At 67.0% G+C, this 43,309-nt stretch carries 35 protein-coding genes and 8 pseudogenes; 23 read left to right on the top strand and 20 right to left on the bottom strand.

The features are described 5' to 3' along the window. Nucleotides 1-488: LysR family transcriptional regulator (locus BAY1663_RS11760; protein ID WP_037040939.1), on the bottom strand; the 488-nt coding region annotated here is incomplete at its 3' end. Nucleotides 489-667: 179 nt separating this feature from the next. Here BAY1663_RS11760 and trpB point away from each other — a divergent pair. The 3 genes from trpB (at nt 668) to yghU (ending at nt 3,783) form a co-directional block, all read left to right on the top strand. Further along, nucleotides 668-1,879, top strand: a complete 1,212-nt coding sequence (trpB, locus tag BAY1663_RS11755) for a tryptophan synthase subunit beta (protein WP_037040937.1) — start codon at nt 668-670, stop codon at nt 1,877-1,879. Next, entirely contained in the window at nt 1,876-2,685 is an 810-nt protein-coding gene (gene trpA / locus BAY1663_RS11750; RefSeq protein ID WP_037040934.1) for a tryptophan synthase subunit alpha, read from the top strand. The genes trpB and trpA overlap by 4 nt, the downstream gene beginning before the upstream one ends. Nucleotides 2,686-2,940: 255 nt before the next feature. Next, entirely contained in the window at nt 2,941-3,783 is an 843-nt protein-coding gene (yghU, locus tag BAY1663_RS11745) for a glutathione-dependent disulfide-bond oxidoreductase (protein ID WP_037040931.1), read from the top strand. 193 nt (nt 3,784-3,976) lie between these two features. Here the strand turns inward: yghU and dkgB are convergent. The 5 genes and pseudogenes from dkgB to BAY1663_RS23780 all read right to left on the bottom strand — a co-directional run bounded on the left by dkgB (nt 3,977) and on the right by BAY1663_RS23780 (nt 9,744). Further along, a pseudogene (gene dkgB, locus BAY1663_RS11740) lies at nt 3,977-4,779 on the bottom strand (2,5-didehydrogluconate reductase DkgB). A gap of 21 nt (nt 4,780-4,800) precedes the next feature. Continuing rightward, on the bottom strand, nt 4,801-6,003 hold the full coding sequence (locus tag BAY1663_RS11735; RefSeq protein ID WP_037040918.1) for an MFS transporter: 1,203 nt from the start codon (nt 6,001-6,003) through the stop codon (nt 4,801-4,803). 163 nt (nt 6,004-6,166) lie between these two features. Then, complete coding sequence (locus tag BAY1663_RS11730) at nt 6,167-8,002, bottom strand: ABC transporter ATP-binding protein (protein ID WP_037040915.1); 1,836 nt, start codon at nt 8,000-8,002, stop codon at nt 6,167-6,169. A gap of 238 nt (nt 8,003-8,240) precedes the next feature. Then, nucleotides 8,241-8,807 carry a DUF1993 family protein gene (locus tag BAY1663_RS11725; protein ID WP_128576257.1) on the bottom strand — a complete coding sequence of 189 codons (567 nt, stop codon included), beginning with the start codon at nt 8,805-8,807 and terminating at the stop codon, nt 8,241-8,243. A gap of 643 nt (nt 8,808-9,450) precedes the next feature. After that, nucleotides 9,451-9,744: a zinc ribbon domain-containing protein gene (locus BAY1663_RS23780; RefSeq protein ID WP_128576255.1), complete on the bottom strand. Its 294-nt coding sequence runs from the start codon at nt 9,742-9,744 to the stop codon at nt 9,451-9,453. A 487-nt stretch (nt 9,745-10,231) separates the two neighbouring features. Between BAY1663_RS23780 and BAY1663_RS11720 the strand changes: the two genes are divergently transcribed. After that, on the top strand, nt 10,232-11,131 hold the full coding sequence (locus tag BAY1663_RS11720) for a LysR substrate-binding domain-containing protein (RefSeq protein ID WP_037040909.1): 900 nt from the start codon (nt 10,232-10,234) through the stop codon (nt 11,129-11,131). 9 nt (nt 11,132-11,140) lie between these two features. Here BAY1663_RS11720 and BAY1663_RS11715 read toward each other — a convergent pair whose 3' ends face one another. Then, nucleotides 11,141-11,356, bottom strand: coding sequence for a DUF2934 domain-containing protein (locus BAY1663_RS11715; RefSeq protein ID WP_037040906.1), 216 nt, complete (start codon nt 11,354-11,356; stop codon nt 11,141-11,143). Between the two features lie 234 nt (nt 11,357-11,590). Between BAY1663_RS11715 and pgm the strand changes: the two are divergent. After that, nucleotides 11,591-13,254, top strand: a pseudogene (pgm, locus tag BAY1663_RS11710) (phosphoglucomutase (alpha-D-glucose-1,6-bisphosphate-dependent)). A gap of 72 nt (nt 13,255-13,326) precedes the next feature. Here pgm and BAY1663_RS11705 read toward each other — a convergent pair. The 4 genes from BAY1663_RS11705 to pbpG all read right to left on the bottom strand — a co-directional run bounded on the left by BAY1663_RS11705 (nt 13,327) and on the right by pbpG (nt 18,483). Beyond that, complete coding sequence (locus BAY1663_RS11705; RefSeq protein ID WP_037040904.1) at nt 13,327-14,826, bottom strand: sodium:proline symporter; 1,500 nt, start codon at nt 14,824-14,826, stop codon at nt 13,327-13,329. Nucleotides 14,827-14,830: 4 nt separating this feature from the next. After that, nucleotides 14,831-16,876, bottom strand: a complete 2,046-nt coding sequence (locus tag BAY1663_RS11700) for a TonB-dependent receptor (protein WP_037040902.1) — start codon at nt 16,874-16,876, stop codon at nt 14,831-14,833. A 124-nt stretch (nt 16,877-17,000) separates the two neighbouring features. Further along, a complete protein-coding gene (locus BAY1663_RS11695; RefSeq protein WP_037040900.1) occupies nt 17,001-17,393 on the bottom strand; it encodes a DUF2946 domain-containing protein in 393 nt (130 codons plus the stop codon). 148 nt (nt 17,394-17,541) lie between these two features. After that, a complete protein-coding gene (gene pbpG / locus BAY1663_RS11690) occupies nt 17,542-18,483 on the bottom strand; it encodes a D-alanyl-D-alanine endopeptidase (protein WP_037040898.1) in 942 nt (313 codons plus the stop codon). A gap of 269 nt (nt 18,484-18,752) precedes the next feature. On the opposite strand from pbpG, the gene BAY1663_RS11685 reads away from it, so the two are divergent. The 3 genes from BAY1663_RS11685 (at nt 18,753) to BAY1663_RS11675 (ending at nt 20,251) form a co-directional block, all read left to right on the top strand. Further along, nucleotides 18,753-19,232 carry an anti-virulence regulator CigR family protein gene (locus tag BAY1663_RS11685; protein WP_037040888.1) on the top strand — a complete coding sequence of 160 codons (480 nt, stop codon included), beginning with the start codon at nt 18,753-18,755 and terminating at the stop codon, nt 19,230-19,232. Nucleotides 19,233-19,313: 81 nt separating this feature from the next. Beyond that, nucleotides 19,314-19,625: a YqjD family protein gene (locus tag BAY1663_RS11680; RefSeq protein ID WP_037040880.1), complete on the top strand. Its 312-nt coding sequence runs from the start codon at nt 19,314-19,316 to the stop codon at nt 19,623-19,625. A gap of 14 nt (nt 19,626-19,639) precedes the next feature. Then, a complete protein-coding gene (locus BAY1663_RS11675; protein WP_037040876.1) occupies nt 19,640-20,251 on the top strand; it encodes an NAD(P)-dependent oxidoreductase in 612 nt (203 codons plus the stop codon). A 7-nt stretch (nt 20,252-20,258) separates the two neighbouring features. Here the strand turns inward: BAY1663_RS11675 and aroE are convergent, their stop codons facing one another. Both aroE and hemF read right to left on the bottom strand, forming a co-directional pair. After that, complete coding sequence (aroE, locus tag BAY1663_RS11670) at nt 20,259-21,077, bottom strand: shikimate dehydrogenase (RefSeq protein ID WP_037040873.1); 819 nt, start codon at nt 21,075-21,077, stop codon at nt 20,259-20,261. 63 nt (nt 21,078-21,140) lie between these two features. After that, complete coding sequence (gene hemF / locus BAY1663_RS11665) at nt 21,141-22,064, bottom strand: oxygen-dependent coproporphyrinogen oxidase (protein WP_037040870.1); 924 nt, start codon at nt 22,062-22,064, stop codon at nt 21,141-21,143. A 168-nt stretch (nt 22,065-22,232) separates the two neighbouring features. Between hemF and BAY1663_RS11660 the strand changes: the two genes are divergently transcribed. Beyond that, complete coding sequence (locus tag BAY1663_RS11660) at nt 22,233-23,210, top strand: quinone oxidoreductase (RefSeq protein ID WP_037040860.1); 978 nt, start codon at nt 22,233-22,235, stop codon at nt 23,208-23,210. 227 nt (nt 23,211-23,437) lie between these two features. On the opposite strand, the gene BAY1663_RS11655 is transcribed toward BAY1663_RS11660, so the two are convergent. The 3 genes and pseudogenes from BAY1663_RS11655 to BAY1663_RS11645 form a co-directional block, all read right to left on the bottom strand. Then, complete coding sequence (locus tag BAY1663_RS11655) at nt 23,438-23,995, bottom strand: L-threonylcarbamoyladenylate synthase (RefSeq protein ID WP_037040859.1); 558 nt, start codon at nt 23,993-23,995, stop codon at nt 23,438-23,440. Between the two features lie 165 nt (nt 23,996-24,160). Next, a pseudogene (dprA, locus tag BAY1663_RS11650) lies at nt 24,161-25,256 on the bottom strand (DNA-processing protein DprA). Nucleotides 25,257-25,347: 91 nt separating this feature from the next. After that, nucleotides 25,348-26,371, bottom strand: a pseudogene (locus tag BAY1663_RS11645) (LysM peptidoglycan-binding domain-containing protein). Nucleotides 26,372-26,519: 148 nt separating this feature from the next. On the opposite strand from BAY1663_RS11645, the pseudogene def reads away from it, so the two are divergent. The 9 genes and pseudogenes from def (at nt 26,520) to BAY1663_RS11600 (ending at nt 34,711) form a co-directional block, all read left to right on the top strand. Then, nucleotides 26,520-27,025, top strand: a pseudogene (gene def / locus BAY1663_RS11640) (peptide deformylase). Between the two features lie 58 nt (nt 27,026-27,083). Next, nucleotides 27,084-28,016 carry a methionyl-tRNA formyltransferase gene (fmt, locus tag BAY1663_RS11635; protein ID WP_037040857.1) on the top strand — a complete coding sequence of 311 codons (933 nt, stop codon included), beginning with the start codon at nt 27,084-27,086 and terminating at the stop codon, nt 28,014-28,016. Next, complete coding sequence (rsmB, locus tag BAY1663_RS11630) at nt 28,013-29,335, top strand: 16S rRNA (cytosine(967)-C(5))-methyltransferase RsmB (RefSeq protein WP_037040855.1); 1,323 nt, start codon at nt 28,013-28,015, stop codon at nt 29,333-29,335. The genes fmt and rsmB overlap by 4 nt, the downstream gene beginning before the upstream one ends. Nucleotides 29,336-29,409: 74 nt before the next feature. Then, nucleotides 29,410-30,782: pseudogene (trkA, locus tag BAY1663_RS11625) on the top strand (Trk system potassium transporter TrkA). Between the two features lie 374 nt (nt 30,783-31,156). After that, nucleotides 31,157-32,014, top strand: a complete 858-nt coding sequence (gene ehuB, locus BAY1663_RS11620; protein WP_037040853.1) for an ectoine/hydroxyectoine ABC transporter substrate-binding protein EhuB — start codon at nt 31,157-31,159, stop codon at nt 32,012-32,014. A 119-nt stretch (nt 32,015-32,133) separates the two neighbouring features. Next, nucleotides 32,134-32,793 (top strand): ectoine/hydroxyectoine ABC transporter permease subunit EhuC, encoded by a 660-nt coding sequence (ehuC, locus tag BAY1663_RS11615; protein WP_037040851.1) that lies wholly within the window; start codon nt 32,134-32,136, stop codon nt 32,791-32,793. Continuing rightward, nucleotides 32,790-33,449, top strand: coding sequence for an ectoine/hydroxyectoine ABC transporter permease subunit EhuD (gene ehuD / locus BAY1663_RS11610; RefSeq protein WP_037040848.1), 660 nt, complete (start codon nt 32,790-32,792; stop codon nt 33,447-33,449). Before ehuC ends, ehuD begins: the two co-directional genes overlap by 4 nt. Beyond that, on the top strand, nt 33,446-34,282 hold the full coding sequence (gene ehuA / locus BAY1663_RS11605; RefSeq protein WP_037040846.1) for an ectoine/hydroxyectoine ABC transporter ATP-binding protein EhuA: 837 nt from the start codon (nt 33,446-33,448) through the stop codon (nt 34,280-34,282). The genes ehuD and ehuA overlap by 4 nt, the downstream gene beginning before the upstream one ends. A gap of 111 nt (nt 34,283-34,393) precedes the next feature. Next, nucleotides 34,394-34,711, top strand: a complete 318-nt coding sequence (locus BAY1663_RS11600) for a tetratricopeptide repeat protein (protein ID WP_037040843.1) — start codon at nt 34,394-34,396, stop codon at nt 34,709-34,711. An 18-nt stretch (nt 34,712-34,729) separates the two neighbouring features. Here BAY1663_RS11600 and BAY1663_RS11595 read toward each other — a convergent pair whose 3' ends face one another. The 3 genes from BAY1663_RS11595 to BAY1663_RS11585 form a co-directional block, all read right to left on the bottom strand. Continuing rightward, nucleotides 34,730-34,996 (bottom strand): PilZ domain-containing protein, encoded by a 267-nt coding sequence (locus tag BAY1663_RS11595; protein ID WP_037040941.1) that lies wholly within the window; start codon nt 34,994-34,996, stop codon nt 34,730-34,732. 95 nt (nt 34,997-35,091) lie between these two features. Further along, nucleotides 35,092-35,979 (bottom strand): lysophospholipid acyltransferase, encoded by an 888-nt coding sequence (locus BAY1663_RS11590; RefSeq protein ID WP_037040840.1) that lies wholly within the window; start codon nt 35,977-35,979, stop codon nt 35,092-35,094. A gap of 173 nt (nt 35,980-36,152) precedes the next feature. Next, entirely contained in the window at nt 36,153-36,707 is a 555-nt protein-coding gene (locus tag BAY1663_RS11585; RefSeq protein WP_037040837.1) for a DNA-3-methyladenine glycosylase I, read from the bottom strand. Between the two features lie 107 nt (nt 36,708-36,814). Between BAY1663_RS11585 and glyQ the strand changes: the two genes are divergently transcribed. From glyQ to BAY1663_RS11560, 5 genes and pseudogenes are all read left to right on the top strand, one after another. Next, nucleotides 36,815-37,762, top strand: coding sequence for a glycine--tRNA ligase subunit alpha (gene glyQ / locus BAY1663_RS11580; RefSeq protein WP_003284253.1), 948 nt, complete (start codon nt 36,815-36,817; stop codon nt 37,760-37,762). Beyond that, nucleotides 37,759-39,813, top strand: coding sequence for a glycine--tRNA ligase subunit beta (glyS, locus tag BAY1663_RS11575; RefSeq protein WP_037040835.1), 2,055 nt, complete (start codon nt 37,759-37,761; stop codon nt 39,811-39,813). Before glyQ ends, glyS begins: the two co-directional genes overlap by 4 nt. Nucleotides 39,814-39,817: 4 nt before the next feature. Continuing rightward, nucleotides 39,818-40,359, top strand: a pseudogene (gmhB, locus tag BAY1663_RS11570) (D-glycero-beta-D-manno-heptose 1,7-bisphosphate 7-phosphatase). Then, nucleotides 40,356-41,101: pseudogene (locus BAY1663_RS11565) on the top strand (lysophospholipid acyltransferase family protein). The pseudogenes gmhB and BAY1663_RS11565 overlap by 4 nt, the downstream one beginning before the upstream one ends. A gap of 50 nt (nt 41,102-41,151) precedes the next feature. After that, nucleotides 41,152-42,528 (top strand): GGDEF domain-containing protein, encoded by a 1,377-nt coding sequence (locus BAY1663_RS11560; protein WP_037040832.1) that lies wholly within the window; start codon nt 41,152-41,154, stop codon nt 42,526-42,528. Nucleotides 42,529-42,936: 408 nt separating this feature from the next. Here BAY1663_RS11560 and BAY1663_RS11555 read toward each other — a convergent pair. Next, nucleotides 42,937-43,309 (bottom strand): FAD-dependent oxidoreductase (locus tag BAY1663_RS11555; RefSeq protein WP_037040830.1); only part of this gene is annotated, 373 nt, incomplete at its 5' end.

The following is a 43,309-nucleotide window of genomic DNA, read 5'->3' as shown; positions in this document are numbered from 1 at the left end:
CGGCCAGGCTCGAACACCCGCATGTCCGCCGGCCAGGGCGGCTCGGCGTACCACAGCGTGGCGTCCAGCCCGGGCCGGCGCGGGTCCAGCTCGCCCTCGCTGGCCGACAGCTGCAGGCGCAGCTCCGGCAGCTCGCGGTTGAGCCGGTCCAGCCGCGGGATGAACCAGCGCGCCAGCAGGCTGCCGGGACAGCCGAGCACGAACGGCGCCTCGGCGGTCTGCCGCTGCAGCTCGGCGCAGGTGCTGCGCAGGCGCTCGAAGGCATCGCTGGCGGCATCGCGCAGGCGCAGGCCGGCATCGGTGAGTTTTACGCCGCGTCCTTCCTTGGCCAGCAGGGCCAGGCCAAGCTGCTCTTCCAGTTGTCGAACCTGTCGACTGATGGCGCCGTGGGTGACGTGCAGCTCGCTGGCCGCCTGCTTCAGGCTGCCGAGCCGGGCCACGGCCTCGAAGGCGCGCAAGGCGTTGAGTGGCGGGAGGCTGGCTTGCATAGTTGAGTTTTCCTGACGAGTTGCAGCGATCTTATCGCTTTTTTTCCCCGCCGCATCCGGTTAGGGTGCATGCAATCGCGTAGGAGCGGGCCATGCCCGCGAACCGGTAGCCCGGTCATTGGCGTGGTTTCATTCGCGGCCAAGGGCCGCTCCTACAAAAGAACTCCAGGAGATCGCTCATGACTTCATACCGCAACGGCCCCGACGCCCGCGGCCTGTTCGGCTCGTTCGGCGGCCAGTACGTCGCCGAAACCCTGATGCCGCTGATCCACGAGCTGGCCGCCGAATACGAGAAGGCCAAGCAGGACCCCGAGTTCGCCAAGGAACTCGCCTACTTCCAGCGCGACTACGTCGGCCGCCCCTCGCCGCTGTACTTCGCCGAACGCCTGACCGAGTTCTGCGGCGGCGCGAAGATCTACCTCAAGCGCGAGGAGCTGAACCACACCGGCGCGCACAAGATCAACAACTGCATCGGCCAGATCCTCCTGGCCCGGCGCATGGGCAAGCAGCGTATCATCGCCGAGACCGGCGCCGGCATGCACGGCGTGGCCACCGCCACCGTGGCCGCGCGCTTCGGCATGCAATGCGTGATCTACATGGGCACCACCGACATCGACCGCCAGCAGGCCAACGTCTTCCGCATGAAGCTGCTCGGCGCCGAGGTGATCCCGGTCACCGCCGGCACCGGCACCCTCAAGGACGCCATGAACGAGGCGCTGCGCGACTGGGTGACCAACGTCGACAGTACCTTCTACCTGATCGGCACCGTCGCCGGCCCGCACCCCTACCCGGCCATGGTCCGCGACTTCCAGGCGGTGATCGGCAAGGAGACCCGCGACCAGCTGCAGGCCCAGGAAGGCCGCCTGCCCGACTCGCTGGTGGCCTGCATCGGCGGCGGCTCCAACGCCATGGGCCTGTTCCACCCGTTCCTCGACGACGCCAGCGTGAAGATCGTCGGCGTCGAGGCCGCCGGCTACGGCATCGAGACCGGCAAGCACGCCGCCAGCCTCAACGGCGGCGAACCCGGCGTGCTGCATGGCAACCGCACCTTCCTGCTGCAGGACGACGACGGCCAGATCATCGACGCCCACTCCATTTCCGCCGGCCTGGATTACCCCGGCATCGGCCCCGAGCATGCCTGGCTGCACGACATCGGCCGCGTCGAGTACACCTCGATCACCGACCAGGAGGCGCTCGACGCCTTCCACCAGTGCTGCCGCCTGGAAGGCATCATCCCGGCTCTGGAGTCGTCCCACGCGCTGGCCGAAGTGTTCAAGCGCGCGCCGAAGCTGCCGAAGGACCATCTGATGGTGGTCAACCTGTCCGGGCGCGGCGACAAGGACATGCAGACCGTCATGCACCACTTTGCCGAACAGGAGGAGCGCATATGAGCCGCCTCGAGACCCGCTTCGCCGAACTCAAGCAGCAGGGCCGTGCCGCCCTGGTCACCTTCGTCACCGCCGGCGACCCGGACTACGCCACCTCCCTGGCCATCCTCAAGGGCCTGCCGGCCGCCGGTGCCGACGTGATCGAGCTGGGCATGCCGTTCACCGACCCGATGGCCGACGGCCCGGCGATCCAGCTGGCCAACCTGCGCGCCCTGGCCGGCAAGCAGAACATGCTCAAGACGCTGCAGATGGTCCGCGAATTCCGCACGCAGGATCAGACCACCCCGCTGGTGCTGATGGGCTACTTCAACCCCATCCACCACTACGGCGTGCCGCGCTTCGTCGAGGATGCGCTGGCCGCCGGCGTCGACGGCCTGATCGTCGTCGACCTGCCGCCGGAGCACAACGAGGACCTCTGCGACCCGGCCCAGGCCGCGGGCATCGACTTCATCCGCCTGACCACCCCGACCACCGACGACAAGCGCCTGCCGGTCGTGCTGAACGGCAGCTCGGGCTTCGTCTACTACGTCTCGGTGGCCGGCGTGACCGGCGCGGGTTCGGCGACGCTGGAGCACGTCGAGCAGGCCGTCGCCCGCCTCAAGCGCCATACCGAGCTGCCGGTGTGCGTCGGCTTCGGCATCCGCACCCCGGAACAGGCGGCGGCCATCGCCCGGCTGACCGAGGGCGTGGTGGTGGGCTCGGCGCTGGTCGACCAGATCGCCAATGCCAAGACCGGCGAGCAAGCCGTCGAGGGCGTGCTGGGGCTGTGCCGCGAGATCAGTGCCGGCGTACGCGGCGCGCGCGAGTAACCGCACTGCCCTGCTCGAATGAAAAACCGCGGCCCGGTCATCCGAGCCGCGGTTTTTTGTGGCCTGCCAACCCTGGCGGCCATCTTCGGGCCATCACGAGCGGCGGCAAAAAACTCTCCCGGCAGTATTTGGTCTCGGCCTGAAAGGAGGTCTATAACCGACCGTCGATGAGGACTATCGACCGGCTCGATTTCGGCCACCCCGGTCGCGCGCGTAACATGCTGCGCACACCCGTATCCACTCGAGGAGATCGCCATGCCTGATACCGCCTACGTACCGCCGAAGGTCTGGAGCCACGACGCGCCCTCCGGCGGCAAGTTCGCCAATATCAACGCCCCGACCGCCGGTGCGCGCGAGGAGAAGGCGCTGCCGGTGGGCAAGCACCCGCTGCAGCTGTATTCGCTGGCCACGCCCAATGGAGTGAAGGTCGGCATCATGCTCGAAGAGCTGCTCGCCCTCGGCCACAGCGGCGCCGAGTACGACGCCTGGCTGATCAACATCGGCGATGGCGACCAGTTCGGCAGCGGCTTCGTCGAGATCAACCCGAACTCGAAGATTCCCGCACTGGTGGATCGCAGCGTCGACGGCGAACCGTTGCGGGTGTTCGAGTCCGGTTCGATCCTGGTCTACCTGGCGGAGAAGTTCGGCGCCTTCCTGCCCACCGAAATCCGCGCGCGCACCGAGACGCTCAACTGGCTGTTCTGGCAGATGGGCTCGGCGCCCTTCCTCGGCGGCGGTTTCGGCCACTTCTATGCCTACGCCCCGGAAAAGTACGAATACCCGATCAACCGCTACGCCATGGAAACCAAGCGCCAGCTCGACGTGCTCGACCGCCAGCTGGCCGGGCATCGCTACATCGCCGGCGACGACTACAGCATCGCCGACATGGCCATCTGGCCCTGGTACGGCGGGCTGGTACTGGGCGAGCTGTACGACGCCGCCGAATTCCTCTCGGTGCAGGAATACCGGCACGTGCAGCGCTGGGCGAAGGAGATCGCCGCACGCCCGGCGGTCGTCCGCGGGCGCAAGGTCAACCGCAGCTGGGGCGACGAGTCCGAACAGGCGCCCGAGCGCCACAGCGCGGCGGACCTCGACTGAGCCGCCGCCAATCCTCGCAGGGTGGAAAACGGCGCGGCCTTTTCCACCTCCCTGCCCGCTCGATCCATCCCCACGCCGGCCAACGGTTGCCGCTGCCCGGCCTTGCCAAGACTCCAGGCCAGACAATCCTCCGCTAGCGTCGCCTTGAGCAGTACAGGCGAAGCGAAGACAGGCAAGCACCGCCCCCCGGTACTCAATCCCAGGCCGGCGCGAAGTCCGGATTGGCGACCCGCTCGCCACGCTCAAGGGCGGCGATGGCGGCCATGTCCTGCTCGCTCAAACGCAGTTCGGCGGCAGCCAGATTGGCGGCCAGGTTTTCACGCTTGGTCGAGGACGGGATCACCGCATAGCCTTGCTGCAGTGACCAGGCCAGCGCTACCTGCGCAGGCTGGCGCCATGGTTGGCGGCGATGCGCTGGATCACCGGCTCGGCCAGCACCTTGCCATAGGCCAGCGGCATGTAGGCGGTGACATGGAGGCCCTGCTCGCGGGCGAAAGCCACCAGTTTGCGGTTCTGCAGCAGTGGGTGGATTTCCACCTGGTTGGTGGCGATCGCTTCGCGGCCGACGGCGGCGATGGCCTCGCGCAGGTGAGCAATGGTGAAGTTGGAGACGCCGATGGCAGCCGTCAGGCCCTGGCGCCTGGCTTCCAGCAGCTCGCCCAGGTATTGCGCCACGGGAATCGCATCGTTGGGCGATGGCCAGTGGATCAAGCACAGGTCGACCTGCTCCAGGCCGAGCCGCTGCAGGCTTTCCTGCAAGCTGGCGATGACTCGGCCAGCGCCGAGGTTTTCCGTCCAGATCTTGGTGGTGACGAACAGCTCGTCGCGGGCCACGCCGCTGGCGGCGATGGCCTGGCCGACTTCGGCCTCGTTGCCGTAGATCTGCGCGGTGTCGATATGGCGGTAGCCCAGTTCCAGGCCGGTGCGTACGGAGTCGATGACGGCCTGGCCCTTCAGGCGAAAGGTGCCGAGGCCGATGGCAGGAATCTGTTGCATGGAATGCTCCTTCTAAGGGGATCAGTGAACGGGGGCCAGTGTGCCGCCTTGCGTCTGAGGCGCCGGGGCGCGCTGGTCCAGGCTCCCGGCCCAGGCGGTCAGCGCCAGTGCCAGCAGGACCACCAGCGCACCGATCCAGGCGGTGTGGATCAGGCCGAGGTCGGCGACGATGTGCCCGCCGAGCCAGGCACCGCCGGCGATACCCAGATTGAAGGCGGCGATGTTCAGCCCCGAGGCCACGTCCACCGCCTGCGGGCTGAACTGTTCGGCTTGCCGGACCACGTAAAGTTGCAGGCCCGGCACGTTGCCGAACGCCACGGCGCCCCAGAGCAGCACGGTACCCAGAGCCAGCCAGGCATTGCCGGCGGTGAAGGTGAGCAGCAGCAATACCGCGGCGAGCAGGGCGAAGATCAGCTTCAGCGCGCCGATCGGCCCGCGTCCGTCGGCCAGCTTGCCACCCCATATGTTGCCCACCGCCACCGATACCCCGTAGACCAGCAGCACCAGGCTCACCGCATTGGCGCTGAAGCCGCTGATGTCCTGCAGGATCGGCGCGAGGAAGGTGAAGGCGGTGAAGGTGCCGCCGTAGCCCAGCGCGGTCATCGCGTACACCAGCAACAGCCGCGGCTGCTTGAGCACGCCGAGCTGGGCCAGTAGCGAAGCGGGTGGCGTGTGACGGATGCCCTTGGGCACGAACAACAGGCTGCCGACGAAGGCGATCACGCCCAGGGCGGATACCGCGAGAAAGGTCTCGCGCCAGCCGAAGTGCTGGCCGATGAAGGTACCCAGCGGCACGCCGGTAACCAGCGCCACGGTCAGGCCGGTGAACATGATGGCGATGGCGCTGGCCGCCTTCTCCTTCGCCACCAGGCTGGTGGCGATGGTCGAGCCGATGGAGAAGAACACGCCGTGGGCCAGGCCGGTGACGAGGCGCGCAACGATCAGCGATTCGTACCCTGGCGCCTGCCAGGCCAGCAGGTTACCGGCGGTGAACAGCAACATCAGGCCGAGTAGCAGTGCCTTGCGCGGCAGCTTGCCGGTCAGCGCGGTGAGCAACGGCGCGCCGACCGCCACGCCAAGCGCATAGAGGCTGACCAGCAGGCCCGCCGAGGGCAGATCGATGCCGAGGTCGCCGGCAATGGTGGGTAACAGGCCGACGATGACGAACTCCGTCGTGCCGATGGCGAATGCACTGAGGGTCAGCGCGAACAGGGCAATGGGCATGGGTGACTCCTCAAGAGTGGATGGCGCGCAGTATCCGGGCCAGACTCATGCGGAAAAACCGCTCAATCATCCAAACACCTTTGACTCGATATCAACAATAACGCGGAGGTGCCGCCAGCCCGCCGAAGATGGGGACTCCGACCCGCCGCTGCTGCGGCCAGCCTCAATCCACCCCGACGAAGCCACCGGTCTGGTGCTGCCACAGCCGCGCATAGAGCCCGCCGCGGGCGATCAGCTCGGCGTGGGTGCCGCTCTCGATCACCTGGCCCTGGTCGATCACCACCAGCCGATCCATGCGCGCGATGGTCGACAGCCGGTGGGCGATGGCGATCACCGTCTTGCCTTCCATCAGAGTATCCAGGCTCTCCTGAATCGCCGCCTCGATCTCCGAATCCAGCGCCGAGGTGGCTTCGTCGAGCACCAGGATCGGCGCGTCCTTGAGCAGCACCCGGGCGATGGCGATGCGCTGTCGTTGCCCGCCGGAGAGCTTCACGCCGCGCTCGCCGACCATCGCCTCGAAGCCCTTGCCGCCCTGGCCGTCGTCCAGGGACTTGATGAACGCGTCCGCGCGGGCCTTGCGTGCCGCGGCCCAGAGCTCTTCCTCGCTGGCATCGGGCTTGCCGTAGCGCAGGTTGTCGCGGATGGAACGGTGCAGCAGCGCCGTGTCCTGGGTGACCACGCCGATATTGGCGCGCAGGCTCTCCTGGCTGACCTCGTCGACGTTCTGCCCGTCGATCAGGATGCGCCCGCTCTCCAGGTCATAGAGGCGCAGCAGCAGGTTGACCAGCGTCGACTTGCCCGCACCGGACGGCCCGACCAGACCGATCTTCTCGCCCGGGCGAATATCGATGGTCAGCCCGCTGATCACCCCGCCGCTTTTGCCGTAGTGGAAATGCACATCCTCGAAGCGCACGGCGCCCTGCTCCACCTGCAGCGGCCTGGCGTCCTCGGGGTCGAGCACGTCGCGCGGCCGGACGATGCTCTTCATGCCGTCCTGCACGGTGCCGACGTTCTCGAAGATGCCGTTGACCACCCACATGATCCACTCGGCCATGTTGTTGATGCGGATCACCAGGCCCAGCGCCAGGGCGATGGCGCCTGTGGTGATCAGCGCCTCGCGCCACAGCCACAGCGCCAGCGCGCCGGTGCCGACGATCAACAGGCCGTTCATGCAGGTGATGAGGAAATCCAGGCTGGTGATCACCCGCGACTGCAGGCGGAACTTGCCGAGCAGCTCCTGCATCGCCTCGCGGGCGTAGCTCTCCTCCTCGCGCGAATGGGCGAACAGCTTGAGCGTGGCGACGTTGCTGTAGCCGTCCACCACCCGCCCCATCACCTTCGAACGCGCCGCGGACGCCGCCGCCGAACGCGCACGGATACGCGGCACGAAGTACCAGAGCGCGGCGCTGTAGCCGACGATCCACAGCAGCAACGGCACTATCAAACGCAGATCGGCAGCGGCGAACAGATACAGCGCGCTGCCGGCATAAACCACCACGTGCCACAGCGCATCGATCACCTGCATGGCCGAATCGCGCAGCGACGGCCCGGTCTGCATCACCCGCTGGGCGATGCGCCCGGCGAAGTCGTTCTGGAAGAAGTTCAAGCTCTGCTTGAGCACGTAGCGATGGTTCTGCCAGCGGATCAGATTGGTCAGCCCCGGGTTGATCGCCTGATGCGTCAGCAGGTTGTGCAGGCCGAACACCAGCGGCCGGATGACCAGCGCCACCGCCGCCATCCACAGCAACTCGTTGCGGTGCTCGGCAAAGAAGGTCCGCGCGTCATCGGTCGCCTGGGCCATATCGATCAACTGGCCGAGAAAGCTGAACAGCGCCACCTCGATCAGCGCGGCGAAAAAGCCGACCACCAGCACGGCCGTCATCAACGGCCAGACCTGCTTCAGGTAATGGGCATAGAAGCGCAGCATCCCGGCCGGCGGCGCGACGTCCGGGCTGGGCTTGAAGACATCGATGAGGTTTTCGAAACGGCGGAACAGCATGGGGAAGTCTGCTTTGTGACGAGGTGGGCGAACGTCGTTCGCAAATACGACCGCGCGGGCGCGGCATCCCGGTTGGACGCCCCAAGCCCGCGAGCGTTTCGCCAACCACATGCCCTGCCCGTCGATTCGCATCGGTGGACAAGCGCAGCGTTGTCCACCCTACGCCACGCCTTCGCCGGTATCACGTAGGGTGGAAAACGGCGAAGCCTTTTCCACGCGTTACGTCCAGGCTACCTCGCTACCCCTTCGGAACCGATTCCGGCCGCAGATACGGCAGCATATGCGCCACGTAATCCGCCTTGCCCAGCTCGATCCCTTCCTTACGCAGGATCGAATACGCGGTCATCACGTGGAAATAGAACTGCGCCAGCGTCCAGTCACGGGCGTATTGTTCTGCGGTCAGGTCGAAGATCATCCCGTTTGCCAGCTCGTGGGCGATTGGCTTGTCCGTGTTGGCATCCAGCGCATCGGCCGCAAGCCCGTCGAGCAACGCCACCGTCTCATCGATCCGGGCATAGGCATCGGCCAGCGAGCCCGGCCGCTCACCAGCCTGCCGCCCCTCGTCCAGCAGCTCGTTGATGGCAGCCGGGAAGGCCTCGCCCCTCAGCCGGCACACGGCTTCTCGCGCCTGCACGCAGGCAAAGCGAACCTGAGTCGACAGCGGAAACATATCGGGCGCCAACCGCACGGATAACAACGCCTGCGCCTCGGATTCCGGTAGCTGGGCCTGCGCCTTCTTCAGCCAGCCGGAGAGGGTTTTGAGCATTTGCGTATAGGTTGGGACGAGGAGTGCCGTTAGTTGCATGGCTTCATACCTTGTAGGGTTGAGGGTTTCGCCGAAGAAAGTGACAGGGTGTTATGAAGCTAGCCACCTGAAAGGTAAACAAATCCGTCCATTCCTCGCTCAGGCGGACGCTGAGGGAGAAACCTTGAAATCTGACAGGATGAATACCGTCTCGCTGCTTAAAAACGCTTCTACCTCGGATAAAGACGTGAACTTTTTATGGATAAGCCCTTCCGTTTCAGTGCCAGATGTGATCTTTACATCTAGCACATACGCTTTTTGATCGAATTTAAGTCGAGCTGAGTGCTCGATTAACGTTTTGCCCGTTTCAATCAGCGCAGTTGCCGAAAGCTCATGGTCAATCAGCGTCTGGTTGGCTTGGCTATTCAGCCTTTTTGTTTTTGCCTTTCAGCTCTTGGGCTGTCAGCCACCCACCTATCCATATAGCCGCCATTACAACCCAAACCCAACCATACGGCGGCGGGCGCCTAGCAGAAAAGCTTGAGGGTTACCCAGCCATTCCACGATGGCACTTACAACTTCGTCCATGGTGACTCCTTCAAAGCGTAATATCCGGCTTAGCTCACCTGCTCATCCCGAGCACCTATGAAAATAAAAAATAAACCTGCCCCCTTTTTCTCTTAGCCCCCCTTTCCCTTATGGGCTATTCCGGCCAACTGTTAGATGAATAACGTGAGGCTCCCGTTTGACTTTGTGTTTTCGCTATTGATTTATTATGTAAAAATTCTGTTCTGCAGTGCGGGCATATATTTGCATCGCGCCGCGCACTTTCCTTACACTGCGGGCAACGTTTCAATATCGACGCGAACAGCGAGTGCGGTAAGGCAACAATAAAAATTAGAGCACCATATATCCACCAGACAAAGAAGCGGCGCCCTTTAAGGGCTGCAATTATGGCTGGAATAAGACCTAAAACCAATGCAATGAAAAAGATCATGGAATTTCCTATGGTGTGCATTTAGCTGCGTTTCGATTGATTTGCCTAGAACAACAAAGGGGGCAGATTTATTTTTCTAGCAGGACGGAACATCTGCGAATAATAAATCTGCCACCTTTTCTCTCGCTTTTCTCCTCGGCAAAACGCCGCTCGCCACGTGTATCGAACTGGCATTGGGAGCGAACAGGGAAAAAGCGCGCCATCGGTACCTTCCTTGGAAACGGGCCGGTGCAACGTCAAGTTGCCGCAGCGGAACGTGATCGAGTGCGCAATTGCTGCGCGTGATGGCACATTAGCCACTGCTTCCCTACGGGTAAAGCAGACGATGGATTAATCCTCGCATTGGCCTAGGGCGTGCGGGTGTTCGTCCTGTTGATCGGCTGCAGGGCAGCGGCCAATCAAGATGCGATCGGCACTACCTGGTTGAAGCCATTCACCACTGCCGCCAGACTCCACCACTCCGCTCCCATCCACACGCCCCCACCTTATGAAAACCAACCTCGACGAAATGCTCGCCTTTGTCAGCGTGGTCGACAGTGGCTCGATCAGCGCTGCGGCCGAGCAGCTGGAACAGACCGCCTCTGGCGTCAGCCGGGCGTTGAGTCGGCTGGAGGACAAGCTGGCGGTGACGCTGTTGCGCCGCACCACGCGGCGCCTCGAGCTGACCGAGGAAGGCGCGGCGTTCCTGGCGCAGGCACGGCGCATCCTGGCCAGCGTGGAGGAAGCCGAGGAGCAGATGGCGCTACGGCGGCAGGCGCCGGCCGGGCGCTTGCGGGTCAATACCGCGTCGCCGTTCATGCTGCATGTGATCGTGCCGCTGATCGGCGATTTCCGTGCGCGCTATCCGCTGATCGAGCTGGAGCTGCACAGCGATGACCGCATCGTCGATCTGCTGGAGCGACGCATTGATCTGGCCATCCGCATCGGTGCCCTGCCCGACTCCAGCCTGCATGCGCGGCCGCTGTGCCACAGCTTTCGGCGCGTGCTGGCGAGCCCGGGCTATTTGGCGCGGCATGGCACGCCGCAACAGGTCGAAGAGCTGGCCGGGCACAGCCTGATCGGCTTCACCGAGCCGGATACCCTCAATGACTGGCCGCTACGCCATGAGCTCGGCGAGGCCTGGCGCATCACGCCATCGCTGCGCGCTTCCAGCGGCGACACCGTGCGCGAACTGGCGCTGGCCGGCGAAGGGCTGGCCTGCCTGTCGGATTTCATGACCGAGGGCGACCGCGCCCGTGGCGATCTGGTGGAGGTATTGGCGGCGCAGCGGGTCGACGTGCGCCAGCCGATCAACGCGGTGTACTACCGCAACACCGCGCTGGCCTCGCGTATCACCTGCTTTCTCGATTACCTCAGCGAGCGCCTGGGTGCCGACTCGGCGCGCTGAGGCCGCGTACTACTGGTCGCCGCCGCCCGAACGTGGCATCGGAATCGCCACGCTGCTTTCGATACCGCCGGCCTCGGCGTTGCCTTCCTTGCCACTGCCTTCCATGTAGGACGGCTCGATCTCGTCCCGGGCACGCTGCCAGTGTTCGGCTTCCCGGCCTGCGGGGCGGCCGTCGGCTTCCCAGATTTCATAGGCGCGCTGGCGGATGCGTTCGTCGACGTTCATGGCTGCACCTCCGGATGACGAGCCGGCGAACTGCCGGCCACTAAGCAGAAGAAAGGCCAACCCGCTGCAGGTTCCGACCGGGCGACGAGTGCGTTCGGCTGCAGCGTACGCTCAGGGAACCGTCACCGTCGCTGCGGTCTTAGCTCTGGATAAACGACGCCGACTGGCGTTTCATTCGCTCTTCGCCGCGCCCGGATCGGCCGGCGTATCGCCTTCTTCACAAAGGACCGCCCCATGAGCATCGCCCCCAACGCCGGACGCCTGCCCGACCCGCACACCCTGACCCACCTGCCGCGCCTAGTGGCACGCTACTACAGCGACCGGCCGGACCCGTCCGACCCGGCGCAGCAGGTGGCGTTCGGCACCTCCGGGCACCGCGGCTCCTCACTCAAGGGCAGCTTCAACGAGTGGCACATCCTCGCCACCACCCAGGCGATCTGCGATTACCGCCGCCGGGAAGGCATCGACGGCCCGCTGTTCATGGGCATGGACACCCACGCGCTGTCCGAGCCGGCGTTCGTCTCGGCGCTGGAAGTGCTGGCGGCCAACGGCATCGAGACGCGTATCGACGCCGGCTGCAGCGAAACCAACGGCGAGCCGGGCTACACGCCAACCCCGGCGATCTCCAACGCGATCCTCAGCTACAACCGCGGCCGCACCAGCGGGCTGGCCGATGGCATCGTCATCACGCCGTCGCACAACCCGCCGGGCGACGGCGGCTTCAAGTACAACCCCACCAATGGCGGCCCGGCCGACACCGGCGTGACCAAGTGGATTCAGGAGCGCGCCAATGCGCTGCTGGTCGCCGGTCTCGAGGGTGTGAAGCGCATGGATTACCGCCAGGCGCTCAAGGCCGCCACCACCCAGCGCTTCGATTTCATCGAGGCCTATGTCGGCGGGCTGGCGCAGGTGATCGACCTCGACGCCATTCGCGGCTCGGGCCTGAAGTTCGCCGTCGACCCGCTGGGCGGCGCCGGCGTGCATTACTGGCCGCGCATCGCCGAGCGCTTCGGCCTGCCGCTGGAGGTGCTGTCCACGGTGGTCGACCCGACCTTCCGCTTCATGCGCCTGGACTGGGACGGCAAGATCCGCATGGACTGCAGCTCGCCGCATGCCATGGCCGGCTGATCGAGAACAAGGACCGCTTCGACGTCGCCTTCGCCTGCGACACCGACCATGACCGCCACGGCATCGTCACCCGCTCCGGCGGGCTGATGAACCCCAACCATTACCTGGCGGTGGCCATCGAATACCTGTTCACCCATCGTCCGGGCTGGGGCGCCGAGGCCGGCATCGGCAAGACGCTGGTGTCCTCGTCGATGATCGACCGTGTTGCCGCCGGCATCGACCGTCGCCTGGTGGAAGTGCCGGTGGGCTTCAAGTGGTTCGTCGATGGCCTGATGGACGGCAGCCTGGGCTTCGGCGGCGAGGAGTCGGCCGGCGCTTCGTTCCTCGACAAGCAGGGCGGCGCCTGGTCCACCGACAAGGACGGGCTGATCCTCGGCCTGCTCGCCGCGGAGATCACCGCCGTGACCGGCAAGGACCCGAGCGAACGCTACCAGGCACTGACCGAGCGCTTCGGTGCGCCGGTGTACCAGCGCATCGACGCCGCGGCCAATCGCGAGCAGAAGGCGCGCCTGGGCAAGCTGTCGGCATCGCAGGTCTCGGCGAAGGAGCTGGCCGGCCAGCCGATCACGCGCATCCTCACCGAGGCCCCGGGCAACGGCGCGGCCATCGGCGGGCTGAAGGTGGAAACCGCGAACGGCTGGTTCGCCGCGCGGCCGTCCGGCACCGAGGACGTGTACAAGATCTACGCCGAGAGCTTCGAAGGCGAGGCGCACCTGGCGCGCATCCAGGCCGAGGCCAAGGCGCTGGTGGATTCGGTGCTGGCCGGCTGAGGGCGGCGCTTCGCCCGAAACGGTTGGCGGCCCGTCCTTTCTCGTTCGTGACGCCTACGACAAACGCGGCGGCTAAGCCGGCCGGCGCGCCTGGCGACGCCGGGCACGCGGCCTGAGCCGGCGCCAGCCGAGCAACACGCCGCTCAGGCTGATCACCAGCACGCCCGTGCTGAAGGCCAGCAGCAGGCCGTCGCGCAGCAGCGGCCGCTGCAGCAAGGGCAGCCAGTCCCAGCTGTGCAGCAGCTTGAACGCCCAGCGCACCGCACGCCGGCGCTGGTCGAGCTGCTCGATGAGCGTGCCGCTGTAGGGGTCCAGGTGCAGCCAGGTGGCGGCCGGATCGTCGAAGCGCACCCGCAGCAGCGGCAGCCGGCGCGGCAGCTGGCTGTACAGGCTCGGCTCGGTGCGCGCGTAGTAATGGAAGTCCTCCTGCTCCAGCCAGTCGAACTGCAACCGCTGGCCGGGCCAGGCGGCGCTTGCAAGGCGTTGCAGTTCATCACGCTCGAAGCGCTGCCGCACCGGCTCGCTCAGGTCTGCCGGCAGGATGCGCGTCGCCCCCTGGGCATCGCGGCCGAGCAGGTACGACCGGTCGCCGAGCATGTGCCACTGCAGCTCCACCGCGACGAGGCCGGCCTGACGCAGGCGCTGCAGAGCCGGCGCCAGCGCCGTGGGCAACGCCTCGGCACGCAGCGGCGCCCGCTGTAGCGCACCGGCAGCGACCGTGGAACGCTTGTCGAACAGGCCCCAGGGCTCCATCGACAACAGGCCTCTGACCAGCCAGAGCAGCAGTACCGCTCCGAACAGCAGGCCGCCGACGTGATGCAGGCGACCGGCGCCGGCCGGGTAGGGCGAGTGCGAGCCGTTGCGGTAGCGCCCGGCGAAGCGCCAGCGCAGCAGACCGATCAGCATGCCCAGCAGCACCAGCACCGCGCCGAGCAGGGCGCCATAGACCAGCAGCGGCGACCAGGCCTCCTTCGGCATCACCTCGCGCAACGGATAGAGCCAGTGCAGCCAGGCACCGAGCCGGTTCCAGGCCCGCTCGTGGGCGCTGGCATCGCGCACCACCAACCCGCTGTGGCTGGAGACGTAGAGCAGGTGCTGTTCGGCATCGTCGGCCTGGATCCGATACAGCGGGCGCTCGCGGGCCAGCGCATGATTGCGCGTCCAGGCATCTTCTTCGACCCGGTCGAGCAGGCGCACGTCGGCCCCGCGGGCGAACTGCCGCGCGCTGGCCAAGGCCTCGGCAGGGCCGATGTGCTCGATGCGCCGACCGCTGCGCGCGTCCACCGCCAGCAGCGGTCCGTCGCCGTAGTCCAGCAGGTAGCGCGGCGCGCCGCCGGCACCGGTCAGGCGCAGACTGAGCGGGGTTCGCGGATCACCACTGGCGGCAAGCGCCGCACCCGGCGCGATGCAGCAGCCGGCATCCAGCGGTGCCAGTCGCGCCAGATGCTCGGCCAGCGTCAGCTTGGGGTAGCCGACGAAGAGCATCACCACGCCGCTGACGACCCAAGCCAGGACGAACAGCCCCAGGGCGATGCCGAGCCAGCGATGCGCCAGGTACAGGTAGCGCTTCATGCGGTCAGAAGTCCAGGGTCACGGCGGCATACAGCGCGCGGCCATCGCCCGGCGCATGCAGGGTCTGGGCGCCGTCGTACCAGACGTATTCGTAGTAGCGGTCGGTGAGGTTCTTCAGCTGCAGGTCGACGGCCAGTTGCTCGGTCAGCTGGTAGCTGGCGCCCAGGTTGAACAGCACGTAGCCGCCGAACTTGCCCTGGGTATTCTCGCGCTCGAGGTAGTAGTCGCTCTGGCCGTTGAGCCAGGCGCTGAGCTGCAGGGCCGGCGTCGCCTGGTAGCTGCTGCCGGCCGAATACAGCCGGCGCGGCACGTGGTCGATCTCCTGGCCCTGGCTGGCCGGCAGGCTGGGGTCGGCCTTTTCGATCTCGGAGAACTGCCAGGAATGCGCCAGCCACAGGCTGAGGTCCGCGCTGGGGTAGAGGTTGAGCTGGGCGTCGTAGCCCCAGCGCCGGGTCTGGCCGAGGTTTTCCGACTCGCCGCTGGGATCGTTGAGCCGGCGCCGTACCTCGTCGGAGGCCACCTGCTCCCAGTAGGCGACACGCCCGTCGAGCCAGTGCGCCGGGCTGAACTTGATGCCGGTCTCCCAGCCGTCGTTGATCGACGGCGACAAGTCCGCGGTGCGCGGCGGCACCTTGTAGGCGGCCGCGCCGGTACCGATCTGGAAGGTCCGGCCCCAGTTGCCGTACAGGCTCAGCTGCTCGATGGGGGTGTAGATCAGGCTGATCTTCGGCTGCTCGATGCTGCCGTAGTCGTTGATGGCATAGTCGTTGCCACTCAGCTCGTCGGTGAAATCGCCCTCGATGCGATCGACACGAAACGCCGGGATGATCTTCAGCGATTCCACCGGCTGGATCACCGCCTGCAGGTAGGCGCCGTAGCTGTCGTAGTCGAAGCGCTGGTCGCGGGTCTGGGTCACGACCTGGCGTTCGACGGTGGTGTAGCGCTCGCTGCGGTTGCGCTGCTGCTCGGTGTCCAGCCCGCCTTCGAGGGCCAGGTCATGGAGCCAGGCGACATCCGGGCGGTAGGTCAGCGAGGTACGCGCGCCGTAGTGCTTCTCCTCGGTGGTGCGCCGCTGTTGCGGCTGGGCCTGGGAGAAACGTACCCAGCGGTCGTCGTCCAGGGTATTCAGCCAGACCTTGGTCGCCCAGCTGAGGTCGCTCGTCAGCTGGCTGTCCAGGTGCAGGCTGAGCTGGTTCATGCGCCGCTCGCCCATGTCGCTGGCCGACAGCGCATAGGACTGGTGTGGCGAGTGCCGTGCGTCCTCACGCGACAGGTAGCCCGGTTCGTCGGCCTCGGCCTCGTAGTGGCGGGCGATCAGGCCGAGGCGCCAGTTGCCGGCATCCGGCGTGTAGAACCATTTGCCCGACAGGCTGCTGCGCTCGCTGCCGGCATGGTCGCGGTAGCCGTCGCTCCGCTGCTGGCCGATGAAGTAGTTCTGCGTCCAGTTGCCGCTTTCGATGCCCTTGGCCAGCTGCAGCTCCTGGGTGTCGTAGCTGCCGTAGCGCAACCGCGCCTTGCCGTAGTCGCCGCCGATGCGTGACTGCACGGCGACGTTGCCGGCGATGTTGTACAGGCCGTAGCGCGGGTCGTTGGTGCCGCGCACCACCTCGATACCGTCGATCTCCAGCGGAAACAGCATGTCCAGGTAGGGCATGTTGCCATCGTTGCTGTTGCTGGGAATGCCGTCGATCAGCAGCTTGACCGCGTTGACTTCCCCTTCGCCGTTGAAACCGCGGAAGGACAGCTTGCCCGAGGTGGTGCCCTGGCCGAATTCGGTGAGCATCACCCCCGGCGCACGGCGAAACAGTTCCCAGGCATAGAGCACCGGTTGCTGCTCGAGGATATCGCCGCCCAGCAGGTCCACGGAGCTGATCACACTGCTGGTCTGCAATGCGCCGCCCGATTGGGCGGTAACGGTACTGTTGCCCAGCGACAGGGCGGTGGCGGCGGTTTCGGCGAAACCCGCCGGCAGATGGGCGGCAGCCAGGGCCGCGATGAGCAGGCGCGGCAGCACGGTGCGCCGCGACGAGTGCGCAGAATGTTCCAACATCTCGCGTATTTCCTTAGTGCAACAGCATGGCCGCGGCGAGCAGCCGTCGGCAGGCACCGGCACGTAAGCCCCAGGGGGCCGCGCTGGCGTTCAGGCGTAGCAGGAAGAGTGACGCCGGCAGGCGTCAGGCGAGGGGAGAAGCGCGGGGGTTGAGCGCCGGCCAGCGTTGCCGCGGTAACGGCCAATGGCTGCGCGGTTCGGTGCGGCTGATCACACTGGCACCGGCTTCTTGCGGCAACGACGGCGCCGCGCTGGGCAGCGCCGCCAGTCCGACGGAACCGGCGCAGCAACAGCACGGCGGCATCCCGCTGTGGCTACCCGGGTCATGCTCGGCAGGTGCTGCCGAGGCGTGCAGCGCATGCGCCCGGTGCAACTCGGCCTGCATCGCCGGGCAATGGCCGCTCCAGCCGAGCAGGCGCTTGGCGTCGGCCGGCAGCATGCCGGCCAGCGGCATGCTCAGCAGGTGCATCAACAGGGCCAGGCCGGCGAGCCAGGCAGGAAGACGGCGATGCTTCATCGACAGTCCAGAACAGCGCAGTTGCGAATGACGTTCATGATAGGAACGTTTATCAGGAAAAAGAGTTGCGCAAACTCAAGAATCGTTGCCGAGCGTCCGCCGTCCCGGGTTTACCGCCGCCCGGTTCGCCGCTTGCCGGTCGGCGGTGTCAACGGGCCCCGGCCATGACCTGGGCGGCCGTGCCGGACTTGGCAGCCAGTTGGCGCTGCGCCTGTTTCTGCTGCTTGTAGGCGAGCGCCGCGGCAGGGACAGGCGTCACGGTGCCGGTTTCCAGCCACTTCTTCAGGCGGCTGGCATCGGCCATGTGGGTGTACTTGCCGAACGCATCGAGCACCACGAAAGCCACCGGGCGCTGGTTCATGGTGGTGCTCATCACCAGGCAGTGGCCGGCGGCGTTGGTGAAGCCGGTCTTGCTCAGCTGGATGTCCCAGTTGTGCTTGCGCACCAGCGCGTTGGTGTTGCGAAAGCCGAGGGTGTAGTTGGGCTTGCGGAAGGCCACGGTCTTCTCGTCGCTGGTGCTGAATTGCTGGATCAGCGGGTACTGGCGGCTGGCACGGACCAGCTTGACCAGATCCTTGGCGCTGGAGACGTTGCGCTCGGACAGCCCGGTCGGCTCGACATAGTGAGTCTGCGTCATGCCCAGCGCCCGCGCCTTGGCGTTCATCGCCTGGACGAACGCCGTGTAGCCGCCCGGATAGTGGTGCGCCAGGCTCGCGGCAGCGCGGTTCTCCGAGGACATCAGGGTCAGCAGCAGCAGTTCGCGGCGGCTGATCTCGCTGCCGAGGCGCACGCGCGAGAACACGTCCTGCATTTCCTTGGCGTCACGGATGGTGACCGCCAGTTGTTCGTCCAGCGGCAGCTTGGCGTCGAGGGTGACCATGGCGGTCATCAGCTTGGTCACCGACGCGATCGGCACCACCATGTCGGGGTTGCTGGAATAGAGCACTTCGTTGGTCTTCAGATCGACCAGCAGGGCGCTGCCGGAGGCGAGTTCCTGGACGGCCGTCTTGCCTGCGGCCTGGGCCTGGATAGCGGGTAGCGCGGCGATGCAGAGCAGCAGCAGGCTGGCCATCGTACGACGAATATTCACGATAGGGTTTCCCGGCTCGAAGGGGTTGGAAAGGGGCGCCCCGGGCGCTCTGCGCTGCAGTATAGGGAATCATTCGACGACTCGCTCAGCCGTCGTGCGGGCAACAAGGTAAAGCCGTGCTGACAAAAGCCGGGGATATGTAAAAGTCCGGGTAAAGCCGTGCTGACAACGGCCCGCGCCGCCATTTCGCCCGTAGGATGGGGCCGTCCGCTGCCTGAGGGCAGTGCACCGTTCAACCGAGCTGGGCTTCCAGCAACGAGGGTCTCGCCATGAAAACCTCCCGTCTCGTCACCACGCTGGGCATCATCGGCCTTTGCCTGGGCAGTGCCCTGGCCCAGGCAGCACCTGGGCCGCACGACCAGGCCGCACGCAGCAACCCGCATGGCCAGCACGCCAAGCAACCGGCCGCGGCGCACCGCGAGCGGCCCGCCGCGAAGCAGCCGCACAAGGCGCAAGCGCAACCGGCGCGCCAGCAGTACCGGAACCCGCCCAGCGACTTCCGGGAGGTGCATCGCTCGGTCCATGCCAATCGCCACCACATCGGCCGCGGCCCGGCATTGCCGGCACACGTGCACATCGTCAAGGGCAAGCCGCTGCCGCGGGGCTGGGGCAAGCGCCTGAGCCCGCAACAGCTGCGCTACCTGCCGCACTACCACGGCTACGAATGGCGGCGCACCGGCAGCGACCTGCTGTTGGTGGCCGTTGCCACCGGCATCGTCTTCGAGGTGCTGCACGGGGTGCTGGACTGAGCCGGGCAGGGTGCGTGGGCCGGCGCACCTCTGGGCGATTCCGGGGTCTAACGCTCACACTGACCGAGGGGAGGTCCCGCCATGTCCCGCTTCAGCCACAAGCCCACCACCCGCGAAGAAGTCCAGCACGAGATCGACAGCCTGATGCGTGCGCTGGACGAACTCCGCCACGACGCCGCACGGGATTCGCGCCACCACCTGGATAACCTGCGTTCGCGCGCCGAATCGCTCTGGCACGACCAGCACTGGGACAAGCACTATGCCGAGCTGTCCCAGCGCAGCCGCGAGGCCAGCCGCATGGCCCGCGACTGCGCCCGCGAGCATCCCTTGTGCACCGTGGCGCTGGCCGCCGGCGCCTGCGCACTGATCGGCTACCTGGTCACCCGTCGCTGATCGGCAGCCGTGCCATGCTCAATGCCGAAACGCCACGCCTGAAGTTCGCCCTCTATGGTGCGCACTCGGATCTCGGCAGCGCGCTGCTGGTGGAGCTGCTCAGCCGCCAGCACGAGGCCGTGGTGCTGCTCGACGATCTCAATTCGATGGCCGCCCGGCCGGGTCTGCGGACCAAGCCGGGCGACCCCTTCGACCCGCTGAGCGTCAGCGAGAGCGTGGCGGGCATGGACGCGGTGATCTGCCTGTTCCACCTGCCGTGGCTGCCCAGCACCGATGCCGTCAGCGGCGAGTCGCCCCAGCGCGACTTCTATCAGGCGGTGCTGGCCTTGCTCCGCGGGCTGGAACGGGCCGCCGTGAATCGCCTGCTGCTGATCGCCGATTTCCCGGCCATCGAGCAGCAACCCGAGGTCGCGGCGGCGCTGCAGCGGCTGGCGGCCCACCCGCTGCGCTGGACGCTGGTGGACACGCCATCCTCGGGCGGCCTGCTGAGCGTCGAGGCCCTGGCCGGGGCCGCCGGCAAGGGCGACGCCAATCCCCACCGACAGCTGCAGCGCATCGCCGCCGGCATCGTCGATGAGCTGGAGTCTCCCCAGCACATCCACCAGCGCATCCATTTCCGCGGCTGAGCCGAACTCAGCCGGCGCTCAGTTGGCGCCGCAGTGCGGCAAGTACCGGCGCGGTGTCCGGGCGCACTCCGCGCCAGAGTTCGAAGGCCTCCGCCGCCTGTTCCACCAGCATGCCGAGGCCGTCGCGGGCCTGCGCGCCGAGTGCCGTCGCCCATCGGCAGAAGGGCGTGGGTGTCGCGCCGTACATCATGTCGTAGCAGAAGGTCCGCCCCGCAACGACCAGGCTGTCGGGCAGCGGTGGCAACTCACCGCCGAGGCTGGCCGAGGTGCCGTTGACGATCAGGTCCACCGGCTCGCCGAGCTGCTCGAAGCCGCAGGCCGCCAGCGCGCCGAGTTCGGCGAATTCATGCGCCAGCTGCTCGGCCTTGCCCGGCGTGCGGTTGGCGATGATCAGCGCCGCGGGCTTGTGGGCCAGCAGCGGTTCGAGCACGCCGCGCACGGCACCGCCGGCGCCCAGCAGCAGGATGCGCTGGCCGGCGAGCGCCACGCCGGAATGGACCAGGTCGCCGACCAGCCCGGCGCCATCGGTGTTGTCGCCCAGCAGGCGGCCGTCGTCGAGCTTCTTCAGGGTGTTTACCGCACCGGCACGGCGGGCGCGTTCGCTGAGCTGGTCGGCCAGCAGGTAGGCCTGCTCCTTGAACGGCACGGTGACGTTGGCGCCCAGGCCGTCGCGAAAGAACGCGCGGGCGAACGCCGGGAAGTCGTCCAGCGGCGCCAGCAGCGGTTCGTAGCTCAGCGCCTGGCCGGTCTGCGCGGCGAACATGGCGTGGATTTGCGGTGATTTGCTGTGGCCGATGGGGTTGCCGAAGACGCCGTAGCGGTCCATGGGAATCCTAAGATGAAAGCTGGAAGCTTGAAGCTTGAAGCTTTTTTCTTCCCGCTTCCAGCTTCAGGCTTCCGGCTGCTCTGCGAGCCAGTCGCGCTCCTGCAGGAAGTATTCGGTCAGGCGCGCTTCCGGCGTGCCCGGCTGCGGATGCTTGTCGTAGCCCCAGCGCACCAGCGGCGGCAACGACATCAGGATGGACTCGGTGCGCCCGCCGGACTGCAGGCCGAACAGGGTGCCGCGGTCGTAGACCAGGTTGTATTCCACGTAGCGGCCGCGGCGCAGGGCCTGGAACTCGCGTTCGCGCTCGCCGTAGGGCATCGCCTTGCGCTTCTGCACGATCGGCAGGTAGGCCTCGAGGTAGGCATCGCCCACCGCGCGCATGAAGGCGAAGCAGGTATCGAAGTCCCACTGGTTGAGGTCATCGAAGAACAGCCCGCCGACACCGCGCGGCTCGTTGCGGTGCTTGAGGTAGAAATAACGGTCGCACCACTGCTTGTAGCGCGGATAGACGTCCGCACCGAACGGCGCGCAGGCCTCGTGCGCGACCCGGTGCCAGTGCACGCAGTCCTCCTCGACCCCGTAGTAGGGCGTCAGGTCGAAGCCGCCGCCGAACCACCAGACCGGCGCCTCGCCTTCCTTCTCGGCGCTGAAGAAGCGCACGTTGGCATGCGAGGTCGGCACGTAGGGGTTTTCCGGATGGATCACCAGCGATACGCCGAGAGCCTGGAAGCCGCGCCCGGCCAGTTCGGGACGATGCGCGCTGGCCGAGGGCGGCAGGCCGGCGCCGTAGACATGGGAAAAATTGACGCCGCCTTTCTCGATCAGCGCGCCGTTCTCGATCACCCGGGTTCTGCCGCCACCGCCGCCCGGACGCGTCCAGGCGTCCTCGACGAAGCGCGTGCTGCTGTCCTCGGCCTCCAGAGCTGCGCAGATTCGATCCTGCAGATCGAGCAGATAGGCTTTGACGGCTTCGGTCCTGTCGTTCACGAAATCACCTTGAAAAAACCGCACGGCCGCCGGGCAGGCCGGTGCTGGAAAGGGTAGCGGCCGCTTCCACGGCCCGATAGCCGGCCAAGCATAGCACCTGGTCGATTGACGAACTCGATCGCGGCAGGTTGGATAGAAGCCTTTTCCCCCGGCAACCAGGAGTCAGACATGTCCAAGCGCATCCAATTCAGCCAGCACGGTGGTCCCGAAGTCCTGGAGCAGGTCGAGGTCACGCTCAGCGAACCGGGCGCCGGCGAGGTACGCGTGCGCAACCATGCCATTGGCCTGAATTTCATCGACACCTATTTCCGCGACGGCCTCTATGCGCCGCCGAGCCTGCCCTCGGGGCTGGGCATGGAGGGTGCCGGGGTGGTCGAGGCGGTAGGCGAGGGCGTCAGCGGCTTTCGTCCCGGCGACCGGGTCGGCTATGGCACCGGGCCGCTGGGCGCCTATGGCGAGCACCATACGTTGCCGGCGCGGCATCTGGTCAAGCTGCCGGAGTCGATCAGCTTCGAGCAGGCCGCCGCAGTGATGCTCAAGGGCCTGACCTGCCAGTACCTGCTGCGCCAGATCCATCCGCTGCAGGCCGGCGAAACCATCCTCTTCCATGCCGCCGCCGGTGGGGTCGGCTCGATTGCCTGCCAGTGGGCCCGCGCCCTCGGCGCGCGGCTGATCGGCGTGGTCGGCTCGGCGGAAAAGGCCGCGCGGGCCAAGGCGCTCGGCGCCTGGGCAACCATCGACCGCAGCCACGAGGACGTGGTGCAGCGCGTACTGGAACTCACCGACGGCAAGAAGTGCCCGGTGGTCTACGACTCGGTGGGCAAGGACACCTGGGACGTCTCGCTGGACTGCGTGGCGCCGCGCGGGCTGCTGGTCAGCTTCGGCAACGCCTCCGGCGCGGTCAGCGGCGTGAACCTCGGCGTGCTGGCGCAAAAAGGCTCGCTGTTCGTCACCCGGCCGACCCTCGCCGGCTATGCCGACACCCCGGAGCGCCTGCAGGCGATGGCGGACGAGCTGTTCGCGATGATCGCCAGCGGCCAGATCCAGGTCGAGATCGGCCAGCGCTTTCCGCTCGCCGAGGCCGCCGCTGCCCAGCGCAAGCTGGCCGGGCGGGAAACCACCGGTTCGACCGTGCTGGTGCCGTAGGTTTCGGGCTTCATGCCTTTGGCAGGCCTGCGGCCTGCAATCGCCGCAAGGACGCGCCCCACAAGGGATTCGGAGTGCATCGGCTGTTTTTGGTGGGAGGCCCGACCCCGGGGCGATGCTTTTCAAGCTTCAGGCGAATCGAGGTGCGGGCCTGCGCGCGCCCCGTCAGGCAGCTTTGCGCTTTTCCTTACCGCCTGGGGCCTGAAGCCTGCCGCCGATTTTTACGCTCACGCCGGCCGAATGATCTCGCCGCTGCGCAAGTCGCGGATGAGGCTGGGGTTGCGCCGCCCGCCCAGCGGGCCGTTGAGCACGGCATCCAGCTGCTGCGGGAAGTACTGCTCCACGCGCAGTCGCGAACGCGCCGCCGGGCGCCCGGCGGGGTTGGCCGAAGTGGACACCAGCGGCCCGGTCAATGCGCAGAGGCGGGCGACCAGCGGGTGATCGCTGACCCGCAGGGCCACGCTGTCGTGACGCCCGGTGATCCACTCGGGCAGCCGGTCGCGATGGGGTACCAGCCAGGTATTCGGGCCCGGCCAGCTGCCGGCCAGCCGGTCGAGCCAGCGCTCGGGCAGGTCGTCCAGCAGGAACTCGAACTGTTCGATATGGCCGGCGACCAGGATCAGCCCTTTCTCCACCGGTCGCTCCTTCAGCGCCAGCAGGCGCAGCACCGCCTCTTCCGCCCAGGGATCGCAGCCCAGACCCCAGACCGCTTCGGTCGGATAGGCAATCACGCCACCGGCCCGGACCACCCGGGCGACCTGCTGCACACGCCAACTGCCGATCATGCCGACCTCTGCTCGATAAATGGCGGCAGTGTACCCAAGCCGTCCAGCACGCGCAGGGGTTGAATGGCGGCGGGTTGAGGAGCACGGCGGCGAAGCCCGGCTTACGCCGTGGTTATGAGCCGGGCTCCGTGTTGGGCTTCGCTCAACCCAACCTACGGCGCTGCATCAACGCAGTGCCCGGGCCGACCACAGGCCGTTGTCGCAAACCACCTGTCCCTCGATTTCCAGCTCGGTGAGTTCGGCCAGCACCTGCGCCAGCGGGCGATCGAGCGCCAGGGCCAGCGCCTCGCTGCTCAGCGACGCGGCCAGTAGCTCGCGCAACAGCGGATGCCCGGCCTGCACATCCGCCGCCGCGGCCGCCGGCCCCGGAGCCAGCCGCTGCCAGCCACGCAGCCCTCGAGCACGTCCTCGACCGACTCCACCAGCGCCGCGCCCTGGCGGATCAGTTGGTGGCAGCCGCGCGCGCCGGATGGTGGATCGAGCCGGGAATCGCATAGACCTCGCGGCCCTGCTCGGCCGCAGCCGCGCGGTGATCAGCGAGCCGCTGGAGGGGCTCGCCTCGACCACCAGCACGCCGAGCGACAAACCGCTGATGATGCGGTTGCGTCGCGGAAAGTTGCTCGCCTGCGGGGCGCAATCCAGCGGCAGTTCCGAGACCAGCGCGCCCCCTGCTCGACGATCTGCTGCGCCAGCCGTGCATGACGCTGCGGATACAGCCGTTCGAGCCCGGTGCCCAGCACCGCGACGGTCCGGCCGCCGGCGTCCAGGGCACCCTGGTGGGCCGCGCCGTCGATGCCCAGCGCCAGGCCGCTGGTGATGACGAACCCTGCGCCGGCCAGGCTGCGGGCGAAGGCCCGTGCATTGTCCAAGCCGTTGCGCGAGGCACGGCGGCTGCCGACCATCGCCAGCTGCGGTCGCTCGAGCAGGCCCGGGGCACCGGCGACGAACAGCAACGGCGGGGCGTCCGGCAGTTCGGCCAGCAGGGCGGGGTAGGCCGGATCGTCCCAGCTCAGCAGGTGATGGTCGGGCTGCTCCAGCCAGAGCAGGGCGGCGCCGGCCCGTTCACGGATTTCGGCACTGCGCCGCGGTTCGGCACAGCTGGGCGGCAACCCAGCGAGCGCCAGGCGCTGGCCGGCGCGCTCAGCGCGGACGCGGCATCGGGGAAGGCGCGGAGCAACGTGTGCAGGCGTCGCGGCCCGAGGTCGGGCAGCAGGTGCAGGCGCAGCCGGGCTTCGAGCTCGGCGGGGGAAACGGCAGGCATGGGCGAGCACTCCTTGTCTCGTCGCACCGCATCCGTGCGGTGGTTTTCTCAGGCCAGGTGAAACAGGCCCCGCATCGGCGGGGCCTCGTCCTTACGGATTGCGAACCTTGTCCTTCACCGCCAGCGAGCGGGTCGCCTGCAGCACCAGGCCATAGCTGAGCTTGTCGTAGGTGCGGAACACCATCAGCAGCCCGGAGCGCTCGTCCGGGATCTTGACGTTCTCGCCGGTCACGCGGTCGCGCACGGTCTCGCCGGTCTTGTAGACCGCCAGCACGTTGCCGTCCTGCAGGCCGTCACGCGCACCCTTGTTCAGCGTGACCACGTCGAACTGGCCGATCTGGGTGACGCCACGCGGCACGTCGAGGATTACCCCCTCGATTTCCTCGGCCGGGGCGCTGGGCATGAAGGTGGAGTTGACCGCACGCTCCTCGCTGGGGAACAGGCGATCGCCGATACGCGCTTCCTGGGTGGTGCGGGTCAGCTGCATGGTGGCGATGTCGCCTTCGACCTCGGCGATCTCCACGGTGCCGACATCGTCGGCATTGATGCCGAGGAATTCGCCGGTCTCCGGATCGACGTAGGTCTTGCCCTGGCGGAAGATGCCGTAGGCCGGCAGGTGTTCGTTGAAGTCGCCACGCCCATAGATGCGGTCGCCGGCGCCACTGATCACCCGTTCGGCATTGCCGGCGACGATGTAGGGCGCGCCCTCGAACTGCTCGGCGGTGTCGATGATGCGGTTGCTCAGCAGGAAGCTGTTGATCGCCTCCAGCGGGATGGTCGGGATGGCTTCGGCCATCGGCGTGGTGCGCACGGTGGGCGACAGCTTGATGGTGCCACGCGAGGCACCGCGGTCGAGCACCAGCCGCGGCTGGCCGTCGATGTAGACGAGGTTGAGCGAGTCGCCGGTAGATCAGGTGAGGATTCTCGATCTGTGGGTTGGCGTGCCACAGTTCAGGCCACTTCCAGGGCTCGCGCAGGAAGCGTCCGGAAATGTCCCAGAGGGTGTCGCCCTTCACCACGGTATACCGCTCCGGATGGTTGTCCTTGAGCTGCACCGCGGCCTGGGCGATACCGCCGACAGCCACCAGCAGCAGGGCGAGTAGTGATTTCCTCATGTGGTGAATCCCTTTATTATGTGCCTTCACGTAAAGCGCCCTAGCGCCGCGGAACCCTTGTGGAACGCGGCATTAAGCCGTTTTCCAAGCTGCTCGGCATCTTAGCAGCGGCTTTTGACTTTATTCCATAAGTGCATCACAAACGCATATGGCCATTCTGAACATCCTTGAGTTTCCCGATCCGCGGCTGCGCACCATCGCCAAGCCGGTGGACGTGGTCGATGACGGCATCCGTCAGCTGGTCGACGACATGTTCGAAACCATGTACGACGCCCCCGGCATCGGTCTGGCCGCGACCCAGGTCAATGTGCACAAGCGCGTGGTGGTGATGGATCTGTCCGAGGACAAGTCCGAGCCGCGGGTCTTCATCAACCCGAGTTCGAACCACTGACCGAGGAGATGGAGCAGTACCAGGAAGGCTGCCTGTCGGTACCCGGTTTCTACGAGAACGTCGAGCGCCCGCAGAAGGTCAGGGTCAAGGCGCTGGACCGCGACGGCCAGCCCTACGAGCTGATCGCCGAAGGCCTGCTGGCGGTGTGCATCCAGCACGAGTGCGACCACCTCAACGGCAAGCTGTTCGTCGACTACCTGTCCAACCTCAAGCGTGACCGGATCAAGAAGAAGCTGGAAAAGATCCACCGCCAGCAGGCTTGAGCCCCGAATCTCCGAAGGCTTGCGACAGCAAGCCTTTTTTATTGACGAGTCTTCCCCCATGCGCATCGTTTTCGCCGGCACCCCGGAATTCGCCGCCCGGCATCTGCAGGCCCTGCTCGATGCGGGCCAGTCGGTCATCGCTGTCTACACCCAGCCGGACCGCCCGGCCGGACGCGGGCAGAAGCTGATGCCCAGCCCGGTCAAGCAGCTCGCCCTGCAGCATGGCATTGCCGTCTACCAGCCGCAGACGCTGCGCGATCCGGCGGCACAGGCGGAACTGGCAGGCCTGCAGGCCGAGCTGATGGTGGTGGTCGCCTACGGCCTGATCCTGCCGCAGGCGGTGCTCGACCTGCCGCGCCTGGGCTGTATCAACAGCCATGCCTCGCTGCTGCCGCGCTGGCGCGGCGCCGCACCGATCCAGCGGGCGGTCGAGGCCGGCGACGGCGAGTCCGGCGTCACCGTGATGCAGATGGAAGCGGGGCTGGACACCGGCCCGATGCTGCTCAAGGTGAGCACGCCGATCACTGCCAGCGATACCGGCGGCACGCTGCATGACCGCCTCGCCGAACTGGGTGCGCAAGCCGTGGTACAGGCGGTGGATGCCCTGGCCGCCGGCACGCTGACGCCCGAGGTCCAGGACGACGCGCTCGCCACCTACGCGCACAAGCTGAACAAGGACGAGGCGCGCATCGACTGGGCGCGCCCGGCCGTCGAGCTGGAGCGGCTGATCCGCGCCTTCCATCCCTGGCCGATCTGCCACAGTACGCTCGCCGGCGAGGCGCTGAAGATCCATGGCGCGCGCCTCGGCGCAGGGTGGGGCGAGCCCGGCCTGATTCTCGCCGCCGGCAAGGAAGGGCTGTCCGTCGCCTGCGGCGAGGGCGCGCTGCTGCTGACCCGCCTGCAACTGCCCGGCGGCAAGCCGCTGGCCTTCGCCGACCTGTACAACAGCCGCCGCGAGCAATTCGCCCCCGGCCAGGTGCTCGGCCAATGAATCCGCGCCTGGCGGCGGCCCGCGCACTCGCCGTGGTGCTCTCCGGCAAGGCGTCGCTGGGCAGCAGCCTGCCCGAGGTGCTGGGCAAGGTCGAGCCGCGCGACCGCGGCCTGACCCAGGAACTGGCCTTCGGCACCGCGCGCTGGCAGCCGCGTCTGGCCGGGCTGGCGGCGAAGCTGCTGCAGAAGCCGTTCAAGGCCGCCGACCGCGACGTCGAGGCGCTGCTGCTGGTCGGCCTCTACCAGCTGTTGCATACCCGCATTCCCGCCCATGCCGCCATCGGCGAGACCGTCGGCTGCGTCGACCGGCTGAAGAAACCCTGGGCCAAGGGCCTGCTCAACGCCGTGCTGCGCCGTGCCCAGCGCGAAGGCGAGGCGCTGCTGGCCGAGCTGGAACACGACCCGGTGATCCGCGTGGCGCATCCGCGCTGGCTGCAGAAGGCGCTCAAGGCGCACTGGCCGGAGCATTGGGAAGCCATCTGCGCGGCCAACAACGCGCACCCGCCGATGATGCTGCGGGTCAACCGCCGCCACGCCAGTCGCGACGCCTACCTGGCCGAGCTGCAGGCCGCCGGCATCGAGGCCTTCGCCTGCGCATTCAGCGAAGACGGCATCCGCCTGGCCACTCCCTGCGACGTGCAGCAGTTGCCCGGCTTTGCCGAAGGGCGGGTCAGCGTGCAGGACGAGGCCGCCCAGCTGGCCGCCGCGCTGCTCGAGCTGGCGCCGGGCCAGCGCGTGCTCGATGCCTGCTGCGCGCCGGGCGGCAAGACCTGCCATCTGCTCGAGCGCGAGCCGCAGCTGGCCAGGCTGATCGCCCTCGACCTCGAGCCCAAGCGCCTGGCGCGGGTGCGGGAAAATCTCGAGCGGCTGCAGCTCGATGCCGAACTGGTCGCCGCCGATGCCCGCGCCACCGCGCAGTGGTGGGACGGCCAGCCGTTCCAGCGCATCCTGCTCGATGCACCCTGTTCGGCCACCGGCGTGATCCGCCGCCATCCGGACATCAAGCTGACCCGCCAGGCCGAGGACATTGCGCCACTGGCCGCGCTGCAGGGCGAGATGCTCGATGCGCTGTGGCCGACCCTGGAGGTCGGCGGCGTGCTGCTGTACGCCACCTGCTCGGTGCTGCCGACCGAGAATCGCGAGGTGATCGGCGCCTTCCTCGAGCGCACTCCGGGTGCCCGCGAGCTGGACCTGCCGGGCGGCTTCGGCCTGGCGCAGCCCCATGGTCGCCAGTTGCTGCCGCAGATGGACGGCCACGACGGCTTCTACTATGCCAAGCTGATCAAGATCGCAGCGCAACCGCGCGAGCGGCATTCGTAAGCTGAACCCGGGCGCAGTCCGCCCGGGCCCAACATGGAAGCGGCGGCAATCGCCCATCTTTCAGGAGTGATCGCGTGAAGATCATTATTCTCGGGGCCGGCCAGGTCGGCGGCACCCTCGCCGAGCACCTCGCCAGCGAGGCCAACGACATCACCGTGGTGGATACCGACGGCGACCGCCTGCGCGATCTCGGCGACCGCCTGGACATCCGCACCGTCCAGGGCCGCGGTTCCTTCCCGCCCGTGCTGCGCCAGGCCGGCGCGGACGACGCCGACATGCTGGTGGCGGTGACCAACAGCGACGAGACCAACATGGTCGCCTGCCAGGTGGCCTATACCCTGTTCCATACCCCGACCAAGATCGCCCGCGTGCGCGAGTCGGCCTACCTGGTACGCTCCGGTCTGTTCGCCAACGAGGCGATCCCGGTGGACGTGCTGATCAGCCCGGAGCAGGTGGTCACCAACTACATCAAGCGCCTGATCCAGCATCCCGGCTCGCTGCAGGTGATCGACTTCGCCGACGGCAAGGCCCAGCTGGTCGCGGTACGCGCCTACTACGGCGGGCCGCTGGTGGGCCAGGAACTGCGCCAGATCCGTCGCCACATGCCCAACGTCGATACCCGCGTGGCGGCGATCTTCCGCCGCAACCACGCGATCCTGCCGCAGGGCGACACGGTCATCGAGGCCGACGACGAGGTGTTCTTCATCGCCGCCCGCGGCCACATCCGCGCGGTGATGAGCGAGATGCGCCGGCTCGACGAGAACTACAAGCGCATCGTCATCGCCGGCGGCGGGCACATCGGCGAGCGCCTGGCCGAAGCATCGAGAGCCGCTACCAGGTCAAGATCATCGAGATGAACCCGGCGCGCTGCCGCTACCTCTCCGACACCCTGGACAGCACCATCATCCTCCAGGGCAGCGCCTCGGACCGCGACCTGCTGGTGGAGGAGAACATCAACGAGGCGGACGTGTTCCTCGCCCTGACCAACGACGACGAGGCCAACATCATGTCCTCGCTGCTGGCCAAACGGCTGGGGGCGCGCAAGGTCATGTGCATCATCAACAACCCGGCCTACGTCGACCTGGTGCAGGGCGGCGAGATCGATATCGCCATCAGCCCGCAGCTGGCCACCATCGGTACCCTGCTGACCCACGTGCGCCGCGGCGACATCGTCAGCGCCCACTCGCTGCGGCGCGGCGCGGCCGAGGCCATCGAGGTCATCGCCCACGGCGATCCGCGCTCGAGCAAGGTGGTCGGGCGCGCCATCGAGCAGATCGCTCTGCCGCCGGGCACCACCATCGGCGCGGTGATCCGCGACGAACAGGTGCTGATCGCCCACGACGACACGGTGATCGAATCCGGCGACCACGTGATTCTCTTCCTCGTCGACAAGAAGCACATCCGCGATGTCGAGCGGTTGTTCCAGGCCGGCCTGACGTTCTTCTGACCCCACGCCGCAACCTGCCCGAACGACCCGCCCCGGCGGGTCGTTTCGTTTTATCAATCGTCGGCACCCGCTGGCCTGCCCGGATCGCTGCAGCGCCCGGCTCATCGCGCTTCGGCAGGATCAATCGCTATCGCATCCATTCGTCTCAGATCCCCTCCGATTTCCATTTTATGCCCAGCTTTTGTACCCTCCGCCTGCATCGGCGCGGATTGCCGCTGATTGGCAGATCGATTGATAAAGGCTATCGCAGCTCGAATCGGGAACCCCTGCCGCGGCATACCGCCCCTGTTCAACCCACCCGAATGCGCGAAATCCCCTCCTAAAACACAACGATCCGATTCCTCGGGTCTCTACAAGGAACAGGAGAATCTCCCATGAGGAACATCACCATCCCGACACCCACCCGCCGGCTGCTGATCGGCTGCGCCGCCCTGGCCAGCATCGGCTTCGGCAGCCTGACCCAGGCCGATACCCTGGAAAGCATCAAAGACAGCAGCAGCGTGCGCATCGGCTACGCCAACGAAACCCCCTTCGCCTACACCGCGCTCGACGGCACGGTGACCGGCGAATCGCCGGAGATCGTGCGCAAGGTCTTCGAGCGTCTGCAGATCGACACCATCAAGCCGGTGCTGACCGAATGGGGCTCGCTGATCCCCGGCCTGCGCGCCGGGCGCTTCGACCTGATCGCCGCCGGCATGTACATCACCCCCGAGCGCTGCAAGCAGGTGCTGTTCACCGACCCGCACTACCGTCTGCTCGACACCCTGCTGGTGGCCGAAGGCAACCCGAAGAAGCTGCGCAGCTATGAAGACATCGCCGGCAACCCGGATATCAAGCTGGCGATCATGTCCGGCACGGTGAACCTGGGCTATGCGCGTCAGGCCGGCATCAAGGATTCGCAGATCGTCCAGGTGCCGGACACCACCTCGCAGCTGCAGGCGGTGCGCAGCGGGCGTGCCGATGCCGCCATCGGCACCCAGCTGACCATGCGCGGCCTGGCCGCGAAGGCCGGCAACGACGTCGAGGCCATTGCCGACTTCCAGGACGACCCGGCCCGTGCCGGCTATGGCGCACTGGCGTTCCGCCCCGAGGACCGGGCGCTGCGCGATGCGGTCAATGCCGAACTCAAGCAGTGGCTGGGCAGCGACGAGCACCTGCAGACCGTCGAACCGTTCGGCTTCGACCGCTCGAACCTGACCGACAAGACCGCGGCCGAACTCTGCGGCTCCTGAAGCACCCCGGGCGGCCCGTCGGCGTTGCCGGCCGGTCGACCCGGCAGTGAACGCTGACCAAGGCTGTGCCGCCGCTCGCGCAGCCTCGGTCAGCGCTCCGGCAACCGGATAGCGCCAACATGACCGAACTACTCCCCCTCTTGCTGCAGGGCGCCTGGGTGACCGTCAAGGTGACCTTCTTCGGCTCCCTGCTGGCCATCGCCTGCGCGCTGACCGCCGCGCTGGCGAGGCTGCCGCCGCTCGCGCCGCTGCGCTGGCTGGCCATCGGCTACATCGAAGTCTTTCGCGGTTCCTCGCTCCTGGTGCAGCTGTTCTGGCTGTATTTCGTGCTGCCGATGCCACCGTTCAATCTCGAGCTGAGCGCCTTCGCCGTCGCCGTGCTCGGCCTCGGCCTGAACATCGGCGCCTATGGCGCCGAGGTACTGCGCGGCGCCATCCGCTCGGTACACCAGGGCCAGCACGAGGCCTGCCAGGCACTGAACATGACGCCGGCTACCCGCCTGCGCCGGATCATCCTGCCGCAGGCGTTGCTGGCGGCGATCCCGCCGGGCACCAACCTGCTGATCGAGCTGCTGAAGAACACCTCGCTGGTGTCGCTGATCACGCTCTCCGACCTGGCCTTCCGCGCCCGCCAGCTGGACCAGGCGACGCTGATGACGCTGGAAATCTTCGGCCTGGCGCTGCTCGTCTACTTCGTCCTCGCCCAGACGATCAACTTCGCCATGCGCCGGCTGGAACGCCATCTGGCGCGCGGCCGGATGCGCGGAGGGCTGTCATGAACCTGTTCGACTGGCAGTTCGCCGGCGAGATCCTGCCGCGCCTGCTCGACGCCTCGCTGACCACCCTCGGCATCGCCCTGGGCGGCTTCGCCATCGCCGTGGTGCTCGGCCTGTTCCTCGCCATCGGCCGGCGCAGCCGCCAGCGCTGGCTGGCCTGGCCGGTCGGCGGGCTGATCGAGTTCATCCGCAGCACGCCGCTGCTGATCCAGGTGTATTTCCTCTTCTACGTGCTGCCCAACTACGGCCTCAACCTCACGGCCCTGCAGGCCGGGGTCATCGGCATCGCGCTGCATTACGGCTGCTACACCGCCGAGGTCTACCGCGCCGGGCTGGACGCGGTGCCGCGCGCGCAGTGGGAGGCGGTCACCGCATTGAACATGCGGCCCTGGACCGCCTACCGCGACGTGATCCTGCCGCAGGCCCTGCGCCCGGTGCTGCCGGCGCTGGGCAACTACCTGATCTCGATTCTCAAGGACACGCCGGTGCTCTCGGCGATCACCGTGGTGGAAATCATGCAGCGGGCCAAGAACATCGGCTCGGAAAGCTTCCGCTACCTGGAACCGATCACCCTGGTCGGCCTGTTCTTCCTCATCCTCAGCCTCGGCCTCGCCTGGTGCGTACGCCGCCTGGAAAACCGCATGGAGCCCGCCCGATGAATACGCCAGTGCAACCTGACGGAACCCTGAGCCCGACGCTCGGCCCGGAGCAGCCGGAGCGCCCCATGGTGCGTTTCGCCGGGGTGACCAAGCGCTACGGCGAGCTCACCGTGCTCGACGGCCTCGACCTCGACGTGCAGGAGGGCGAGAAGGTGGCCATCATCGGCCCCAGCGGCTCGGGCAAGTCCACCCTGCTGCGGGTACTGATGACGCTGGAGGAAATCGACGAAGGCGTGATCGAGGTCGACGGCGAGCCGCTGACGCACATGCTCGATGCCAGCGGCCAGCTGGTGCGCGCCAATCCCCGCCACCTGCGGCGGATACGCGGCAAGGTCGGCATGGTGTTCCAGAGCTTCAACCTGTTCCCGCACATGAATGCCCTGCAGAACGTCATGGAAGCGCCGGTGCAGGTGCTCGGGCTGACCAAAGCCGAGGCCCGCCAGCGCGCCGAAGAGCTGCTGGCGATGGTCGGCCTGGAAGACAAGCTGGAGCATTTTCCCGCGCAGCTCTCCGGCGGCCAGCAGCAGCGCGTGGCCATCGCCCGGGCGCTGGCCATGCGGCCGAAGGTGATGCTGTTCGACGAGGTGACCTCGGCGCTGGACCCGGAGCTGTGCGGCGAGGTGCTGAACGTCATCCGCCGGCTCGGCGAGGCGCACAACCTGACCATGCTGATGGTCACCCACCAGATGGGCTTCGCCCGCGAATTCGCCGATCGCGTGTGCTTCTTCCATCAGGGCCGCATCCATGAACAGGGCACGCCGGACGAGCTGTTCAACCAGCCGCGCGAAGAACGCACCCGGGAGTTCCTCAGCGCGGTCAACGAGGCGCATTGAAGCGTCTGGCAGATCGTCGCGACCGCGCACTAGGCTAAAGACTAACGGCAACTCCACCCGGCTTTGCTTAACTTGAAGCCAATGGCCCGAAGGCCGCCGAAGGGGCATGACATGCTCGAATCCCTGGAAAAGATGCTCTCGCAAGGCATGGACAACCCCATGCTGCGTTTCGGCCTGGGCAAGGGTTACCTCGATGCCGGCGAGCCGGGCAGGGCGGCGCAGCACCTGCGCCGCTGCGTCGAACTCGATCCGAAATACACGGCCGCCTGGAAACTGCTGGGCAAGGCGCTGCAGGCCGATGGCGACAAGCAGGGCGCCCACCAGGCCTGGGAGCGGGGCATCGCGGCGGCGATCGCCCATGGCGACCGGCAGGCGGAAAAGGAAATGAACGTGTTCCTGCGCCGGCTCGACCGGCTTACCCCGGACTGAAACCCGGCCCGGCGACCGTCAATCGTCGCGCAGGAACTGCAGGCCGACGCCTTCGGCATCCACCCGCATCACCACCATCCGCAGCTCCGGCGCCGGGATCGGCAGGTCCTGCACCTGGCCGGTCACCACGGCCCCCGGTTGCAGCACCAGCAACTGTGGATGCCGGACATACACGCCGCCATCGGAGAGGTCGCGGGTATGGGCGAAGACCTCGCCGAAAGCGGGATGGGTGATGCGGATCCGGCACTTGATGCTGGTCCTGGTGTGCTGTCGCTGATTGCGCATGGGGCCATCCTTGTTGTCGTTGTTCTTCGCCTTCCCCACAGCCCCTAGGGTCTGTTGCCGTTTCGTCGCGAGCCGCGTTGCTGCGGCAACAGACCCTAGTACCAGCGCTTCTCGCCAGGCGGGCGTTTCTTGAAGCGCTTCATGGTCCACATGTACTGGCTCGGATAGGCGCGCACGTACTTCTCGATCGTCGCGCTCATGGCCGCCACCGCGGTTTCGCTATCGTCGCTGTACATCCCCTCGGGCGCCGCCTCGAGAATCACCTTGAAGCCCGAACCGTCCTCCAGGCGCAAGGCATGGAGGAACACACCGACCGCCTTGCCGCCGGTGAGCATGCCCGGGACGAACTTGCTGGTCAGCGCCTGAATGGCGAAGAACGGTACGAACAGACCGCTGCCTTCGCTCGGCTCGGGGTCGGCGGGGATCCCCACCGCGCCACCGCGGCGCACTTCCTTGATGACACTGAGGATGCCCTCGCGGGTCGACGGCGCGACGCGGTTGCCCAGCTGCACACGCTGCTGCTGCAGCAGGTCGTCCACCGCCTTCAGCTTGGGCGGCCGGTAGAAGATGATCGGCTTGCACTGCGCGCAGTAGAAATGATTGAGCACTTCCCAGTTGCCCAGGTGGCTGGTGATGCCGACCACGCCCTTGCCCGAGGCCAGCGCCTGCTCCAGCACCTCCAGCCCCTCGACCTGGCGGATCAGCCGCAGGGTCTTGTCCGCCGGCCAGATCCAGGCGCAGGCGCTTTCGGTGAAGGTCTTGCCGGTTTCGCGCAGGGTACGGGCGAGCAGGGCATCCAGCTCCGCGGCGTCCAGTTCGGGAAAGCACTTGTGCAGGTTGATCCGCGCCACCTCGCGCGAGCGGTTCGGCAGCTTCCACATCAGCCAGCCGATCGCCGAACCGAGGCCCTGCACCATGCGCCAGGGCAGGCGGGCGAACAGTCGCAGCGAGCCAACCACCAGAGCGCCCTTGAGTTTTTCCACGGACAGACTCCAACACTCGAAAAGGCGTCAAGTGTAACGATCGCGCCGCGTGCAGTCAGTAAAGGCGCGGCCGCTGCCTGTGCTGCAGGTCGCGTTCACAGGCTTCGACAGCGAAACCCGCGTCGGGGTGGCAGGCGAGGAAGTCTCCGGCATGCGGCCGCTGGGCGATGAGATCATGGCGTCTTCAGTTGCGCATGGCGGTCGCAATCGAGGGTGTGGTCCATGACCATCCCGCAGGCCTGCATGTAGGCGTAGCAGATGGTCGGCCCGACGAAGCTGAAGCCGGCCTTCTTCAGTGCGCGGCTCATGGCCTCGGCCTCGGGCGTGACCGCCGGCACCTGGTCGATGCGTTCGAAGCAATTGATCTTCGGCTGGCCCTCGACGAAGGACCAGAGCAGCTCCACCGGATTCTCCAGCTGCAACCAGGCGCGGGCATTGCTGCGCGCGGCCTCCAGCTTGCGCCGGTTGCGGATGATGCCGGGGTCCTGCATCAGCGCCTCGATCTCCTCGTCGGAGAGGCGCGCCAGGCGCTCGGCATCGAAGCCGAACAGCACCTGCCGGTAGCGTTCGCGCTTGCGCAGCACGGTGATCCAGGAAAGCCCCGCCTGGAAGGCTTCGAGCAGGAGGAATTCGAACAGCACCTGCGGGTCGCGGGTCGGCACGCCCCACTCGCGATCGTGGTAGTCGATGTACAGCGGGTCCGTGCCGCACCAGGCGCAACGTGGCATGTGGTCTCCTTGCGCAGGGCTCGTCCGATGGCCGAAACCATCGCAAGCGCAGCCATGCGGGGGGTATACTTCGAGGCTTTCTGTCGAAGCCCAGCACAGGTGAAATTTTGAGCCAGACTACGCCTGCCGTGCGCACCTTCCAAGACCTGATCCTCGCCCTGCAAAGCTACTGGGCCGAGCAGGGCTGCGTGGTCCTGCAGCCCTATGACATGGAAATGGGCGCCGGTACCTTCCACACCGCCACCTTCCTGCGCGCCATCGGTCCCGAGACCTGGAACGCCGCCTACGTCCAGCCCTCGCGGCGTCCGGCCGACGGCCGCTACGGCGAGAACCCCAACCGCCTGCAGCACTACTACCAGTTCCAGGTGGTACTCAAGCCCAACCCGGACAACATCCAGGACCTGTACCTGGAGTCGCTGCGCCGCATCGGCGTCGACACCTCGGTGCACGACGTACGCTTCGTCGAGGACAACTGGGAGTCGCCGACCCTCGGCGCCTGGGGCCTGGGCTGGGAAGTCTGGCTCAACGGCATGGAAGTCACCCAGTTCACCTACTTCCAGCAGGTCGGCGGCGTCGAGTGCTACCCGGTCACCGGCGAGATCACCTACGGCCTCGAGCGCCTGGCCATGTACCTGCAGGGTGTCGACTCGGTGTACGACCTGATCTGGGCCGACGGTCCGTTCGGCACCGTGACCTATGGCGATGTGTTCCACCAGAACGAGGTGGAGCAGTCGACCTACAACTTCGAGCACGCCAACGTGCCGAAGCTGTTCGAACTCTTCGATTTCTACGAGAGCGAAGCCAACCGGCTGATGGCCGCCGAACTGCCGCTGCCGGCCTACGAGATGGTGGTCAAGGCCTCGCACACCTTCAACCTGCTCGATGCCCGTCGCGCCATTTCGGTCACCGCGCGCCAGCAATACATCCTGCGCGTGCGCAGCCTGGCCCGTTCGATCGCCCAGAGCTACCTGCTGGCCCGCGCCAAACTCGGCTTCCCCATGGCCACCCCCGAACTGCGTGACGAAGTGCTGGCCAAGCTGGAGGCTGCAGAATGAGTGCACTGGATTTCCTCGTCGAACTGGGTACCGAAGAACTGCCACCGAAGGCGCTCGCCAAGCTGGCCGAAGCCTTCTGCGCCGGTATCGAGAAGGGCCTGAAGGACGCCGGCCTGGGCTTCGTCAAGGCCCGCGCCTACGCCGCGCCACGGCGCCTGGCGGTACTGGTCGAGCAGCTGGCGACCCAGCAGCCGGACCGCAGCATCAACCTCGACGGCCCGCCGCTGCAGGCCGCCTTCGATGCCGACGGCGAGCCGACCCAGGCCGCCCTGGGCTTCGCCCGCAAGTGCGGCGTCGATCTCGCCGAAATCGACCGCAGCGGGCCGAAGCTCAAGTTCAGCCGCACCATCGAAGGCCAGCCCGCCGCCCAGCTGCTGCCGGCCATCGTCGAGGCTTCGCTGAACGACCTGCCGATTCCCAAGCGCATGCGCTGGGCCGCACGCAAGGACGAGTTCGTCCGTCCGACCCAGTGGCTGGTGATGCTCTTCGGCGAGCAGGTGATCGATTGCGAGATCCTCGCCCAGCGCGCCGGCCGCGAATCCCGCGGCCATCGCTTCCACAGCCCGGGCCAGGTGCGCATCTCCAAGCCCGCGAGCTACCTGGAAGACCTGCGCGCCGCCTATGTCATCGCCGACTTCGCCGAGCGCCGCGCGCTAATCGCCCAGCGCGTCGAGCAGCTGGCCGGCGAGCAGAACGGTACGGCCATCGTGCCGCCGGCGCTGCTCGATGAGGTCACCGCGCTGGTGGAGTGGCCGGTGCCGCTGGTCTGCTCGTTCGAAGAACGCTTCCTCGAGGTGCCGCAGGAAGCGCTGATCGCCACCATGCAGGACAACCAGAAGTATTTCTGCCTGGTCGACGCCGACGGCAAGCTGCTGCCGCGCTTCATCACCGTGGCCAACATCGAATCGAAGGACCCGGCGCAGATCGTCGCCGGCAACGAGAAGGTGGTGCGCCCGCGCCTGACCGACGCCGAGTTCTTCTTCAAGCAGGACAAGAAGCAGCCGCTGGAACGCTTCAACGATCGTCTGAAGAACGTGGTGTTCCAGGCCCAGCTCGGCAGCGTGTTCGACAAGGCCGAGCGCGTCTCGCGCCTGGCCGGGCTGATCGCCGAACGCACCGGCGGCGACAGGCAGCGTGCGGCGCGCGCCGGCCTGCTGTGCAAGGCCGACCTGGCCACCGAGATGGTTGGCGAATTCCCCGAGATGCAGGGCATCGCCGGCTACTACTACGCGCTCAACGACGGCGAGCCGCAGGACGTGGCGCTGGCGCTGAACGAGCAGTACATGCCGCGCGGGGCCGGTGGCGAGCTGCCGAGCACCCTGACCGGCGCCGCGGTGGCGGTGGCGGACAAGCTCGACACCCTGGTCGGCATCTTCGGCATCGGCATGCTGCCGACCGGCTCCAAGGACCCCTACGCGCTGCGCCGCGCCGCCCTCGGCGTGCTGCGCATCCTCATCGAGAAGCAGCTGGACCTGGACCTGGTCGAGGCGGTGAACGTCGCCATCGGCCAGTTCGGCAGCCAGGTGAAGAGCGCCGGGCTCGCCGAGCAGGTGCTGGAGTTCATCTTCGACCGCCTGCGTGCGCGCTACGAGGACGAGGGCGTCGACGTCGCCGCCTACCTCTCGGTGCGTGCCGTGCAGCCCGGTTCGGCGCTGGACTTCGACCAGCGCGTGCAGGCCGTGCAGGCCTTCCGCACGCTGCCGGAAGCCGAGGCGCTGGCCGCCGCCAACAAGCGCGTCTCCAACCTGCTCGGCAAGTTCGAAGCCGGGCTGCCGGAGGCCGTGGAGCCGCGCTGGTTCGACAACGCCACCGAGTTCTCGCTGTACTCGGCGATCCAGCAGGCCGAGCAGGCCGTGCAGCCGCTCGCCGCGGCACGCCAGTACCGCGAGGCACTGGAGCGCCTGGCGCACCTGCGCGGCCCGGTGGATGCCTTCTTCGAGGCGGTGCTGGTGAATGCCGAGGATGCCTCGGTGCGCGCCAACCGTTATGCCTTGCTGGCCCGGTTGAGAGGACTGTTCCTTGGCGTTGCCGATATTTCCGCACTTGGCTAAGCCGGTGAAGCTGATCGTGCTGGACCGCGACGGGGTGATCAACGAGGACTCCGACGCGTACGTCAAGTCGGTGGACGAGTGGATCCCCATCCCGGGCTCGCTGGAGGCCATCGCGCGGCTGTGCAAGGCCGGCTGGACGGTGGCGGTGGCCACCAACCAGTCCGGCGTGGCGCGCGGCAAGTTCGATGCGAGCACCCTCGGCGACATGCATTTCAAGATGCAGCAACTGGTGATGGAGCAGGGCGGGCGCATCGACCTGATCGTGCACTGCCCGCACGGCCCGGATGACGGCTGCGAGTGCCGCAAGCCCAAGCCGGGGATGTACCGCAGCATCGCCGAGCACTTCGGCCTGGCGGACCTCAAGGGCGTCCCGGTGGTCGGCGACAGCATCGTGACCTGCATGCCGGCATGCTGCTCGGCGGCGTGCCCTACCTGGTCAGGACCGGCAAGGGCCTGCGGACGCTGGAAGGCGCGCTGCCGCCGGGCACGCAGGTCTTCGATGACCTGGCCGCCGTTGTCGATCATCTACTCGAGAGTTCTCGATGAGCCTGCTGCCCCTGCGCATCGCGCTGTTCTATTTCCTGCTGGCGTTCACCGCTTTCGCCTGGTGCCTGGTCAGCCTGGTCTGTGCACCGTTCATGGGCTTCCGCGCGCGCTACCGCTTCGTGGTGCAGAACTGGTGCCGCTGCGCCGTCTGGCTGGCCAGGACCCTGGTCGGCCTGCGCTATGAAGTGCATGGCGCGGAAAACATCCCGGCGCGTCCCTGCGTGATCCTGGCCAAGCACCAGAGCACCTGGGAAACCTTCTTCCTCTCGGCGTATTTCGAGCCGCTGACCCAGGTGCTCAAGCGCGAGCTGCTGCGCGTTCCCTTCTTCGGCTGGGCGATCATGCTGCTCAAGCCCATCGCCATCGATCGCGACAATCCCAAGGCAGCCCTGCGCCAGGTCGCCAAGCAGGGCCATGAGCGGCTGGAGCAGGGCGCTGGGTGCTGATCTTCCCGGAAGGCACCCGGGTACCGGTCGGCCAGCCGGCCAAGTTCTCGCGCAGCGGCGCAGCGCTGGCGATCAATGCCAACCTGCCGGTACTGCCGATCGCCCACAACGCCGGCATGTTCTGGCCCAAGGCCGGTTGGGGCAAGCGCCCGGGCACCATCCAGGTGGTCATCGGCCCGGCCATGCACGGCGAAAGCGGGAGCCCGCGCGCCATCGCCGAGCTCAACCAGCGCGCCGAGGATTGGGTGAACGCCCAGGTGCAGCAGCTCGAAGCCCAGGGCCGTCCGGGCGATTGACCTTTTTCCACGGCGCGACACGGAAGTCTGCCCCTCCACACGAGTCTCGTATGCAGCAGATTCCCAACCATCAGCTGGTCGCCGAATGGCTGCGCCTGCTGGACGAATACCCCGCCGAGGCCGCCGCCGCCCTGCACGCCGCAGCGGAAGAAAGCAGCGCCGAACTGGCGCGCTACTTCTACGAGCAGATGCTGGCCGACCCGCACTCGGCCAGCTTCCTGTCCCATGAACAGGTGAAGAACCGCCTCGGCCAGTCCATGCAGAACTGGATCATGACGATCTTTTCCGCCACCGCGCACAGCGACCTGGATGCCGTCGTCGACCTGCAGCGCAAGATCGGCGAGATCCATGCCCGGATCGAGATTCCGGTCAGCCTGGTGCTGCGCGGAGCCCGCTCGCTCAAGGGACGCCTGCGCCAGCTGCTGGAGCAGCGCGGCCTGGACGAGCCGGTGCGGCGCAAGGCGGCGCGGATGGGCGCGGACATCATCGACCTGGCGGTGGAGATCATCTGCTTCGCCTTCTCCCAGTCGCATGATCGCAACTCGCGGGCCGAGGAGGCCTACCGGCTGTTCTCGGTATCGCAGAACATCGGGGCCGAGAAGGAGCGCCAGCGCGCCGCGCTGCTAGACTGGGAAAACCAGCTGATGTTCGACCTGGCCGTCGGCAACACCGGCGGCATGCTGCCGCAACTGGCCGGCTCGGAGTTCGGCCTGTGGTTCCGCCACAAGGCCTCGCATGCCTTCCAGGGCTCGCCGGAAAGCGCCAGCATTCTCGACTACATCGAGCAGATCGACCGGGGCCTGACCGGCCTCGCGACGCAGGCGCCCGGCAGCAGCGGCCACCTGCCGGCGCTGCACCAGATCCGCGAGCATACCCGCTCGATCAAGTTCCTCCTCGACAGCCTGTTCGAGCAGGCCAACGACCTCGAGGCCGGTCGCGACGTGCTGACGCGCCTGCTCAACCGCAAGTTCCTGCCGGTGGTGATGGGCAAGGAAGTGCTCTACAGCCGCCAGTCCGGCAACACCTTCGGCGTGCTGATCATCGATGTCGATCACTTCAAGAAGATCAACGACGGCCATGGCCACGACGGCGGCGACCTGATCCTGCAGCAGGTCGCCACGCTGCTCGCCGCCAACACCCGGGGCGGCGACTATGCGTTCCGCCTCGGCGGCGAGGAGTTTCTCCTGGTGCTGGTGGACATCGACGCCGACAAGGCCCTGCGCGCCGCAGAGAAGCTGCGCGAGCGCATCGCCAGGGAACGCTTCCGCCTGCCGCTGGGCGGCGAATTGAGCGTGACGGTGAGCATCGGCATGGCGGTACACGATGGCCATCCCGACTACGAGCGCCTGCTGCAGCGCGCCGACCAGGCGCTCTACCAGGCGAAGAACGCCGGGCGCAATTGCTGCGTGCTCAGCAAGCCGGAGTGAGCGCTGGAGAGTCTACGGCAGGGCAGGGCGCGTGGCCTGAGCAAGGCTTGGACTGGCTCTTGTAGGTTGGGTTGAGCAACGCGAAGCCCAACGAGCGGAGCATCAAGCAATGCTTCGCTACGCTCGGCCTCTTGTGACGACGTCGCTTCGCTATGCGTTGGGCTTCGCCGCTATGCACCTCAACCCAACCTACGCGCTTGCCTCCATGCAGCAGACGCGGCTTGGGCTGGCTCCTGTAGGTTGGGTTGAGCAACGCGAAGCCCAACGAGCGGAACATCAAGCAACGCGCCGCTGATGCGCCGGAGCGCGTCCTACGGCCGCGCCTTTGGGCGCCCTCACGGTGAACGAAAAAAGGGAGCAGACTCGCATCCGCTCCCTTTCCAGGGGGTGCCGCTTCAGCAGCTGGCCTCAGGCCGGCGCCGACGTCCGGATCAGGTGATCGAAGGCGCTCAGCGAGGCCTTGGCTCCTTCGCCCATGGCGATGACGATCTGCTTGTACGGCACCGTGGTCACGTCGCCCGCGGCGAATACCCCGGGGAGGCTGGTCTGGCCCTTGGCGTCGACGATGATTTCGCCGTACGGGCTCAGTTCCACGCTGCCCTTGAGCCAGTCGCTGTTGGGTAGCAGGCCGATCTGCACGAAGATGCCTTCCAGTGCCACGCTGTGCATTTCATCCGTGGCGCGGTCCTTGTAGAGCAGGCCGGTGACTTTCTGCCCGTCGCCCTGGACTTCGGTGGTCTGCGCCATTTTCAGGATGGTGACGTTGGGCAGGCTCTGCAGT

This window comes from Pseudomonas sp. BAY1663, from assembly GCF_000582595.1.
Classification (GTDB): Bacteria; Pseudomonadota; Gammaproteobacteria; order Pseudomonadales; family Pseudomonadaceae; genus Stutzerimonas; species Stutzerimonas stutzeri_AF.
Note: the sequence above shows the minus strand (reverse complement) of the source record. Positions and strands in the feature narration are given on the sequence as shown.

Bases quoted from the DNA above. Each gene is read 5' to 3' on its own strand.
- BAY1663_RS11655 (WP_037040859.1), bottom strand. From the start codon at position 23,995: ATGATCGGCAGTTGGCGTGTGCAGCAGGTCGCCCGGGTGGTCCGGGCC.
- BAY1663_RS11585 (WP_037040837.1), bottom strand. From the start codon at position 36,707: ATGCCACGTTGCGCCTGGTGCGGCACGGACCCGCTGTACATCGACTAC.
- ehuA (WP_037040846.1), top strand. From the start codon at position 33,446: ATGAATACGCCAGTGCAACCTGACGGAACCCTGAGCCCGACGCTCGGC.
- BAY1663_RS11730 (WP_037040915.1), bottom strand. From the start codon at position 8,002: ATGCTGTTCCGCCGTTTCGAAAACCTCATCGATGTCTTCAAGCCCAGC.
- trpB (WP_037040937.1), top strand. From the start codon at position 668: ATGACTTCATACCGCAACGGCCCCGACGCCCGCGGCCTGTTCGGCTCG.
- BAY1663_RS11715 (WP_037040906.1), bottom strand. From the start codon at position 11,356: ATGAACGTCGACGAACGCATCCGCCAGCGCGCCTATGAAATCTGGGAA.
- BAY1663_RS11660 (WP_037040860.1), top strand. From the start codon at position 22,233: ATGTCCAAGCGCATCCAATTCAGCCAGCACGGTGGTCCCGAAGTCCTG.
- fmt (WP_037040857.1), top strand. From the start codon at position 27,084: ATGCGCATCGTTTTCGCCGGCACCCCGGAATTCGCCGCCCGGCATCTG.
- trpA (WP_037040934.1), top strand. From the start codon at position 1,876: ATGAGCCGCCTCGAGACCCGCTTCGCCGAACTCAAGCAGCAGGGCCGT.
- rsmB (WP_037040855.1), top strand. From the start codon at position 28,013: ATGAATCCGCGCCTGGCGGCGGCCCGCGCACTCGCCGTGGTGCTCTCC.
- BAY1663_RS11560 (WP_037040832.1), top strand. From the start codon at position 41,152: ATGCAGCAGATTCCCAACCATCAGCTGGTCGCCGAATGGCTGCGCCTG.
- BAY1663_RS11680 (WP_037040880.1), top strand. From the start codon at position 19,314: ATGTCCCGCTTCAGCCACAAGCCCACCACCCGCGAAGAAGTCCAGCAC.
- yghU (WP_037040931.1), top strand. From the start codon at position 2,941: ATGCCTGATACCGCCTACGTACCGCCGAAGGTCTGGAGCCACGACGCG.
- BAY1663_RS11600 (WP_037040843.1), top strand. From the start codon at position 34,394: ATGCTCGAATCCCTGGAAAAGATGCTCTCGCAAGGCATGGACAACCCC.
- BAY1663_RS11685 (WP_037040888.1), top strand. From the start codon at position 18,753: ATGAAAACCTCCCGTCTCGTCACCACGCTGGGCATCATCGGCCTTTGC.
- BAY1663_RS23780 (WP_128576255.1), bottom strand. From the start codon at position 9,744: ATGATCTTTTTCATTGCATTGGTTTTAGGTCTTATTCCAGCCATAATT.
- aroE (WP_037040873.1), bottom strand. From the start codon at position 21,077: ATGGACCGCTACGGCGTCTTCGGCAACCCCATCGGCCACAGCAAATCA.
- glyS (WP_037040835.1), top strand. From the start codon at position 37,759: ATGAGTGCACTGGATTTCCTCGTCGAACTGGGTACCGAAGAACTGCCA.
- BAY1663_RS11595 (WP_037040941.1), bottom strand. From the start codon at position 34,996: ATGCGCAATCAGCGACAGCACACCAGGACCAGCATCAAGTGCCGGATC.
- BAY1663_RS11725 (WP_128576257.1), bottom strand. From the start codon at position 8,807: ATGCAACTAACGGCACTCCTCGTCCCAACCTATACGCAAATGCTCAAA.
- ehuC (WP_037040851.1), top strand. From the start codon at position 32,134: ATGACCGAACTACTCCCCCTCTTGCTGCAGGGCGCCTGGGTGACCGTC.
- ehuD (WP_037040848.1), top strand. From the start codon at position 32,790: ATGAACCTGTTCGACTGGCAGTTCGCCGGCGAGATCCTGCCGCGCCTG.
- BAY1663_RS11720 (WP_037040909.1), top strand. From the start codon at position 10,232: ATGAAAACCAACCTCGACGAAATGCTCGCCTTTGTCAGCGTGGTCGAC.
- BAY1663_RS11695 (WP_037040900.1), bottom strand. From the start codon at position 17,393: ATGAAGCATCGCCGTCTTCCTGCCTGGCTCGCCGGCCTGGCCCTGTTG.
- BAY1663_RS11735 (WP_037040918.1), bottom strand. From the start codon at position 6,003: ATGCCCATTGCCCTGTTCGCGCTGACCCTCAGTGCATTCGCCATCGGC.
- BAY1663_RS11705 (WP_037040904.1), bottom strand. From the start codon at position 14,826: ATGAAGCGCTACCTGTACCTGGCGCATCGCTGGCTCGGCATCGCCCTG.
- ehuB (WP_037040853.1), top strand. From the start codon at position 31,157: ATGAGGAACATCACCATCCCGACACCCACCCGCCGGCTGCTGATCGGC.
- BAY1663_RS11700 (WP_037040902.1), bottom strand. From the start codon at position 16,876: ATGTTGGAACATTCTGCGCACTCGTCGCGGCGCACCGTGCTGCCGCGC.
- BAY1663_RS11675 (WP_037040876.1), top strand. From the start codon at position 19,640: ATGCTCAATGCCGAAACGCCACGCCTGAAGTTCGCCCTCTATGGTGCG.